We start from the raw sequence: 53,575 nt of genomic DNA, 5'->3' as shown, positions 1-53,575 counted from the left end.
GCTTATAGGGATTGGATATTCAGACAGCCTCCTGTTATTGATCGTTTCCGTTTTTTTGTTTTCCTTTTGCATGAGAATCCTGAATATTTCCATGAATACCCAGGCGATCACCCTTCAGAAAAACTACGGAAAAAAGATCAACGGATCTTTTCATGGCCTGTGGAGTACCGGCGGACTCACGGGCGTGGGTTTTTCTACCTTAATGCTTAAGCTGAACGTCCCGATGCCGGAGCACCTGGCAATGGTAGCTGTTGTAACTTTTATTGCTGCAATTGCCGCCTACAGATTTTTATTAACCAACGACCGTGCACCGCAGGGCAACAAACTAAAACTTGGGAAACCAGATAAATTTATTTTATACCTGGGGCTGCTGGTTTTCTTCGCGGCGCTTTGTGAAGGTGGTATGTTCGACTGGAGTGGTGTGTACTTTAAAGAGGTAATTGGAGAAGATATTTTTACTCTTGGCTACTTTATTTTTATGGTTTTTATGGCGCTTTCCAGGTTCTTTTCAGATAATATTATAGATAAAATTGGCATGGAAAAAACTTTTATTTTTAGTGCCACCCTTATTGCGTGCGGGATTTTAATGGTAGTAATTTTTCCATATTTCTGGCCGGCGCTAATTGGGTTTAGTATGGTAGGACTAGGCGTGGCAGCTATTATCCCCATGGTATTTACTTTGGCGGGCACCTCTTCAAAATATTCCGCGGGCATGGCAGTTTCTATAATCGCTACCTATGGAATTGTAGGGATGTTGCTGGGCCCACCCCTAATTGGCTATCTGGCAAATGCCTTTAGCCTGAAGTTATCTTTTATCCTTTTTATAATTACAGGATTAATGCTGATTCCTGTATCGCAACTCTTTTTTCGCCAGCAGCAACAGGAGCAGGTTTAAGCAAAGATTATCGAAAAGCAATTCAATTAGAAAAGTAATAGCTGATAGAAAAAGCTACCTTCTGAGTTTTTGATCTAGTTTGAAGGACTACAGGTGATATTGGTTTTTCTAAAAATTCTTTCCCTGTTTTCGGCATACCCATATCTATAGTCATCTGCTCATTAAAAACCTCCCAAAGCGGCAAATTTCCGGAGAGATCGTTAAAAAAGTAACCGTTTCATAAATCAGTCTTTCCTGCCTTCTATAAACGAAGATCAGAACGAGGAGGGTAGGAATTTTGCGGCTATTTGTAGCCTGGAAAAATAAAGGTGACTGAAAAAAATTGATAATCTTGGATGGCTTTTTATTTTGAAGATTATTCCCGAGCATTTCAAAATGAAGCTCTTTTGAGACTATAAAATATAAATATGAACAGATGAAGATTAATATCACTGGGAAGAAAACCATGATCACCCTTCGAAAAATGGTAATTATCGTACTACACTTCTTTTTCTGAAAAAATTTTCTAATTAATATTATTACAAATAAAAATATGAACTTAAAAGATTCTACAGGTACAGTAGATTCAGAAAATTGTTAAATTATTAAAATACATTTATTAACTTGTGAATCCTATATAATTTACCACATTTAAACGCACTTAAATAATAAAATCTTACAATGGAAAACAATTACCCTGCTTACCGGGAAAAGCACCGCAGAACCCACAGCAGCGAGCATGACCCTGTCAAAAATAAAATTCTAATATTCATTTTCTTCCTACTAATCATTTCTCCACTTTCGGCACAAGATGCTGATATGGAATTAAATGAAGAGGAATACTTTGAGGTCCCAGGTGTTAATATTCTGGCCTTTAGCAACTGGTACAATGGTTTATTCAGCGACTCGAAAATAAGCGGTATAGAAATTATACATCACGGGGATCGTACGGCCACCAATGGTGATGTGCGACTGCATGCCACCCCTGAACAATGGGACGCCATCCCTACTTTTTCTGAAAGGAAAGTAGACCGCGAAAACGGCCGGATTGATACTTACCAGGAGTATCCCGACTACAACTTTAAGTATATGGTTCGCGCAGAGGCAAAAGACGATGGTATTCTTCTTAGTGTGCACCTGGAGGAAGCCGTACCTGAAACTCTGGTGGGCAAAGCCGGTTTGAATTTAGAGTTTATTCCTTCAGCTTACTGGGAAAAAACCTATTATATGGACGGCAAGGGTGACGTTTTTCCGCTATATCCCAGTAGTGATATGAACAAAGACAATACCGGCTATACTTCACCAAAACCTATGGCTACAGGTCAAAAACTCGTGCTGGCGCCGGAAGATCCCAAGCGTAGGGTTACCATAATTTCGGAAGATGCAGAATTAATGCTGCACGACGGAAGGGACAAAGCCCAGAATGGCTGGTTTGTGGTGAGAAGTCTTATTCCGGAAGGTGAAACAGGAAAAGTGCTGGAGTGGTTTATTTCAGCCAACGCTATTCCCGGATGGTCTCGCAAGCCCGTAATTGCACATTCCCAGGTTGGTTATCATCCTAACCAGAAGAAAGTGGCTGTAATTGAACTGGATAAAAATGCTACTCCCGAGCAAACCGCCACTCTTCAGAAAATTTCCGAAGAAGGTGAAAAGATTGATGTGCAAACAGGAGAACTTGCCAGATGGGGACAGTATACCCGATATAATTATTTTCACTATGATTTTTCTGAAATAAGGGAGCCGGGTACCTATGTAATTAGTTATGCTGAAGAAACCACTGCTCCATTTAGAATAGGTGAGAATATTTATGAAGATGCTTGGCATCCTACAAACGATATCTATTTTCCCGTACAAATGGACCACATGCTCGTTAATGAAGCTTACCGCGTGTGGCATGGTGCATCCCATATGGATGATGCTTTACAGGCACCTGTAGATCATGAGCATTTTGATCTTTATGCCCAGGGCCCTACAACAGATACGCAGTATGAGCCCGGGGAACATATCCCCAAATTAAATATTGGAGGCTGGTACGATGCCGGGGATTATGATATTAGAACGCAGACCCAATATTATGTAGTTAACAACCTGGTATATGCTTATGAAGATTTTAATCTTCAGCGGGACCAGACTTCAGTAAATTACGACGCAAAATATGTTGATATACATAATCCCGACGGAAAGGCGGATATGCTTCAGCAAATTGAACATGGGACCCTGGCTTTAATTGCACAGCACAGAGCTGTAGGACACGCTATTCCCGGAATTATTGTTCCCGATATTTCCCAGTACACGCATCTTGGCGACGGATTAACAATGACAGATAATCTTATCTACGACAAAAACATGGATTCGCTTGAGTCTGACGGCTACAGAAGTGGAAAGTTTGATGACAGATGGGCTTTCACCAGCAAATCCACACCTTTAAATTACGGTTCTATAGCCGCTCTTGCTGCCGCCAGTCGCGTTTTAAAAGGCTATAACGATTCGCTTGCACAGGAATGCCTTACCACCGCAAAAAATGTTTGGAAGGAAGAGCATGCTAAAGAACCAGACCTTTTTCATCATGGAAATACCACCGGTGGCACACTGCAAGATGAAGAGTTAAAAGCCGCCGTAGAACTTTTACTTGCCACAAAGGACCAGAAATATGCTGCTCGTATTACAGAAATGTGGCCGGTTATCGATTCGAACTTTTCGTCTCATTCCGGGCGGATTACCCGGGTGCTCCCTTTTATGAAAGATTCTTTTAAGAAGAAAATGAGAGAAAGGACCATGGCCTACCAGAGCGAATTGGATGCGCATTATCAGGAAAATCCGTTTGGTGTACCAATTGGCCGTGGCGGCTGGGCAGGAAATGGACAGGTTATTGCTTTTGCCATGAATAATTACCTGCTTTACAAAGCTTTTCCGGATCTTATAGATAAGGAACATGTCTATAAAGCATTAAACTATATTTATGGGACTCATCCAGATTCCTCAATATCTTTTGTATCTGGAGTTGGTACAAAATCAAAAAAAGTAGCATACGGAATGAACCGGGCAGATTTTTCTTTTATTGCAGGAGGAATTGTCCCCGGCGTTTTGATTTTAAAGCCGGACTTTCCGGAAAACAGAGAAGACTGGCCCTTTCTCTGGGGAGAAAATGAATATGTGATAAGTGTAGGTTCAAGTTACATTTATCTGGTAAACGCAGTAAATTCCCTTGTAAATGAATAAAACACTTTTCACCCTACTACTTACATTTTTTATCACTTCCCTGTCCTTTTCCCAATTTTCACAGCAGGACCGGGACAGTATAAACCGGCTCAGCCACGAAGATCACCAACTAATGATGAGAAAGCTGGGCATAGACGAATTAAGACCAGGCCCTTCTGGTAATCCCGAAGCTCCTAATGCGGCAAATTCTGACGAATCCAAGGCTTCTCCTTACTCCAGTTTACCAGATCCTTTAATTTTTAAAGATGGTTCAAAAGTGGATTCTCCACAAGACTGGGAACGAAGAAGAGCAGAAATTAAAGAAGATTTTGATCGGGAAGTTTATGGCCGTGTTCCTGAAAACGTTCCTGATGTACATTGGGAAGTGACCAGCACAACAGATACCGTTATTGGCGGATATCCGGCGATTCAGAAAAACCTGGCAGGCCGGGTAGATAACTCTGCCTATCCTGAAATAGATGTCGAAATTGAAATAAGTCTTACTACCCCTGCCACAACCAGCGAACCTGTTCCCGTTATCATGGAATTGGGCTGGAACTGGCCATCCCATATCCCAAGGCCAGCTCCGGAAGGAACTCCCTGGCAGGAACAATTACTTGAGAAGGGCTGGGGCTATGCCGTCCTGATCCCCACCAGTTTCCAGGCCGATAATGGTGCCGGTTTAAGGGAAGGAATTATCGGTCTCGTGAATAAAGGGCAGCCACGAAAAACAGATGACTGGGGAGCGCTACGGGCCTGGGCCTGGGGAGCAAGCAGGGCTCTGGATTATTTTGAAACAGATCCCGCCGTGGATGAAAATAGGGTAGGAATAGAAGGCCTTTCACGATATGGCAAAGCGGCTATTGTGACTTTTGCCTATGACCCTCGTTTCGCCATTGGATTTATAGGCTCTTCCGGAGCAGGCGGAACAAAGATTTTGAGACGGGAATATGGTGAGCAGGTAGAAAATCTCGCCTCTTCAGCTGAATATCACTGGTTTGCCCCTAACTTTATAAAATATGCAGGCCCTCTAACGCCAAATGATCTGCCGGTAGACGCACATCAACTAATAGCAATGGCTGCGCCGCGACCGGTTTTTATCAGTTCGGGCGATCCGGAAGTAGAAGGAAAATGGATAGATGCAAAAGGAATGTTCCTTGGCGGTGTACATGCTGCCCCTGTTTATGAACTGCTGAAAAGAGATGGAATGGGAACTACTGATTATCCTTTGGAACATAAAGCTTTGATGGATGGCCAAATTGCCTTTCGTGAACACAGAGGAGGCCATACTGTGGTTCCAAACTGGCCATACTTTATTGAATTTGCAAGTAAGTATCTTTCAACTAAAGAAGATTAATTATACTAAACCATTAAAATAAAAGACGTGAAAAATTTAATTATCCTTTTCGTATTTGTTTTTGCAATGCAGACCTCTGCTCAAAACCAGTTTAATGTCCTCCTCTTTACCAAAACTGCCGGATGGCATCATAAATCTATAAATGAAGGAGTGACAGCAATGAGAGCTATGGCTGAACGGCATAGTTTTGATATGCAGTGGCATGAGGATGCCACCAGGTTTAATGACGATTTTCTTGAACAATTTGATGTTATAATTTTCCTGAACACTACAGAAGATATTCTTAATGAAGAGCAACAGGCAGCATTTAAAAGGTTTATCCAGTCCGGTAAAGGTTTTGTGGGCGTTCATAGCGCCTCAGATACAGAGTACGACTGGCCGTGGTACAACCAGCTGATCGGGAAAATGTTCCATATACACCCCCTGGAGCAATCTGCTATGGTAGATGTTGTAGACACCAACTTCCCAGGAATGGAAATTTTCCCAAAAAGGTTTCTATGGACTGATGAGTGGTATGAATTCCTTCCGGAAGAGTATTCTAAAAATCTAAACATCCTGCTTAGCGTAGATGAAGAATCTTACGATCCTGAGGTTCAATGGGGAGAAAAAATTGGAAAAGGAATGGGTGACCATCCAATATCCTGGTATCAGTACTTTGATAACGGGAGGTCTTTTTATACAGGATTAGGCCATATCGCGGAAATTTATAAAGATCCGTGGTTTTTACATCACCTGTACGGAGGTATCTACTGGGCTGCCACAGGAAACGGAATTAAAAAATAGTTGCTGATCACATTCAGAAATAAAGAAATTAATCTAATTTTTATCATGAAAAGAAATTATTTATCCTATCTCCTGTTGAAGTACTCATTAGTCGTACTGGTGGGGGCTGTATTTGCCCAATGCAAATCTGACACTAAAAATTCAAGTGTAAGTACAGATGAAAATGAACAGGCGCAAGTAGTGGATACGTTTGCATTTTCTTCTAATCCTGTAAAAGTACCGGAGCAGGAGGTGAAAACGCTGGAAATAGGAGATAAAGCGCCAGATTTTAATCTTCCCGGGACTGATGGTAAATATCATTCACTTTCCGACTACAGTTCCGCTAAGGTGCTAGCAGTTATTTTTACCTGCAACCATTGCCCTACAGCCCAGGCTTATGAAGAGAGGATAAAATCCATTACAAGTGATTATAAAGAAAAAAGTGTTCAGGTTGTGGCAATTTCTCCTAACAGCCCGTTGGGTCTGTTGCCTGAAGAATTGGGATATTCAGACCTGGGAGACACTTACAAAGATATGATTATAAGGGATAAAGATAAAAATTTCAATTTTCCTTACCTGTATGACGGTGACAACCAGGAGGTGTCCCTGGCCTATGGCCCAGCGGCGACTCCTCATACTTTTGTTTTTGATGAGCAGCGTACTTTACAGTATGTGGGCCGTATAGACGACACAGAAAAACCCGGCACAAAGAATGGTGAGGACTTGCGAAATGCACTCGATAAAATCCTGGCTAATGAAGAATTGGAAGAACCTGTTACAAAAACCTTTGGCTGTTCCACAAAGTGGGGATGGAAAACAAAGAATCGCGAAAAAATAGATGCTGAATGGGCAGAGAAAGAGGTGACATTGCAAGAAAGCTCTACAGATGAGCTGAAAGAGGTCATCAAGAACAACAGCGAGAATCTCCGGTTAATTAATGTCTGGGCAACGTGGTGTGCTCCATGTAGAATAGAATATCCTGAATTTGTTACTATCCAGCGGATGTTTGGTGACAGGGATTTTGAGTTCGTATCAATTTCTGGAGATAAACTCTCAAAGAAGGAGAGCGCACTCGATTTCCTGGAAAGCACTAATTCGGCTGTAGGAAATCACATTGCAGTTAATGATGACAAATATGCATTAATAGAAGCAATTGACCCGGAATGGAACGGGGCCTTACCCTACACTATGCTTATAGAACCGGGAGGAAATGTGGTATGGACTTATCAGGGAGAAGTAGATTTTCTTGAGTTAAAGAAGACCATTGTAGAACATCCTATGATGGGAAGAATCTACTAATTACAAACCAGCCTTCAAACAAAAAGACAAGCAAATTCTGAGCTAATATTTGCCAGTGCAGATATATTAAGATATTAAAAACCGGGAATTCAACACATCCCGGTTTTTTGATATTTCTTAAAACTTAATCCAGGCTTTCGTAATAATCCTGAAGCACAAAATAAGCCTTCTTCTTTTCCCCGGTTTCAGAAATTAGCCCTTTTCTATTCCAGAAATTCTGATACACCGGATGTTGTCTTCTCGGGGATTTAAAATCAACCAATATCCACGGAGTCATACCTCTTAAGCCATCGATTTTATTCAACATTTTTAACTGCTCTTCATAAATAAACTCCTGGTGCTCCTCGCTCCACATGGTGTTTTTATCACCGTGAAAACCTGCCAAAGCTCCTCCTCCAAATTCGGTTATAACTACAGGTTTGTTAAAATGAATATCGAAGGTATATTTGGACAATTCTCCAGGCTTGTCCCAGTACCAGCCTCCATACTCGTTAAAACTTGCCAGGTCGAGTTTCGCGCCCAGAGGATCATCAACTGTTACCGTGTAACCTTCCCGTTCTACTTCCAGCGCTGCTGCCACAAGCCGCGTATCATCCAAACTCCTGACTTTGGATACCAGATTACCCATAAATTTGTTTCTCGCCTCTGTAACAGGCGTTTCATTCCCAACAGACCAAATGATGACACTCGCCCTGTTCTTGTCACGATCAATCGCCGCTAATAATTGATTTTCGGCGTTTTGATAAGTTGCTTCATTCTCCCAGGAAATTGTCCAGTAAACAGGAATTTCTGCCCAGACCATTAATCCCATCTCATCTGCAAGCCGTATCATCTTCTCGTTATGCGTATAATGTGCCAGGCGAACAAAGTTGCAACCAAGTTCCTTAGCCCACTCCAGCATCATTCTCATATCTCCTTCTGTTCTTAATCTTCCTTCAACTAACGGATTCTCATCATGAATCGAAATTCCTTTAAGGAAAATTGACTTATCATTCAGCAAGATATTCTTACCCTGCGTTTCTATAGTCCTAAACCCAATCTCGTCTCTAACCCTCTCCTTTCCTGAAGAAATATCTACCTGGTAGAGAACCGGCTCGTCTGGAGACCAATACTTAACATTGCTCACGGGAATTTCAAAATCAACTTTCCCTGACGCATCAGCATTAAAGGATTCATTAATTCCAAGTTCAGGAATTTCAACCTGAACATTACCTCTTTCCGAAGCACCATTTAACTGCACATAGCCAGTAATACGATCCATATTATTATCTGCCAACTGGACCTTATAATCAGAAATAAAAGTTTTAGGTGTTATTACAAGATTAACATCTCTTGTAATTCCGCCGTAGTTCCACCAGTCGGTATTCACGGTTGGGACTTCATCCTGCTTCCTGGTATTATTTACCATCACAACCAGAAAGTTTTCTCCGTCTTTCAGGTTTCCTGTAACTTCAAACTGAAAGGGCGTAAAACCTCCTTTATGAACTCCCAGTTTTTCACCATTCAGGTAAACATGTGCTTCATAGTTCACTGCACCAAAATGAACAAAATACCGGTTATTCATTTCCGGAGAAATTGTAAAATCTCTTTTGTACCACAACGTGCCTTCGTATAATTCCAGATTCTCCTCCTGAGAATTCCAGTCGCCCGGTACTTTTAGGGTAGATGAAAGGTCAAAATTATACTCTATACGCCCCGGGGCGTTATCGGCATTCAGGTTTTCGTAGAAACCACCCTTACCCGACGGACTTTCATCAAAAGGCTCCTGTCTGTAATCCAGGTATCCCATTTGGTAAGGATCTATAATATAATTCCACCGGCCGTTAAGACTAATTTTCTCCCTGTTTTCAACATTCTGAATAAGCGTTTGAGAAAAAACCGGAAAGGAATAAACTATAGCCACAAGAACTAAGACAAAAATTTTTAAATATTTCATTTGATTTTATTTTAACATAGTATATCATTTGATTAGTATGAAAAAGCCCCTCCAATTTAATGAAAGGGCTTTTAAGTTTAAAATCGAAAAAGAATTAATATCCAGGATTCTGATCTTCCTGACTTATAGCATCATTTGCCACAATTTCATCATTAGGAATAGGCCAGATATTGTGGATCCCTTCCTGATAACCATATGGACTAAGGACCTCATCTGCAAGTCCCCATCTTACAAGGTCAGGAAAACGTACTTGTTCACCGGCTAATTCTACAAACCTTTCATGAACAATAGCATCGAATACTTCATCCTGAGAAAGACCCATAGCAAGAGGATTTAACTCTGCTCTTTCTCTTACCTCGTTGATGTAACCAATAGCTTCTGATGGATTACCCAGAGCATTTTCAGCTTCAGCCATCATTAGAAGAACATCAGCATATCTTATAACCTTAAAGTTTATACCGGAAGCCTGATCTTCGTTAGCATCTTTATAATAATTCTGATACTTTCTCCAAGCCGCTCTTCTGTCGTTAGGAAGAGCTTCGATAAGACCTCCTGCAAAGGTGTCGCCAACAAAATAAAAGGTTTCGTCATACCTGATATCACCCTCTTCATACTCATCCAGAAGCATGTCTGAAGGATATACGTTAAACCAGTCATTAAATCCATATTCCTGACCACGGAAAGTAACTTCATTTGCACCTTCACCAGATGAATTTGAATTCCAAACTGCAGAGTTACCTAGATCATCATCAAATTGAACTTCAAAGATTGATTCCGGTCCAAACTCATCCTCTTCTCTGAAATTAGCGAAGTAATCATCTTCCAGAGAATATTCGCCGTAAATATTATCAAAAGCGTTTAGAGCCTCCTGGTACTGTTCCCTATAAAGATGAGATTTACCTAGAAGAGCATAAGCAGCTCCTTGGGTAGCCCTTCCATTTTCGGTGTCTTCTTTAGGCAGTAATGATTGGCTCGCGTCATTTAAATCAGCAATAATTTGATTCCAGACATCCTCTTCAGGACTACGTGGAAAACCTGATCCATCATCAGGAATATCTGTAATTAATGGAACATCCCCAAATCGTGTTACCAGCAAGAAATAGTAAAAAGCCCTCATATATTTGGCCTCCCCAATAAATTTAGCCTTTCTTTCATCATTTAAGAGGGAAGATGGGATAGCACTAATCCTTTCTTCATTGTTAATAACAAAATTTGCTTTGTTTATTCCCCTGTAACAGGAATCCCAATACCAGGCTATAGGAGCATGACTCGCATCAAAGGACCATTGCTGGTAAACTACCTTATCTGCTTCTAGTTGAGGATTCCCAACAACTTCACGAGACATAAGATCCATCGCAAAGAAATAAGTCCTGGTATATAACCCCATAGTCTGCATATTAGCATATACAGCATTTACTGCCGACTGCACCTGGGCCTCTGTCCTAAAGTACGTCTCAGGAGAAAGACCACTCGGGTTGCTTAGTTCAAAATCTTCTTCATCACATCCGTTTATAACGAACAATGTAATAAAGGTCATTAATAAAATTTTTGTTTTTTTCATAATTGTTTTTTTTTAAAATCCTACTTGAAGACCAAAGGTTATGGAAGTAGGTTGAGGATATAATCCTCTGTCAATACCTATAGATCCCACACCCTGATCCAAAACATTATCAACTCCAATCTCGGGATCTAAACCGGAATAATCTGTTACGGTAATCAAATTTTGACCACTCAAATATATTCTTAAATTAGAAAGCGAGTCACCAAAGATACCCTCATCAAAAGTATATCCTATATTCAAGTTTTTCAATCTTGTATATGAACCATCTTCAATAAAGCGGTCTGAAGCATTAAGGTTCTGAGGTGCGCCATAAGCACGTGGTATTGAATTCGATGTACCTTCTCCGCTCCATCGATCCAGAACAGCTACACCACTATTAAACAATCTCCCCATACCTTGCAGGTCATAAAGATTAGTATTATAGACATCCTGTCCATAAGCTCCCTGAATAAACAAAGAGATATCAAAGTTCTCGTACTGAGCACTTAAATTAAGACCTAGCGTAACATCTGGGTATGGATTACCTATCACTGTCCTATCTGCCGCATTTATAATTCCATTGTCGTCCATATCCACAAAGCGGACATCTCCAGGTTGCACAACCTCTTGGTCTGGATTCGCTGTTAAGACTTCATCAACTTCAGCCTGATTTTGGTAGATACCGTCGGTCTTTAAACCATAGAAATGAAATAAAGCTTCTCCCGGTGAGATCCTGGTTAGATACTCATTTTCAAAAAATCCTCCCGGAATCCCGGAAAGGCCTCCTATGGAAAGTACTTCATTTTTACTGGTTCCCAAATTTAAATTAACAGACCAGGTAAAATCACCTTCATAATCATTATAACCAAGATCAACCTCAAAACCATTTGTTTCGACAGATCCAACATTGGAAGCTATTGTAGGAACATTGTACCCTAAACTTAGTGGAAGTGGCAAATCAAAAAGAAGATCATCACTTTGGTTATTATAATATTCCAGTGACAGTGTAAAGGCATTATTAAAAACACCTAAATCAATTCCGATATTCTTCATAGTCACCTCTTCCCATTTAAGGTCTGGATTAGCAAGACCTTCAGCAGTAGTACCCTGCATGGCTGCACCTCCGATTGGATAAATAAAACTTGTAACCAGTGTTGAAGCATAACTATAATTACCGATAAGGTCATTACCAGTTGTACCCCAGCTACCTCTAATCTTCAGATTGTTAATATCTGAATCTTGCATAAAATTTTCTTTGGCTACATTCCATCCTGCAGCAACAGACCAGAAATTACCCCAACGATTATTTTCACCGAAGCGGGTGGAAGCATCTCTACGGAAAGAGCCGGCTAAAATATATTTTTGATCAAAATTATAGTTAATACGACCTAAAAATCCTACCCTCCTGTATTCTGAAGAAGCCGAAGACAATCCAGCTTGATTTAATGATAATTCTTCCACATCATCAGTAATCGGGTTCTGGCTGCTTGCATTAAGACTTTCGCTATCAATTCTTTGATCTTCTGCTAAAGCAAGAATTTCGAAATTGTGCAAATCTGCAATATCGAATTTGTAATTCAAGCTTTGAGTAAGGGTAAGAGATTGATTGGTACCGCTGTTTTTAGTAATTTGAGCAAAATCAAATTGATGAGTTGCTCCCGCGCTGTCATCATTATAAGAAGGTATAAAAATATCATCATTATACTTATAATAATCTAAACCTGCCTGGCTCTTAAAAACAAGACCGTCGAGTATTTCATATTCAGCAAATAGATTACCTAAAATAGTTATGCCTTTATTTTCAGCACTTCCCAGTGTTTGGACCCGAACCGGATTTTCTGCATCCTGCCCATCTAATGTAGAATTGGGACCCTGAAAACCACCCCTGTTATTAGAATTATATACAGGTAAATAAGGAGCTGATTTGATAGCGTGTTCTAATAGTGACCTACCTCCCGATTCCCTTTCAGGATTTTGAACAGTAAAAGCCACGTTTAGCGTTTGTCCGAAACGAAGTTTTCCAAAATTAAAATTACTATTAGATCTGAAATTGAATCGCTCATACTCTGTTTCAATAATCGACCCTTCCTGATTAAGGTAACCCCCTGAAAACCTATAATTGCTACTCTCATTACCTCCGGAAAGACCAAGATTAAAACTTCTTAAAACACCTGTTCTAAAAATTTCATCCTGCCAGTCGGTTTCATTATCAAGAAAATCTGCATATTGAGGGTCTGTAATACGGCCTGGAACCGGAGGCACTATTTCTCCAAATTCTCTTGCATACTGTATATACTGCTCAGTATTTAACACATCATAACGATTACTGTTAAACTGCACCCCGGAATAGGAATCAAAACTTAGCTCGGCTTTTTGAGAAGCTTTTCCAGATTTAGTAGTAACCAGCACGACACCATTCGCACCTCTCGAACCATAAACCGCTGTAGTAGAGGCATCCTTTAAAACCTGGATATTCTTAATATCATTTGGATTAAGACTTCCCAATCCTCCTGCTATTACTCCATCTATAACATATAAAGGATCGTTGTTATTAGGTGAAGCCAAGCCTCTAATCCTTACTGCCGGCGAATTTCCGGGAGCACCCGAGTTGATCACCGTAACACCTGAAGCTCTTCCCTGCAAAGCCTGCTCTGCAGTAGCCACAGGAAGACTGTTGATCTCTTCTGTGTCTATAGAAGAAATTGCCCCGGTAACTTCAGCCCTTGACTGTGTACCGTAACCTACAACTACAACATCATCCAATGACTGGGCATCGGCGACCATGTTTATGTCTATCACGGAACGATCGTTAATCGCAATTTGCTGTGTCTGATAGCTAATATAGCTAAAAATAAGCCTGGCGTCGGGCCCCAAATCTTCTTCCACTTCCAGAGTATAATTTCCATCAAAATCTGTTGTGGTACCTGTTGTTGTTCCCTCCAATATCACATTAACTCCGGGAAGCGGTCCATTTGCATCAGTAACTGTTCCTGTAATTGTTTCCTGTGCCGAAATAAAGCCGAAGCAAAGGAAGCAGAGCAAAAACAAGCTACTTTTAAAGTAATTTTCTCTCATATTGATTAATTGAATGTTTGTTAGTTGAGGTTAAAAGTAGAAAAATAAATCTAATTCGCAATCGATTTCGGCCAAGAAATTAACAGGATGATAAGATTATGCAGCGTTTCGCAGTAGACCAATAATAGACCTGCCGCACGACTGAAGATGTGATATTCCCTAATGATTTACATTGATATACTCCAACAAATCATTATTTTTAACAGCAACCACAACATCCCTGTTCTGGTACTTTACTGTTAACAAATCCTTTACATCGCCAATTACGAAGAACCCACTTTCTGGGGCAGTGGTCTCCATGAAGTTACCAGCTCCATCTCCTTTCAAAAACATTCCATAGCCGGCATCGTTCCTGGTGGTCTCTACTTCTGACCAAAAAAGATTTCCAGCAACTATAGCGTCCAGGTTCCCATCGCTATCGTAATCATCTATAAGAATCTGGTTTATGGATGAAATTTGCGCGCCTGAAGGAAGCTCATGCCGCACAAATTTTCCATCTCTGTTTTCAAGATAAACACTTGAGAAAGATTTAACCTGGTAATGAAGAGAATTTTCCAACTCCTCTTCAGTGTAAACATCTTCTAGTGTTGCAGTTGAAAAAGACTGATAATCCGGAAATTTATTTTTAATTCCGGGAATTTGCTGCGAAGAACATTCCCGCCCACGCAATGGAAATTTTTCTCCTTCATTATAGTAACTTAATACAATATCCTGCTGATTGTTCTGGTCAAAATCATTAAAATAAATATCAAAGGTCTCGTCTTCGTTGGCTGTATATTTATAGTTGCGGCCAAGATTTCCAACTAGAAAATCCTGATCGCCATCATTATCAAAATCACCAGATTTAATGCTCCACCACCAACCCGTGGTATCTGAAGTCAACCCAAGCTCTTCTGAAACTTCCGTAAAACCTTTTTCCGAATTTTTAAAAACCCTGATAGGCATCCATTCTCCCACAATTATTATATCTTCCCATCCATCCCTATCGATATCTGTTATTTCGGCACTGGTAGCCATACCCAAAGACTGGAATTCCGGAGCTATATTTTTGGTAATATCACGATATTTAGCTTTCCCATTTTCTCCCACATTCTTCAGAATATATGTTTTTGCAGGCGAAGGATAATGACCGGGATCCAGACGCCCCAGCACTAACAGGTCCTTTTTCCCATCTTTATCAAAATCGGCCTGGTAAACACGGGAACCGCTGGTACGCATTTCGGGTAACGCAGATTCATCTCTCTTAAAATTACCTTTACCATCATTTATATACATCCTGTCCTGCAGATACTCTGAATCAGGTTGAAATTCGTTTCCCCCACTAACTACGTAGATATCATTGTGCCCATCCTCATTTGCATCTAAAATTAATGCACCTAAATCTTCATACTTCTTATCCTCCCGAAAAGCTGTGCTAGTCTGCTTTTCAAAACCTGTTGCGGTTTGGAAATATAGACCCGCCTCATAATTAGAAGCAGCCCCAATAAAGAAATCCTCCCTTCCATCTCCATTCAAATCACCAACTGCGGCACCCGGTCCAAATGTCGAGGTACGATGAGGCAGAAGAACCTCTTTTGCAAAATCATTATATTCATTTTCTATATGTTGATATTGTGGAAAAGAAGCAGTATCCTTTATAGTTGTAAAAAGCTGACTATCTTTTTCATTTTCCCCTTCTGAAACCTCTGTAGCATTATTGTAGTTGAAAGTAAGTAGCTGGTTGGCTTCAACATCATTTATCCTTTCAGCCCTACCATCAGGCCAGATAATTCTTATTTCATCAATAACTTCAGCCTTTGCAAGACCAAAGTGCAACTGAGGAGCAACAGAAGACTGGAAACCCCTTGTAAGCGTAAGCTCCTGCATTTGCTCTGTATCATTGACCTTCACATACGCCCGTGCCCCTAACCCAAAGGAATTGTTCTCATTACCTTTAAATTGTATCTGGACGAAATTATTATAGTCTGAACTGGTGTTCTCGAAGAAAGAAGCACGATCATCTATATTATTAGTGATAATTTCTAAATCTCCATCATTATCCAGATCTGCATAAACAACTCCATTGGACCATCCTTTATATTCAATACCCCATTTTTCATTTGCTATCTCGAAAGATAGATCCCCATTATTCTGAAACATGAAATTATCTATCTTTTCAGAGGGAATATTCAGGCTCTTTTCCAACTGATTCTCCTCTACAACCCTTGTTTTCTTTAGGTTATTGAAATAATCATTGTTATTAATTTCTCTTCTTGTCCCATTGGTAACAAACAGATCTTTGAGCCCGTCATTATTAAAATCAGCAAACAAAGGGCCCCAACTCCAGTCGGTAGAAGAAGCTCCTGTTATTCGGGATAAATCGGCAAAAAACGGATTTTCATCCTCAAAAACACCTGTGTTTGTCTGAAGCGTATTTTGCATATACTGGTAATGGAAACCGGCATCTACTGTGCTCCAAAACAAATCGGGATTCATACTTGCCATGTTGGCTTTTTTCCTTCTGTTTTTCTTGGCAGACATATCTACCTGATAAATATCTAGATTCCCGTCATTGTTATAATCGGCAATATCCACTCCCATACCATAAAAAGCAGTATGCGAGGTAGCTTTCTTAACAACCTCCCTAAAAGACCCATCTCCGTTGTTCATGTACATAAAATCAGGAGAACTAAAATCGTTGGATATATAAATATCCGGCCAGCTGTCATTATTCAGATCGCCCACTGTAGCAGATAATGACAACCCAAAACTGCGGACTCCAGCTTCATCGGTGACATCTATAAATTTTCCGTCGTCATTGCGTAATAAGTGATCAGATTCAAGATCGCTTACATTTTTCATTTTATACTCGTATATAAAATTGGGAGAATCAAAGCGGGTGGGGGGATAATTAGCTATGTAGGCATCAAGATCACCATCTTTATCATAATCAAAGAAGGTAGTTTGAACACTGTTCCCAGGGTCGTCCAACCCATACTCTTCTGCCCTTTCTTCAAAAGTACCATCACCGTTATTAATAAAAAGCTGGTTGTTCTTCGGTTCATATTTCCCTCCTACAGAGAGATAAATGTCCAGGTAACCATCACCATTTACATCTGCCATAGTTACCCCTGTATACCAGCGCTTGTCTCCGGTAACCCCGGCCGCTTCAGTTATATCCTCAAAAATCAGATTTCCTTTGTTGAGATAAAGCTTATTTGGCACCTGGTTCCCTGTAAAATAAAGATCCTGTAAGCCATCATTATTAATATCTCCGGCAGAGACACCACCCCCCATGTAGATGTAAGAATAGTTAAAATAATTAAGGGAATCAGTCTCTGTTAAAATATTACTGAAATCGATTGCGGAATCTTCTGAAGAGATGTTACGAAAAATTTGAGTTTCTGAAGAATCAGATACTGCAACTTCCTCTTCTTCCTTACAACTACTAAGCAGAACCAAAGTAGCAACTGCGATAATATTTAAACAAATTCTCATTTTATACTGTCTATTTAAAGAAAATTCCATTAACATATAATTAACGGCTGTAATGTATGAAATTCCTAATTTTCTGAAGGCAAATTTAAAAATTATTAGTTCTCACTTCAAAAAATTCAAATTGCTCAGATAACAGTACGCAAGCTTCCTCCTTTTTCACTTGAAATAAGCAAAGAAAATGTCAGTTTAAAATCAAAAAATTTAAATGGTGCAGGTCTTCCTTGAAAATATGAAAAGGAGGCCTGAGATTTTTTTTATTACCTTTATTAGATGCAAAAAGCTTGTTTGGAATGTGGCGAAAAACTGGTAGGCCGCGAGGATAAAAAATTCTGTAGTGACTATTGCCGTAATGCGCACCACAACAAGGCAAACAAAGACAGTACTAAGCTTGTGCGGAATACCAACAACCAGCTACGCCGAAATTACCGCATTCTGCAGGATTTAAATCCGGAAAATAAAACAAAAACCAGCAAGTCTAAATTGCTGGCAAGAGGTTTTAATTTTGAATTTTTTACGAGTATCTACACCACAAAAGCAGGAACAGTGTATTATTTTGTATATGACCAGGGATATTTGCCTCTGGAAAATGATTTTTATGCCCTGGTAAAGCGCAACTAAGTCCTCCAGGTATCTCCTTTAAGTTGCATTGCCGCTTTTAAAATATCACTTTGGCTAATTTGCCCTACAAGCTTTCCGTCTTCGCAAATTGGGAAACGTCGATGTTTTAGTTCAACAAATTTCTTTGCGGCATCCAGGACATTCATTTTACCATCTATTGTTTCTACATTGCAGGTCATATGCTTCTTCACCGTTAAATCCTCCATAGGCATATTGTAATAACGGCTGTCAGAAATCTGCTTTAAGCAATCTCCTTCAGAAATAATACCCAAAAGCTCATTCCTTTCATTTACAACAGGGCCTCCGGAAATCCGGTTTTCCACCAGCTTTGCGATAACATCTGTTATCTTCTCCTCTTTCCTGAAAGTAATAAGCGAAGTGCTCATATAATCTTCTACTAATATTGGCTCTTCGACCGGTTTCTCCGGCTCAGCGCGCTTCCCCTGAAAACTTTTAATAGCCATAGTTTAAGTTTTTGATTGTTAAGTAATTAAATATAGCAAAAATTACGACAGCCTGATTGCTTGTCTTAATTTTTCTTTTTTGCAATAAATCTTAACTAACTTTAGACCTTATTATAACAGCAACTTTACATAATATGCTGAAAAGATTTTCTGCGGTTTTCGCCTTCCTTCTTATCGTTCTCGCCATTTGGTTGCATTACTACAGCAGCCAGCCAGGCTATAATCAATCTGAAGCTGTTCCGGAAAAAGAATTTTCTACTACACGCGCCTTTTCCCATGTAGAAGAAATTGCCAAACAGCCACACTTTGTTGGAAGTGCAGCTCACAGCCGCGTTCGCAATTATATTATCAGCCAGCTGCAGGAAATGGATTTGCAAGTGCAGGTTCAGGAAGGTTATCACCTTAACAATACAGGAGAAATGGCCCGGCCGCAAAATATCATTGGTCGTATAGAAGGTTCCGGCAATGGAGAGGCGCTCGTGCTTATGTCGCATTATGACAGTGACCCCCATTCTTCCTTTGGAGCGAGCGATGCAGGGAGCGGAGTTGCCACTATTCTTGAAGGAATAAGGGCTTTTCTTGCGGCCAATACCTCTCACGAAAATGATATTATCATTCTGTTTACAGATGCTGAAGAGTTGGGCCTCAATGGCGCCGGACTCTTCGTAAACGAACATCCATGGGCTGAAGACGCAAAGCTGGCATTCAATTTTGAGTCGCGCGGAAGTGGAGGAAATTCCTTTATGCTACTGGAAACCAACGACGCAAATTCGGCTTTAATAAAGGCTTTTAAAAAAGCAAATCCGCAGTTTCCCGTTACCAATTCCCTCGCCTACAGTGTCTATAAAATGCTACCCAACGATACAGATTTAACCGTTTTACGGGAGGAGAGAAACATCAACGGATTCAATTTTGCATTTATCGACGATCATTTTGATTACCATGCCGCTACAGATGTTTCGAAAAATCTCGATAGGGAAAGCCTCGCGCAGCAGGGAAGTTACCTCATGCCATTGCTCTATCATTTTAAAGACGCAGAGCTCTCACTAGATTCTACTGAGGATTTACTATATTTCGATCTTCCCTTCGGCAGGATTATCTCTTATCCTTTCTCCTGGATTTTTCCAATGCTTATAGCCGCAGGTATTCTTTTTCTCGCGCTCCTGGTTTATGGGTTCAGCACAAAAAGGCTGGAACTGAAGTTGGTTCTGAAGGGATTCATTCCTTTTTTACTTAGCCTCATCATCTCAGGAGTACTTGTTTTTTTGCTCTGGGAATTTTGTTTGATGATCTACCCTGAATATTCCGAAATGGAACAGGGTTTTACCTATAACGGATATTATTACATATACGCCTCAATTTTCCTAAGCTTAACCGTCTGCTTTTTTGCCTATCGGAAGAATTTTAAACCAAAATATACCGCCTCCCGCTTTGTAGCTCCGCTATTTTTCTGGTTGCTGTTGTGCTCCCTGGTTGCCTTTGTATTAAAAGGTGCTGCGTATTTTATAATTCCGGCTTTCTTCGGAATCTTGCAATTATTGGTAATGCTCAGGCAAAAACAGCCAAATTTGCTCCTAATGTCTGTTTTGTGTTTACCGGCAATCTTCATACTAATGCCTTTTGTTGATGCTTTTCCGGTTGCACTGGGTTTAAAAATTCTATTTGTTGCAGCAATTCTAACCATGCTTTTGTTTTCATTACTATTGCCTGTTTTCAGTTATTTCCGAAGAAATAAAGCGCTTGCGGTAGTATCTTTTGTCATTTTTAATGTACTTTTTCTAACCGCCCATTTTAAATCAGATTTTACTACAGAAAGGCCAAAGCCCAATAGCCTGGTTTACCTTTTAGATGCAGATACTCACGAAGCCCAATGGTTTTCTTACGATAATATGCCAGATGAATGGACCGCTAATTATTTTGGGGAAGAGCCGGCGATCCACCCTTCAAAAATGGCAAATTTCGATAGTAAGTACGGCAGCACATTTACCTACAGCGCAACTGCACCAAAAATAGACTTACAAGAACCGGGAATTTTGCTTGAGCTAATCGGCAGTTCTGCAAATACTAATAATTATTCTCTTAAAATCGCTCACAACAGGAGCGTGAACAGGCTGGAACTATTTGCAGATCCCGATTTGGATTTTGAAGAATTTGAAGTCAACGGGAAAACAGCAAAAGAAATTTCCCTTGGAGAAAACAATTTCCATGTGTTCAAAAAAAGATGGAAAGAACAACTGCTGCTTTACCACGCTGCAGGCAATGATACCCTGCGGATAAATTTCAGATTACAAAAGGACAAAGAACCCGAATTTTTGCTTTACGAATCCAGCTATGACCTGTTGGAAAATTCCGCATTAAACGTTCCAGAAAGGCAGGATTGGATGATCCCGAAGCCATTTGTGGTTAATGACGCGGTGATAATTAAGAAAACTATAAACCCAGAAAATAATTCCGGAGCGGCAAATCAATGATCACTAAAATTTTACAATTATGAATATTTCTATCCTAGGTTGCGGCTGGTTGGGCCTCCCGCTGGCAAAAGCTTTAATAAAAGAAGGGGACACCGTAAAAGGGTCTACCACGCGAAGGGAAAAAGTGATACATTTACAGGAAGAACAGATTTTACCTTACCAGATTGAGCTTTTTACTGAAGGAATCCAGGGAGATATTGATGCTTTCCTCTCAGGATCTGAAATTCTTGTCTTAAACATCCCACCAGGGCTTCGCAGTGATCCGGAAACAGATTTTACCGGAAAAATGGAGCAGCTTTTGGATCATTTAACGAGAAGCAGTATCAAAAATGTGCTTTTTGTGAGCTCCACTTCTGTTTATAAAGACACTGAAGAATTTTTTGTTTATACTGAAACTTCTACTCCAAATGGGAATTCCCGTGCGGCAGTAGAAATTATTGCTGCAGAAAAACTGCTAACCGCAAATGACAAATTCAGCACTACAATTGTAAGATTTGGAGGATTACTGGGCGCAGACCGGCATCCGGTTAATTTCCTGACGGGCAGGGCGGGCTTAGAAAACCCAAAAGCGCCGGTAAATTTGATACAGCAAGAGGATTGTATAGAAATTATTCAGAAAATTATTGAAAAAGAAGCCTGGGGAACTGTTTTTAACGCTGCTTTTCCCGAACATCCCAAAAAGGAAGCTTACTACGCAAAAAAAGCAGCTCAAAACAAGCTTGCTTTGCCAGAATATGATCAAATACACCCTTCAAAGGGAAAAATTATAACCTCCGAAAGGCTGGAAGGAATGCTGGATTTCAAATTTAAACACAACATATAGCCGGTACCTGAAAAAATCAATTTGAAAATTTGAAGATTTGGAAATTTGGAAATTTGCTAATGAGAAGCTCCAAAAAAGAGAGACTTCTAAAATGGCAATTATCGGCTTCGAGGAGTTCGGAGTTCGGAGTCCTTTTGTCAGTTCAGAATATCGAGAACCAGGATCGGAAAGAAGATTCGAGAGGCTGAAATCAATTTACAAAATTTGAAGATTTGCTAATGATTATCTAAAAGGCAGGGCTTCTAAAATGGCAATTATCGGCCTTCAGAAAAAGTTTGCTCAACTACGAACTAAAGACTACGAACAAAAAAGCAGTGTCACATTGAGTATATCAAAATGTGTGGGTTTTACAAACTCCCCTGACAGTTATTTACTTTGTATAAGCTTTTGAATAAGGAGACCAAATTTCGTAAATAGGATCACCCTTGGAACTTTTCCCCTGGTGGTGCCATTCGCCATCTTTCACTTCGTACTGAAAGTCAAGACTGGCGCCTACCCTGCCACTATCGCGGGAGAAAAATTCGATATTTTCGATGTACTTACCATCTTCAGCAGAATAAGTACCGCCGCCCGTACCACTGAATTCTTTTGTCGCCGAATTAAAAGCGATCCACTGAAAACGTCCGCCCCCAAGGATCTTAACCGTTCTACGATCGCCGGGAGTCCTTCTGTTTATGTCCCCATCCCTCATTCTGCCGGTAATCACCCAGTTTCCGCTAAGGTCATTTTCTTCCGAAGAAATTTTTTCCCAAACCTGGACTTCAGTTACATTGTCAATTTCAATTTTGTTACTTCCATCGAGAAAAGTAAGTTTAGGATTGAAAGTGTGGCCAACAACTTCAGAATTTTTTGTGTTAAAATCTGGCATTTCCTGGTAATCACCTTCTGAATATTCGCCGCCAAGAGTCCACAGAAATTCATTAGTTTTAGAACTTTTGGCACCTTCAGCAAAATAACCGTCCTGATAAATCCTTACCACATCTTTGTCAGTAATTTCCTTTCCGTTTTCTTCAACAAGTTTCCAGGAACCTTCCAGGCCTTGTGCTTTTATTGAAAAACATAAAATAAGTAGCGGTAGAATAATTAACTTTTTCATATTTGACATTTTTAATTAATGAAAACATTTCGGCTGAATTCAAATTTTCACTACTCCTGTTCTTCCCCGTAAGTATCATATTCGGGATACAGGAAGTTGTTGTAAGGGAATCTTGTAATGTGAATTTTCCTTACTGCTTCATAAACTTTCTTCCGGAAATCTTCAATGTTTTCCTTTTCTAAAGCAGAAATAAACAGCACATCCTCACCCAAACGATTCATCCACGTCCTTTTCCAATCTGTGAGCGTATTGTGAGCCGTGGTTTTTTCGGTTACCAGATCATCTTCAGCAATAACTTCAGGTTTGTACTGGTCAATTTTATTAAAAACCATCAGCGTTGGCTTATCTGAACTTTTAATTTCGTCCAAAATCTGATTTACCGAATCTATATGTTCTTCAAAATTAGGATGGGAAATATCCACCACATGCAGGAGCAAATCTGCTTCACGAACCTCATCCAGCGTTCCTTTAAAAGATTCTACAAGCTGTGTAGGCAGCTTCCGGATAAAACCTACAGTATCGGTTAGTAAAAATGGCAAATTTCGAATTACTACTTTACGAACAGTAGTGTCAAGTGTCGCAAATAATTTATTTTCAGCAAAAACTTCACTTTTGCTAATCACATTCATTAAAGTGGATTTCCCCACGTTGGTATAACCTACAAGCGCCACACGCACCAATTGTCCGCGGTTGCCCCGCTGCACTTCCATTTGCTTATCTATTGTAGCTATTTTCTTTTTAAGAAGTGCAATTTTATCACGCACTATACGCCTATCTGTCTCAATTTCGGTCTCACCCGGACCTCGCATTCCAATACCCCCACGTTGCCGCTCAAGGTGAGTCCACATTCCCGCAAGTCGCGGCAACAAATATTCGTATTGGGCCAGTTCCACCTGCGTCCTGGCATAACTGGTTTGGGCCCTTTGCGCAAAAATATCGAGAATAAGGTTGGTCCTGTCCAACACTTTGCATTTTAGAATTTTCTCTATGTTTTTTTGCTGTGCAGGTGAAAGTTCATCATCAAAAATGGCCGTACCAATCTCATGCTCATCCACAAAAGCCTTTACATCGTTCATTTTACCCGAACCGATAAAAGTCTTAGGATTGGGCATATCTAACTTTTGTGTAAAGCGCTTTAAAACTTCACCGCCGGCCGTATAGGTAAGAAACTGGAGCTCATCCAGATATTCTTCCAGCTTATCTTCTCCCTGATCTTTGGTGACGATCCCTATAAGAACCGTTTTTTCGTATTGTAAATCGGTTTTTTCAATCATAAAGACAAAGTTACATAATTGAATGTTATTGTGATTTTTAGCGATGTTTATTCAACAAAAATTTAACGCAGAAAAGCCTGCCATTTTCACAGCAGGCTTTATTTTTTAGCAATTGTTTTAAACTAGAATCCGTAATTGATTCCTACGCCAAAAACTTCCCTAACCTGAAAGGCTGCCACGGCATTGTCATCATAAATTGCCTGGAACAAAAGATTTGCAGATAGGTAATCGTTAATATCCATTTGCAGGTCCATCAAATAATCTATATCTATGTTACCAGGCTTGTCCAGGTAATTTTGATAGAAATTGACAGAATTGCTCATAATAACATTTTCCAGCAACTCGAAATTCGCAAGTATATTTAGAGAAGAACCAAACTCAAACCTCATAGATTTACCTCTGTCCACTCCAAAATATTCCCCGTCCTGATAATCGGGGCCTGTTGTGAAACGGTCGTCTACAAAAATGAAACGTGAAGTTGCAGGTGCAAGATTTATGACGAAATTTTCATTTTTCTTATACATAATACCGGGCCCAGCCTGCAGATAAGCGGGAGAAAGGAAGTGCGTGGTTTCTGTTCTTATAGTTTCCCCATCAGCGCCTTCACTAAACCTGTAACCTTTGTCGAACTGCGTTCTGAAATTAAGGAAAAAGGAATAATAGAAACCCGATTCTTCAATTTCCAATCCTGCAAGAGAGTTTATATCCAGCCTGTCACTGGATTTTCTGGGAAATTCGTCTGTTCTCACTTTGGTAAGACCGTAATTTCCAAGAATTTTGTTCCTCCATGTAAAATCGTCCTGCCGGTAGTTGATATTATAATCTACGGTAAGGTTCCCGGCGATGCTGGAAGTTCCCCCGCCGGTCCATTCTGCATTAAAAGCAGACTGATTGAAAAGCAACTGGACATTACCTTCTGTATCCCATCCATTGGGCGGGACAGAATCTTTTTGCATTTCTTGTTGTGCCTGTACCGTTACTGTAATTGTAAAACTTAAAGCTACAAGTAAAAATTTTAGCATTCTTATTTTTTTGGTTTTTTGTAAAGAGGTACAGAGGAACAAGCTTCCCCATACAACAGGCTTTTTACTACAGGTTGCAACTTTTCTATAAGCAACAAGTAAGCGTTTTTAGGGACCGGTTTATGAGAACATCCCTTAACAATAACAGGTTTATCCACTAACCCTGAAACATCCATATCCTGAATAATTTCGGTATATAAAACGGTCTCCAGATCATCCAGGTTTCCGGAAACTGTTTTTTTTGCGTAAGGCTGAAGATAAGTAGCCAGCAACATATAAGCCCAGGCGGGAATTATAGCATCTGTAGTGCAGGTTAGCGCCACATAAGCATCTTTGTACCGGCTCCAGTCGTGCTGGGCAGCTTTTTCTCTAAACACTCCTTCACGAAGCACCAGCCCTTCCAGCAACCAGTCTTTTATATCGAAAAGCACCCGTTCTCCCGGTGGATAATAGTCTTCAAGATCAAAGGTTACCAGTTTACTGTTGGCTACTCTGTTTACTATTTCTGTAGACATATCTTTTTATATTTTCAGCGCTAAAAATTTGCTTTATAAAAGTCCCAGTTCCAGTTTTGCCTCTTCGCTCATCAGGTCCTGTGTCCATGGTGGATCGAAAGTAATTTCCACCTCGGCATCTTTTACCATATCCAATGACTTTACCCTTTCTTCGACTTCCTGCGGCAGACTCTCGGCTACGGGACAGTTAGGGGTGGTAAGCGTCATAAGGATTTTCACCTCATAATCCGTACTCACCATCACATCGTAAATCAATCCAAGTTCGTATATATCCACGGGAATTTCGGGATCATAAATGGTTTTAAGGACCTTTACGATTTTTTCTCCTAATGCTTCAGTATCTATTTCCTGTTCCATCTTAATTTAATTGCGTTTGGTATGCCACGGCATACATTTTTAACTGTTTGATCATGCTCACCAATCCGTTTGCCCGGGTAGGCGAAAGATGTTCCTTTAACCCAATTTCATCTATAAACTGCGTATCGGCTTCAATAATATCTGACGGGTGTTGATTAGAGAATGCCCTAATAAGGATCGCTACGATCCCTTTTGTAATAATCGCATCACTATCTGCCGTAAAGGTCAGTTTATCACCTTTAAGTTCTGCATGTACCCACACTTTGCTCTGGCAGCCTTTAATAAGATTTTCTTCAATCTTATATCTCTCATCGATTAGCGGCAGCGATTTTCCAAGTTCTATCATATATTCATAACGCTGCATCCAGTCGTCGAACATGGCAAACTCATCTACGATCTCCTCTTGTATTTCCTTTATATCTTTACTCACTTTTCATCTGTTTTTTTAAGGCTTAAAAGCTCCTCATTATCTCCTGATAACAATGTTAAATTATTATCCTCAATCTTTACATTCCTGATTTTTGGAAGTATTTTCCCGAAATCATCTTCATATTCCATCTTCCCTTCACAGTACATTTTGGTTCCCAGCGGCGGATTAAATTTAATTACTGAATCCTGAATTTTATAGGTCGCTACAAAATTATTACAGCCCAATTTTCCTGAAAGCCGTTGTTCTTCACCATTAAATTGAAGGTTAAATCCTTCGGAAGAAACATCCTGCCCTTCAATTTCCAGCAATTTATATTCGCTGTCAATGGCATTGAGAGCTGCGGGATCTTCTGAAATCTCTTTTTCTGAATTTCCGCAGGAAATCATTAAAAATGCACTAATTATAAAAACGACTTTTTTCATCCTTCTTTCTTTATGAAAGCATTGCCCTAGCCTTTTCTACCGCTTCTATAAACCGATCAATTTCGGCTCTTGTATTATAAAATGAAAAGGAAGCCCTGACGGTACCCGGAATTTTATAAAAATCCATAATAGGCTGTGCGCAATGATGACCTGTACGTACTGCAATTCCCAATTTATCCACAATTGTTCCTATGTCGTAAGGATGAAGGCCTTCTATATTAAAAGAAACCACAGATGTTTTCTCTTTGGCAACTCCATAAATCCTCATCCCTTTAATCTCCAATAATTTTTTTGTTGCATATTCCAGCAAATCCTGTTCGTAGGCGGCGATGGCATCAAAACCTATATTATCGAGATAATCCAGGGCAGCACCAAAAGCTATTCCGCCACAAATATTTGGTGTTCCAGCTTCAAATTTGTGCGGAAGATCTGCATAAGTTGTTTTTTCAAAAGTTACTGTGGCAATCATCTCACCGCCTCCCTGGTAAGGGGGTAACTTGTTTAGCCATTCTTCTTTTCCGTAAAGAACCCCAACTCCGGTTGGACCGCACATTTTATGTGCAGAAACAACATAAAAATCGACATCCAGCGCCTGAACATCTGCCTTAATATGTGGTGCTGCCTGTGCCCCATCAATTAAAACCGCCGCTCCTGCCGCATGTGCTTTATCGATAACTTTTTTTATAGGATTAACCGTTCCCAAAGCATTGGATACATGGTTTAAAAAGACAATTTTCGTCTTTTCTGACAGTAATTCTTCAAAAGCAGTATAAACCAATTCCCCGTCTTCATTCATGGGGATCACATTCAGTTTTGCACCTGTTTTCTCGCAAATCATTTGCCAGGGCACAATGTTAGAGTGATGCTCCAGTGCTGAAACCAGAATTTCATCCCCTTCTTTTAAAATCGCGCTGAAACCACTTGCCACCAGGTTGATCCCGTGAGTTGCCCCGGAAGTAAAAATTATTTCGTGCGACTTTTCCGCATTAAAATGCTTCTGAATCTTCTTTCTGGCAGCTTCATATTTATCTGTAGCCTCCTGGGAAAGCGTATGTACGCCACGGTGAATATTGGCATTGTAATTTAAATAATAATCAACTATCGCGTCTATAACCTGCTGCGGCGTTTGGGAAGTGGCCGCATTGTCGAAGTAGACCAGGGGATAATTATTGACTTCCCTCTGAAGGATAGGAAAGTCTTTTCTGATCTTTTCTACATCAAAAACATTTTTTTCAGCAGCAATACTCATTCTGTCATTTTTTAAAAATTCAGGATCTACTTTAAGGATACTGCCAGAAAGCAGTAGTTCTACAGGTTAAAACCTAGCTCAACACCCAATTTTAAGGCGATAAGCTTATTGATCCTTTTCTTGATTTCCGGGATTTTTACGCTTTCCAACACATTATTTGCAAAAGCATACATCAATAATCCGCGTGCTTCTTTCTTTGGGATTCCCCTTGCCCGCAAATAGAACAATGCTTCTTCATCCAGCTGACCGATTGTACAACCGTGACTACACTTAACATCATCTGCAAAAATTTCAAGTTGCGGCTTGGAATTTATTGTCGCCTTATCGTCTATTAAAATGTTATTGTTAGACTGGTACGCATTTGTTTTCTGTGCTTCCTTTTCCACAACAACCTTTCCGTTAAAAACGCCAATAGATTGATCTGCAAAAATCCCTTTATAATCCTGGTGACTTTCGCAATTCGGCTCGATATGGTGTACCAGGGTATTGTGGTCCACATGCTGTTTCCCTTCAATAATCGTTACCCCTTTCATAGTAGAATCTATATGTTCCCCTCTCTGATAAAAATTGAGATTATTACGGGTTAACTTCCCTCCAAAAGAAAAAGTATGTACAGAGACATGGCTCTCAGATTTCTGCTCAACAAAAGTGTTATCTATTAAAGATGCCGAAGATTTGTCGTTCTGGATCTTGTAGTAATCTACAATAGCTCTTTTATCTGCAAATATTTCAGTAACGGAATTAGTCAGAACAGGATGATCGGTAAGGCTCTGATGGCGCTCAATTATCTGAACATGCGAATTTTCATCTACCACTACTAAATTACGGGGTTGCACCAGTAACGCAGATTCATTTCCTGTTGAGAAATTTATAATCTGAATTGGCTTATCAGCCATCTTGTTCTTGTGGATATGAATATATGCCCCTTCTTTTGCAAATGCCGTATTCAGCGAATTTAAACCCGATTTCGGTGCAATTTTATTGAAGTAATTATCTATAACCGCCTTGTACTTGGGATTATTTAAAGCCGAAGACATTAGACACACATCAATCTTATCGTGGGTAGTCTGGGAAAGATGTGAGGAAAATATACCATCTATAAAAACCAGATCATACGTATCTATATCATGGATAAGAAACTTCTTTATATCCCTGTACTCTATAGCCTCTTCCTTCTTCGGAAATACGCTATAGTCGTGCTTTAAAACAGAATTAAGGGAAGTGTATTTCCAGTCTTCCTGCTTTCGGCTGGGAAAACCCATCGCTTCGAAGTCCTTAATTGCCTGGCTTCTTATTTGGTGAACATCATTATCACTTCCAAAGTCTTCTTCGAAAGCCAAAAATGATGATACTAATTTATCTTTTAATTCCATGTTTGTATGTTTCAAGTATTAAGTTTAAAGCTCTAAGCCTGCGCTTCTAAACTTCAAACTCCTCAATTTTCAAATTGAAAAATCTTCAAATTTTCAAATCGTTTACACCGCTTTTTCCGGCGTTACCCAGTCGTAACCTTTTTCTTCCAATTCGAAAGCCAGTTCTTTACCACCAGTCTTCACGATTCTCCCATCTACAAGAACATGTACCACATCTGGCACGATGTAATTCAATAAACGCTGGTAGTGCGTAATTACCAGAACGGCATTATTCTCATTTCTGAGTTTATTCACACCATCTGCGACTATTTTCAAGGCATCGATATCCAAACCGGAATCTGTCTCGTCCAGGATCGATAACTTTGGATTTAGCATAGCCATCTGGAAGATCTCGTTACGCTTTTTCTCCCCTCCTGAAAAACCTTCATTTAAAGATCTTGATAAAAACTTCCTGTCGATTGCCAGCATTTCTGATTTTTCACGGATAAGCTTCAGCATTTCATTTCCCGGCATATCTTCCAGCCCCTGCGCTTTTCTATGTGCATTTATAGACGTACGCATAAAATTGGTTACTGAAACCCCGGGAATTTCTGTAGGATATTGAAATGAAAGAAAGATACCCTTGTGCGCTCTTTCTTCAGGATCCAGCTCAGAAAGATCTTTATTTTCAAAAAGGATCTCCCCTTCTGTCACATCAAATTCTTCTTTTCCTGCGATAACCGAAGACAATGTACTTTTCCCGGAACCATTTGGTCCCATTATAGCGTGAACCTCTCCCGGATTAATTTCGAGATTAATTCCCTTTAGGATCTCTTTATCGTCTATACTCGCGTGTAAATTCTTAATTCTAAGCATAATTTTATGGTATGCATTCCGATAATCCGGAATTGATTTAAACTATTCTTGTTCTATTTATTAGCTTCCGAAGTTTCTTTCTCCTGAAGAATTTCTATTATTTCCCTGATTTCCACAACTTCTTTCCAACCTTCCCGGCTCTGGTTAGGTTGGATTTTACCTTTAATCTTCACCTTCACCAAATCAAAATCTTCCTTTTTATAAGGCTTTACCTTATCTGCAAGTTCTTGTGCCATGGAATCGATTTTCACTCCGTACACAAAATCCTGCCCCCGGAAGACTGCAGCATCTGCAACATAAATAAACTCACCGGTAAGGGTTGGAATACTATCCGCAACAGTTTCGGCTTCAGGCTCGGTCACAATTCCCTGCCTGTCTTCATCCTGACAGCTTATCATAATTAGCAGTATCGCAAAGAGACTCAGCAACTTCTTCATAATCCTTCTTATCCTAATATCTTATCCTACTGAACCTTCAAGTGATATTTCCAGTAATTTCTGGGCTTCTACAGCAAACTCCATAGGCAGTTTATTTAAAACTTCCTTACTAAAGCCGTTTACAATTAAAGCAATTGCTTTTTCTGTATCTATCCCCCGCTGGTTGCAATAAAAAATCTGATCTTCCCCGATTTTACTTGTTGTGGCTTCATGCTCCACCTGTCCCGATTTGTTCTTTACCTCGATATAAGGAAAAGTATGTGCTCCACATTCGTTCCCCATTAACAGGGAATCACATTGTGAAAAATTCCGGGCATTATCTGCGCGACTGTTTATTTGAACCAAGCCCCTGTAGGAATTCTGAGATCGTCCTGCAGAAATACCTTTGGAGATAATTGTACTTTTAGTGTTCTTACCTAAATGCACCATTTTGGTTCCGGTATCTGCCTGCTGATAATTGTTTGTTACTGCGATAGAATAAAATTCCCCTACAGAATTATCTCCTTTAAGGATACAAGACGGATACTTCCAGGTTACCGCAGAACCGGTTTCTACCTGGGTCCAGGAGATTTTTGCATTCTTCTCGCACAAGCCACGCTTGGTCACGAAATTGTACACACCACCTTTTCCTTCTTTATTCCCAGGGAACCAATTTTGCACCGTACTGTATTTAATTTCGGCATCATCAAGAGCTATTAGCTCCACAACTGCAGCATGCAATTGATTTTCATCCCGCGTTGGGGCCGTACAACCTTCCAGATAGCTCACATAACTACCCGGCTCGGCAACCACAAGCGTACGTTCAAATTGTCCCGTTCCTGCCTGGTTAATCCTGAAATAAGTTGAAAGCTCCATTGGGCAACGCACTCCCTTTGGGATATAACAAAAAGAACCATCACTAAACACAGCCGAGTTAAGTGCTGCGTAGAAATTATCTCGCTTAGGAACAACACTTCCTATATATTTTTTCACCAATTCCGGATGCTCCCTGATGGCTTCAGAAATTGAACAGAAAATAATTCCTTTTTCAGCAAGGGTTTTCTTAAAAGTAGTGGTAACAGACACCGAGTCCATTACGATATCTACCGCAACACCGGCAAGTTTCTTTTGCTCATCTACAGAAATTCCCAGCTTCTTAAAAGTATCCAGTAATTCGGGATCTACCTCGTCCAGGCTGTCATATTTCGGCTTCTTGTTAGGTGCTGAATAATAGGAAATATCCTGAAAATTCGGCTTTTTGTAATGTACATTAGCCCATTCCGGCTCTTCCATCTTTTCCCATTCGCGGTAAGCTTCAAGCCTCCACTCTGTCATCCATTCCGGCTCCTCTTTCTTTTTGGAAATCGCCCTTACAATATCCTCGTTTAAACCAACAGGAAAAGTATCAGATTCTATATCTGTATAAAATCCATACTCATACTCTTTGGTCTCGAGTTCTTTCTTTAAATCATCTTCAGTATATGCCATAGTCTCTAAATTCAGTAAAAGAGTTAAAGAGAAAAAAAGTTAAAAAGTTTAATCTACAATTTTCCCGTTCCTCTTAATGATGTATTTTATATAGTTAGAAAGCTGTTTTGAAATGGTAATAATGTCATTCTTCAGAACAACATACTCCTCATCACCTAAGACTTTCGTCTCTTTCATCACATTCAAAATATTTCTAACCTCGCCTGCTGAGCCTTTTGAAAAGTACAGAAAACGAACAAGCTCTTTGTCTGTTTCTCTTTCAAAACCTTCAGCTATATTATTTGATATAGAAAGTGTTGCTCTTTTAAGCTGATCTGTTAAAGCAAACTCTCTTCTTAATTTTTCACTTTTCTGAAGTTTAAAAATTTTCACTGTAAACGAGATTGCCTTTTGATAAACTTCTAAATCTTCAAAGGACTTATAATTGCTCATTTACTCTTTAACTTCTTAGCTTATTCTCTTATCACAGTGAAAAACTCTCTCCACAACCACAGGTGCGCTGGGCATTGGGATTGTTAAAGACAAAGCCCTTTCCGTTAAGTCCTCCGGAATATTCCAGGATTGTTCCGGCGAGGTACAAAACACTGCGCTTATCCACTACTATTTTTACATTGTTATCTTCAAAAAGCTTATCATCTTCGGCCTGAGATTTGTCAAATTTTAATTCATAAGACAATCCTGAGCAACCACCACTCTTTACACCAACGCGCACAAAATCCTGAACGCTGTCATAACCCTCTTCGGTCATTAAAGCGGCGATCTTCGTTTTAGCGCCTTCGCTTACTTTTATCATAGCTAAACAGATTAGTTCTAAATTGGGAACAAATATAGTACAAAACAAGCGGTTTACCATAGTGTGAGCATTTGTTTTAAGAATAGGTTAATAGGGCATTTCGATAAGACCCAATAACCTAAAAATAATTCTAATTAATTAGTTTACAGTAGATTAAATATTCATTTCTTTTAACCTTCATTTTAAGAACATAAAAGTCAGTTTCTATCATAAAAGCAACTGTTTTTAACCTCAGAAACTCTATAGAACAGGCTTCAGTTGAAATAATATTCACTTATTTTGCACTCTAAATTTGCATGTTATGTTTGAAAATAGTCAGGAAACCAAAACAAACCTTTCGGAATTAGGAGAATTTGGCCTAATAGATCATCTTACAAAAAACTTTGCACCAAAGTTAACGTCTACAAAAAAGGCCATTGGTGATGACGCCGCTATTCTGGATTTTGAAGACAATCAATGTATTGTAACCACAGATCTTTTGGTGGAGGGAGTACATTTTGACCTGGCTTATATGCCGCTGAAGCATTTGGGGTATAAAGCTGTTATGGTGAACGCATCAGACGTGTATGCCATGAACGGCAAAGCCACTCAAATTACCGTTTCTATTGCAGTTTCCAATCGTTTCCCTGTAGAAGCGCTGGAGGAATTATACTCCGGAATAGAACTGGCAGCAAATATCTACAATATCGATGTTATTGGCGGCGATACAACCTCCTCAACTTCAGGCTTAGTAATTAGCATAACTGCTTTGGGAATTGCTAAAAGTGAAGATGTTGTTTACCGGAGCGGCGCCAAACCCAATGATTTTCTCGTAGTATCGGGAGATCTTGGAGCTGCATATATGGGATTGCAGGTGCTGGAGCGAGAGAAACAGGTATTTAAGGCAAATCCTAATGCACAGCCAGATCTTGACCAGTACACTTATCTCATTGAAAGGCAGCTAAAACCGGAAGCAAGAAAAGATATTCCGCCGTTGTTGAAGGAGCTCGATGTGAAACCGACTTCTATGATCGATATTAGTGACGGATTATCTTCAGAAGTAATCCACCTTTGTAAAAATTCCAAAACCGGTGTAAATCTGTTTGAAGAGAAAATTCCGCTGGATCCCGCGGTAATTTCAGTATGCGAAGAATTTAAAATTGACAGTACCACAATAGCTTTAAGTGGTGGTGAAGACTATGAATTACTGTTCACCATTTCTCAGGAGGATTATGACAAAATTAAAGGCAACCCAAATTTGACAATTATCGGCCATATGACCGAAGAGAATGAGGGTATGCATTTAATTACCCGCGCAAACACAAAAATTCCTTTGATCGCCCGGGGCTGGAATTCAATGGAAAAAGAAGAGGAGGAAGATTAGCTCTTTAGCGGATAATTTTTTGCCCTGGAGGCTTATTCTTATAGCACTAAGTCACTCTCATAGAAGATTCAGCTAAATAATAAAGGCCGACCTCAAAAATGGAGCAAAAATCAGTACATACTATATAGATCTTCACCAGCTCATATTTCTCAGAAAGCCGTGTCATGAGTTTATTGAAGAAAATATTAGGAATATTTTCCTAATACTATATATGTAAATTCCTAATTGCTACCGAACGGATTAAGAAGCTTCAGCAAGTAAATTCTTGCGGTTCCTTCTTCTTTGATGGATCTTCGCAAGGTAATTGTTCGTTTCTTTAAATTTTGGGGTAAGGCAGGCTAAAAATCCGTTAGCCGTATCAGTCATTTCCATTCCACATTTAGCGCATTTATACTCGTGGATATGCTCAGTTACATTTTTGAAAACCTTAAGTGTATGTCCAAAAATGTTGCAAAAAACCTTTGAAAATGAAAATAGCTTAGGGTTTCTATTCTTCATAAAGATTTGATTTTCTTGTTTCTATAATTTAAAATTAGAAAAAAAAGTTAATAAATCAGATAAAAAGTTAAAATTAATCGATCAAATGTAAAAGTTTTCTTAATGTCGGTTTGTCTTCAATAAAGGATAAATGCCCTCCATTTAACAGAAAATAATTTGCATTCCCCGTAATAGCTACCTTTTTCAGGCTTTTATAATTTAAAATAGGATCCTCTTTTCCTGCAATTATATTTTTTTCTATTTCCAGGTTTGAAAATAGATTCATATTGTCTGTACGAATTTTCATACCTTTTGTTGCCGCTGTTATGCCCTTTGTGCTCATCTCCAGAGCTTCAGAAATTAAATTTTGAACCTCTGCCTTGTGCTTTCCTGAGCTGGACGGTAACATTAGATTGGAAATCGCCATTTTCACAAATGCATTTTTATTCTTACTGACCAGCTTTACTGCACGGTCACGGTTGTTTTTTCTCTCCTCGCTATCCGCTTCAGGAGTAGAATTGATTAATGTTAAACTTCTTAACAGAGTAGGGAAAATTTTTGACAATTCCAAACTCACATAACCTCCCATGGAATGTCCCGCGACCGCCGCTTTTTCTATACCCAAATTCCGCAGCACCTCTTTTACACCTTTAGCCATTTCCTCCATGCTGTGAATTTCATTAAAACAGCCAGATTTTCCATGACCGGGAAGATCTATACATACTACCTGCCTATGCGCTGCAAGGGAAGGAACAAAATCATCCCATATCTTCGAAGACTCCAGGAAACCATGTAAAAGAATCAGTGGGTTCCCCTCTCCTTCAGAAGAAAAAAATATTTCGGTATCTCTATAGTTTATGGTCATATGTGATAATTAAAAAGCCACGAAACATTATTTCTTATGTTCGTGGCTATTCAAAAAAAATAATCAGGAAATGCTAAGCATTCATTATTTCTTCAATTTCTTCTACTTCTATTGGAATGTTTCTCATTAAATTGAACGGCTCTCCTTTTTCCTGGATCACCACGTCATCCTCAAGACGAATCCCAAATCCTTCTTCCGGAAGATAAATCCCTGGCTCTACCGTATATACCTGGTTTGCCTCCATAGGTTCGGTAAGAATTCCGTAATCATGAGTATCCAAACCAATATTATGGGAAGTTCCGTGCATAAAATATTTCTTGTATGCAGGCCAATCCGGATTTTCCTTTTGCACATCGGCTTTGTCCAGTAAACCCAGACTTATTAATTCTGAAGTCATTAGTTTCCCTACTTCCTTATGATATTCTGCCCAGATGGTTCCAGGAACAAGCATTTTAGTAGCTTCTTTCTTCACGCGGTTTACCGCATTATATACCTGCTTTTGCCTTTCTGAATATTTCCCGGAAACCGGGATTGTACGGCTAAGATCACTGGCATAATTGGCATATTCGGCACCTGTATCCAACAGTATAAGATCTCCCGCCTGGCATTGCTGGTTATTTTCGATATAGTGAAGAACATTTGCATTGTTCCCGCTGGCGACAATAGGAGTATAAGCAAAGCCGCGGGAGCGGTTCCTGATCATCTCGTGATAATATTCGGCTTCAATTTCGTATTCCCAGACTCCCGGCTTCACAAATCCCAGCGTTCTGCGGAAAGCTTTTTCAGTGATATCACAGGCATTTTGCATAAGCGCAAGTTCTATTGGATCTTTAACAGATCGTAACCGCTGAAGTATAGGATTGCTCTTTGCTACCTGGTGAGCAGGATATTTCTCTTTGCACCATTTGATAAAGCGCATATCCCGGGTCTCGGTTTTATGTGAAGAACGATAGTGCTCATTAGTATTAAAATAAATGGTTTCACACTGTGTCATTACTTCAAAAAAGATCTTTTCAAAATCTTTCATCCAGTAAACTGTCTCCACGCCACTGACTTCCAGAGCTCTTTCTTTAGTAAGTTTTTCACCTTCCCAAACCGCAATATGCTCATTGGTTTCGGTTAAAAACAGAATTTCACGGTGCTCTTTCTTTGGTGCATCTGGAAACAGCACAAGAACACTTTCTTCCTGGTCCACTCCACTCAGGTAGAACAAATCCCTGTTTTGTTCAAACGGAAGTGTACTGTCAGCCCCAATAGGATAAACATCGTTAGAGTTAAAAACTGCAAGACTAGCGGGCTTCATCTTCGCCATAAAGTTCTTGCGGTTCTTTATAAAAAGTTTTGAATCGATTTGGTGATATTTCATTTATAAAATTTAATTATTGACTTTTAAAAGATATTTGTTTTAAGCATAAAGCATAAGGAACCTCGAATGAGAAGAATATGTATAGCCTTTTTCGGCTACTATGCAATTAACTAAGGCTATCTGGCCTGTTTTTCCGCAAAATTAAAAAGCTTCAGGTGAAATCCTGTTAAAGTGCCACTAAATATAGGTTTTTACCTAGCTTTCATACAATGACAGGCGGTTTTTAAGCCTCACATTCTGTTTTTGCAGTTTCTGCACCTGATCCAGTAAATGGTGGATCGCCTGCAGACCTTCTATATTAATATCGAGATCTTTGTGCAGCCGCATCATTTTCTCAAAATTCCGGAGGTGATCACAAGGCACATACTCCTTTCGCTCCAAAGTAACTATTTCAATAAGCCCGCTCTCGTAAAGAGAACTTATAAACGTTCGTTCCACCTTGTAAAGTGAACAAATTTCTTCTGCCGGTACTAAATCGTCTGACCTCATGATCTTAAATTTTGTAATTGCCTAAAAAGTTCCTTCTCCCTCTCGTTTAAACGTGTGGGCATTTTTATCTTATACGTGATAAAAAGATCTCCAAACTGTCCCTCCTTTTTATACTTCGGAAAACCCTTGCCTTTCAATTTTACCTTTGTATCTGCCTGGGTTTCCGGTTTCACCTTTAGCTTCACCTTTCCGTCGAAAGTGTCTACAGTGACTTCTCCGCCCAGGAGTGCTGTATATAAATCGATCTCTTCTATGCTGTACAGGTTCTCCTTTTCTCTCTTAAATTTTGTATTATTCACAATATTGAAGGTGATAAAAAGATCTCCTCTTGGGCCACCCTGAATTCCCGGCGCCCCGTGATTCCTGATTTTAATGGTCTGGCCATTCTCTACACCTGCAGGAATAGTAAGCCGGATCTTTTTACCATTCACAGTAATGGTTTGCTTCTGGCTCGTGTAAACATCGCTCAGATTTAAGTGAAGCTCGGCATTAAAATCCTGCCCCTTAAATTGCGCGCCTCTCCCTGCTCCACGGGCTCTCGCACCACCTCCAAACATCTGTTCAAAGAAATCTGAAAAAGTATCGTCTTCAAAATCTCCCGAATACGAGTACCCTCGTCCTTCACCATAACCGCCAAAACCTGCGCCGCTGCTCTGTTTTTGCTGTGACCTTGCCTGTTCATATTGATCTGCATGTTGCCAGTCCTTTCCGTACTCATCATACTTCCTGCGCTTTTCGGGATCACTTAAAACCTCGTGAGCTTCATTTATTTGCTGAAATCTCGCCTGCGCTTCTTTATCATTAGGGTTAAGATCTGGATGATATTTTCTGGCGAGCCTGCGGTAGGCTTTCTTTATATCTGCCTGGCTTGCAGATTTATCCAACTCCAACAATTTATAGTAGTCTATAAACTCCATTTATCATCGAATTAAATTTTCTCCGGAAATTTTTTCCCAAACTGAAATTACGAATTTCGGAATTAATTGCCGTTAAGCTTTTGCAAAAACAAAAGAAGATGATTGTTTAGCCTCTGTGAAAAACAAATTCCTAATTTCTTAATCCTTACAATTCCAATCAATTTTAGGCCTCTTTAAACTCTTTCTAAATTCATGGTAAAATACCAGCTAAAGTTTGTAATAAATAAGAATGAGGTGTATTTTTGCTCCACTTTTATTCAAACAATCTCAAATTTTATGGCAAAATCTGCGCTTTTAAAGTCATCTCTGGCGAAAAAATACTGGATGTCTTTCACGGGCCTCTTTCTTTGCACGTTTTTAGTAGGTCATCTCCTGGGAAATTTGCAGCTCCTGCTACCGGTAAGCGATGCCGCACGTGATCAATTTAATGAATATGCGTTGTTCATGACCACCAATCCGCTTGTACTTATATTATCTTACGTAACTTATATAAGTATTCTTTTTCACGCCATAGACGGGCTGGTATTAACCATTAACAACCGCAAGGCGAGACCTCAAAAATATGTCAGCTTCAGACCTTCTACCAATACTATCTGGGCTTCCCGGAACATGGGTATTTTGGGAACGGTTATCCTGGCTTTCATCATTGTACATATGAGCGCTCTTTGGGCTAAAATGAAATTTGGAGGATTGGATCACACCATTTACACTACAGAAAGTGGTGCGAGGGTAAAAGATCTTTACACCCTTACCCTCGAAACTTTTCAGGATTCGGAATGGGGATTGGTACTCGTAATCTTCTATGTGTTATCCATGATAGCAATCGCTTTTCACCTTATTCATGGTTTCGGCAGTGGATTTCAGTCTTTGGGAGTGAACCACCCTAAGTACAACGGGTTCATCAGAAAATTCGGATATGCATTTGCAATACTAATTCCTTTAGCATTTGCAGTAATTCCGGTATATATTCACTTTGTATTAGATAAAATATAAGCTATGGGAATATTAGATTCAAAAATACCAAAAGGCCCATTGGCAGAAAAGTGGACCAAACATAAAAATACGATTAACCTTGTTAATCCCGCAAATAAAAGAAATATAGATGTTATTGTTGTAGGTACCGGCCTTGCAGGAGGTAGTGCTGCCGCCACAATGGCAGAACTTGGTTATAACGTAAAAACCTTTTGCTACCAGGATTCCCCAAGACGCGCACACTCTATCGCCGCACAGGGAGGGATTAATGCCGCAAAAAACTATCAGGGAGATGGCGATTCCAACTATCGCCTTTTTTATGATACTGTAAAAGGTGGTGACTACCGCTCCCGCGAAGGAAACGTTTACCGTCTAGCTGAAGTTTCAGGAAATATTATTGACCAGTGTGTTGCACAGGGTGTACCCTTTGCCCGCGAATATGGCGGCTTGCTTGATAACCGCTCTTTTGGAGGGGTACTGGTTTCCCGTACTTTTTACGCAAAAGGTCAAACGGGACAGCAATTACTTTTGGGTGCATATTCTGCAATGAACAGGCAGATTAACCGTGGCAAGATCCAGCCGTTTAACCGTCATGAAATGCTGGATATTGTAATTGTAGACGGCAAAGCCCGGGGTATCATTGCAAGAAACCTGATAACAGGAGAAATTGAAAGACACAGTGCACATGCTGTGGTAATTGCTTCTGGTGGTTATGGAAATGTATTTTTCCTTTCTACAAATGCCATGGGAAGTAACGTTACCGCTTCATGGAAAATCCATAAAAAGGGTGCATATTTTGCTAACCCTTGTTACACGCAAATTCACCCCACCTGTATTCCGGTTTCAGGAGACCATCAGTCCAAACTGACACTGATGTCTGAATCTCTCCGGAATGATGGTAGGATCTGGGTTCCGAAGAAAAAAGAAGATGCTGAAAGTTTAAGAGCCGGAAAACTTAAGCCTACAGAAATAAAAGAAGAAGATAGAGATTATTATCTGGAAAGAAGATATCCTGCTTTTGGTAACCTTGTACCCCGGGATGTGGCTTCAAGAGCTGCAAAAGAACGTTGCGATGCCGGTTATGGCGTAAACAGAACCGGAGAAGCTGTTTTTCTTGACTTTGGTTCTGCATTTATGCGCTATGGTAGAGAAGAAGCAAACACGCAGCACCTCGATAATCCTTCAGAAGAAAAGATTAAAGAACTTGGTAAAGCTGTCGTAGAGGCAAAATATGGAAACCTTTTCCAGATGTACGAGAAAATTGTAGATCAAAATCCTTACGAAACGCCAATGATGATCTATCCTGCTGTACACTATACGATGGGCGGTATTTGGGTAGATTATAACCTGGAAACTACTATCCCCGGTTGTTTTGCTGCCGGAGAAGCGAACTTTTCAGATCACGGCGCCAACAGGCTTGGAGCTTCGGCCTTAATGCAAGGTCTGGCCGACGGTTATTTTGTTCTTCCGTATACAATTGGCAACTATCTTTCACAGGATATTAGCACCGGAAACATTTCTACGGAAACTGCCGAATTTGAAGCTGCAGAGAAGGAAGTTCGTGCAAGACTGGAGAAATTGATCAATACTAAAGGAACAAAATCTGTAGATAACTTCCATAAGCGCCTTGGTAAAATTATGTGGAACAAAGTAGGAATGTCCCGTAATGCTCCCAACCTTAAAGAAGCAATTTCAGAAATCCAGGCGCTGAGAGAAGAATTCTGGAATGATGTTAAAATCCCCGGAACTGCAAACGAAAAGAATTCCGAGTTGGAAAAAGCAGGCCGTGTTGCCGATTTCCTGGAACTTGGAGAACTTTTCGCTAAAGATGCGCTGCACAGGGAAGAATCCTGCGGGGGACACTTTAGAGAAGAATACCAGACAGAAGAAGGGGAAGCCCTTCGTGATGATGAAAATTTTATGTACGTGGCCGCATGGGAATACACAGGGCAACCTGCCGATGCCGTTTTACATAAAGAACAACTGGAATACGAAAATATTCAGGTTAAAACAAGAAGCTATAAATAATTTGAACATTTGAAAATGAGGAAATTTGGAAATTGACTCATCATCAAATCTTTAAATCTTCAAATTAAAAATATGAATCTTACACTAAAAATATGGCGTCAAAAAAACGCTACCGCTAAAGGAAAAGTACAGACTTACCAGATAGCAGATGTCTCTCCCGATATGTCATTTCTCGAAATGCTGGACGTATTGAACGAACAGTTGGTTGAAAAAGGAGAAGAGACTGTGGAATTTGATCATGATTGCCGTGAAGGTATTTGTGGATCCTGTTCTTTGCAAATTAACGGAGAGCCCCACGGGCCCGACCGTGGAGTTGCAACCTGCCAGTTGCACATGCGTAGATTTAAGGATGGTGACACCATTACCATAGAACCCTTTAGAGCAAAAGCCTTTCCTGTAATTAAGGATTTAATTGTAGACAGGAGTGCCTTTGAAAGGATCCAGCAAGCCGGTGGTTATGTTTCTGTAAATACTTCAGGAAATACGCAGGATGCCAATTCTATCCCAATAGATAAGGAAGATGCCGATGCTGCATTTTATGCTGCAACCTGCATCCAGTGTGGCGCTTGTGTTGCGGCCTGTAAAAATGCCAGTGCGATGCTCTTTACTGCTGCAAAAGTGAGCCAGTACGCACTTTTACCACAGGGAAAAGTAGAAGCAACACGACGTGTTCTTGCTATGGTGGAGCAAATGGACAAAGAAGGTTTTGGAAATTGTACCAATACCGGAGCTTGTGAAATAGAATGTCCTAAAGGAATTTCCCTGGAAAACATCGCCAGGATGAACCGCGAATATTTAAAAGCCAGTGCAAAATAAACACCGGTTAAATAATATATAATACCAATCCCGAACTTTGCCGTTCGGGATTTTTTATGCATCTTATTTAAAAAGTGGACCATGCCTGATTTCAATAATCTTCCTTCAAAACTGCCACAGGGCAAAACCAGTATATTTTCAGTGATGAGTACTTTGGCGAGAGAAAATGATGCCATTGATTTATCTCAGGGTTTTCCAAACTTCGAAACCGACGCGCGGCTAAAAGAGCTGGTTTATAAAGCTATGAAAGACGGACATAACCAATATCCGCCAATGAATGGGATTCCGGAATTACGGGAACAAATTTCTGCTAAAATTGAAGATTTGTACGGAGTGAAATATAAAGTAGATACTGAAATTACGCTTACTTCCGGTGCCACGCAGGCTTTGTATTGTGCTATTACCGCCTTTATCCATCCCGGAGACGAGGTGATTGTTTTTAAACCCGCCTACGACAGTTATGAACCGGCAATTAAATCTAATGGCGGGAAACCGGTGCTTGTTCAGCTAAAGGGAAAAGATTTCAGCATAGATTGGCAGGAAGTGAAGGACAAAATAAATGCCAGTACGAAAATGGTCATTATTAACACTCCGCATAATCCCACCGGCACGGTCATGTCCAAAGAAGACATGCAGCAACTGGAAGGCCTGCTGAAAAACACCAATATCATCCTGCTGAGTGATGAAGTTTACGAACATATTATTTTTGATAATATCGAACATCAAAGCGCTTCCCGTTTTCCCGGTTTAGCTGAAAGGGCTATAGTTTGTTCTTCATTTGGAAAGACATTTCATAACACGGGATGGAAAATGGGCTATTGCGTTGCTCCGGAAGAACTAATGAAGGAAATATGGAAGATTCATGAGCTCACCGTCTTTTGCGTAAATCACCCTATGCAACGTGCGTTTGCAGAATATTTAAAGGATCCCGAAAACTACCTTAGCTTAGGCAGTTTTTATCAGCAAAAACGGGACAAATTCCTCAAACTGATGAAAGGAACCAAATTTACCGCCATTCCCTCCTCTGGAACTTATTACCAGCTTTTTGACTTTTCTGAAATTACAGATGAAAAAGATACAAATTTTGCCAACCGGCTAACGCGGGAACATAAAGTGGCTTCTATCCCGGTTTCAGAATTTAATATTGATAAAAAAGACAATAAACAACTCCGCTTTTGCTTCGCTAAGACCGATGAAACCCTGGAAAAAGCAGCAGAAATCTTAAACCGAATCTGATTTTTCTTCAATCCTGAAAAAGCTTTAAATTCTACAGCAATACATGACCATTAAGATCGAAAATTGCCATTTTGAGCTGCACACGAGCGGGGCAGCATTCTGGAAAGACAAAAACATGCTCTTGATTAGTGATGTGCACCTGGGAAAAATCAGTCATTTCAGGAAATTTGGAAGCGCGGTACCTCAAAAAGCCATTGCCAAAAATTTCAGTGAACTTACAAAGCTTGTGGAGCATTTTAGTCCGGCGAAAATTGCCTTTTTGGGCGATTTGTTCCACAGTTCCCTTAATGCTGAATGGGATTTATTTGAAGAATGGGTAAATTTGGTCACTTCAGAAATTATTCTAATTACCGGAAACCACGATATTATTTCTCCGCTGAAATATGAGGAACTGAATATCAAAATTCAGCCTATGCTGAAAATTGGCAATTTTCGGCTTACACATCATCCGGAAGCAACAACGGCAGATTTCAATATTTGCGGACATATACATCCGGGCTTCAAATTAAACGGAAAAGGCCGGCAGCAGTTGAAATTGCGATGTTTTTATAAGTCTCAAAATCAGTTAATCCTGCCTGCTTTTGGTGAATTTACCGGCAACCATTATCTAAAACCCAAAGAAGAAGATCAAATCTTCGCAATTACAGAAAATGAAGTAATTTTAGTAAATTAAATGTTCTGTTGCCGTTCCTTTCGGAATGAATACGAATTAGAAAACATAAAAACAGTTATGATAAGAAGAATTTTCGGAATTGGCTTTTTAGCATTAGCTTCCTTTCTATTACTATACTTTGTTCACGGAATTTACACCAACCCGAATTCCTTATTAATCATAAAAGTTATATTTAGTGGAGAACTTGGGCTGGAATGGACCTCGGGCATTCTTTTAATTCATTTTACTTTCTTTATAATACTATTCCTATTACTAAAATTTGGGTTTAAATGGACAGAATTTTCTAAATAACGGAACGAACTTAAAATTAACCACAGTTCATTTTCCCTTACTATCTTAAATAATACATTATGGCTAAAAAACTTTCTATTTTCAATTTCCTTTCGGTAATCTTAGCCATTATAGTAAATTATTATTCCCAGGCCGTTCAACTAAACGGAAATACCATGGGCAGCCTGAGCGCCGAGTATGAAAATCTTTTTACACCCGCAGGCTACGCATTCTCCATATGGGGAGTAATTTATATAGCACTCTTGGCCTATACAGGTTTCCAAATGTATTGCGCCTTTAAAACCGGCAAGCACACAGATCTTATCATCAAAACAGGTGCATGGTTTATTTTGGCAAATATCGCCAATTCAGCATGGGTTATTGTCTGGCTTTATGAATTCACCGGTGTATCGGTACTCATTATGCTCTTCATTCTATTTTCCCTTATAAAAATCATCCTGAACACCAACATGGAGCGCTGGGATGCGCCGCTAAAAGTTATTGCGTTTAGCTGGTGGCCCATTTGTTTCTATTCCGGGTGGATCGCGGTGGCCACTATCGCAAATATTTCTGCTTACCTGGCAAAAATTAACTGGGACGGCTGGTTTTTAAATGAAATACAATGGACTATCCTGATGATTATTGCAGCCACAGTTCTCAATCTCGCTATCCTTTACACCCGTAACATGCGCGAATTTGCACTTGTTGGTGTTTGGGCGCTGGTGGCGATATTCGTAAGACATTCCGGTGAAAATGAAACCATTGCCTGGGCCGCGATGATTGGAGCAGTAATTCTCTTTCTTGCTGCCGGTTATCATGGCTATAAAAACAAGAAAACCAGTCCTATGGCTAAAATGAAAGGTTCTTAGAATTTTAAAATTTTTAAAAATAATCCTTTTTTTCAGTAAATTAGATAAATTCCGAAGCTATGAAAACTATCGAAATAAAAGTAAAGGGTAAAATATATGAAAGAGTCATTTCCGCTTTACAGCAATTTGATTCCGAAGATCTACAAATTCTGGAAGAAGGTAGAAATCAGCATTATCTGAAAAAGCAACTCCTCGAATTAGAGAGTGGGGATGCCGAATTTGTTACAATGAGCGAACTTGAACAACTCCTGGAGAAAAGAATCCAAGAATATGAAGGTTAAGCTTCTTAAAAGCTTTTCTCTACAACTTGCAGATCAGGTTGGGTATATTGCTAAAGATAAACCTAAAGCAGCACGCCAGTTCAAGAAAGATATTCTAATGACATTAGAAATTTTAGAGAAAATGCCTTTTCTCTTCAGAAAATCTTTTCATTTTCAGGATGAAAATATAAGGGAACTTACATTTAAAGGATATAAAATTATCTATAGAGTAAACGTTGCTAAAGACACCATTCAGGTTTTTGCGTTACTAAAATATAGAAAGATGAACTCCTGATTTAAATTCATCTTTAATTCCTATTTATCTAGAAAAATCCAGCACTCCACATTTTCTCTTAAGGAAGTTCCAATTGTAGGCGAAAAAAGCGGATTGTATAAAATAATGCCTGGAGCAAAGCGTTAAAAAATTGTTGAGTTGTTGTAAGGGATGATTTCAGGAATTATCTTTGCACCAATGAGTAAATCTGCTATTGCCCAAAGCTTTGCACAATCCCTGCCACAACAGGAATTGCAAAATGCTATTGCCTCCTTCGATTCCGGCCAGGACTACAAAAAGGGAAAAATCCACCTGAAAGGCCTCGTTGGCTCTTCGCTTTCCTTTGTGATTTCCAATGCTTTTAAAGAAGCTGAAAATCCGTTTTTGCTGGTGTTTAATGATAAGGAAGAAGCTGCCTATTATCTAAATGACCTGGAGCAGCTTATTGGTGAAAAAAATGTGTTGTTCTACCCAGGAAGTTACCGCAGGCCTTACCAGATTGAAGAGACCGACAATGCAAATGTTTTACTTCGAGCCGAAGTTTTAAACCGGATAAATTCCCGAAAAAAGCCGGCAATTATCGTTACTTATCCCGATGCGCTTTTTGAAAAGGTGGTTACGCGGAAGGAGCTTGACAAAAGCACCTTAAAAATTTCTCTTGGCGACAGTCTTTCCATCGACTTTGTAAACGAAGTACTTTTTGAGTATAAGTTTAAAAGAGTGGATTTTGTTACCGAGCCCGGAGAATTTTCGGTTCGTGGAGGAATTATTGATGTTTTTTCCTTCAGTAACGATGAGCCTTACCGGATAGAATTTTTTGGTGATGAAGTAGACAGCATCAGGAGTTTTGATGTGGAAACCCAGCTGTCTACAGATAAGACCAAGAAAATTTCGATTATGCCGAATGTGGAAAACAAACGGCTGGATGAAGTGCGCGAGAGTTTTCTAAAATACATTGCAGAAAATACAGTGATTTTTGTCAAAAATCTCGATATGTTTTCGGCACAAATCGATAAACTCTTCAGCAAAGCCGAAGAAGCTTTTAAAAATCTTTCAGAAGAAGTAAAGCATAGCGAACCTGTTGAGCTTTTCTGCAATGCCGAAAATATTAAAAAACAGCTGCTGACTTTTTCAGTAGTAGAACTGAGCAATCAGGCGTTTTTGAGTCCGCAGCAGGTTATAAATTTCCGTACAAAACCGCAGCCTTCCTTCAACAAGCAATTTGATTTATTGATTGACAATCTTATAGAAAACCAGGAAAGCGGTTTTACCAATTATATTTTGTGCGTTAGCGAACAGCAGGCAAAACGTTTTCACGAAATTTTTGACGACCAGGAACGGGAAGTAAAGTATCAAACGGTAGTGCTTTCTATGTTCCAGGGGTTTATAGACGAAGATGCAAAAAATATTTGTTATACAGATCACCAGATCTTTGAGCGTTATCATAAATTCCACCTGAAGAATGGCTACGCCAAGAAACAGGCAATTACTCTAAAAGAACTTACCAACCTGGAAGTTGGGGATTATGTTACGCATATCGACCACGGAATTGGAAAATTTGGCGGACTGCAAAAAATTGATGTGGAAGGCAAAATGCAGGAGGCTATTAAGCTGATCTACGGGGAGCGTGATATTTTGTACCTCAGCATTCATTCGCTGCACAAAATTTCAAAATACAATGGTAAAGACGGGAAACCTCCCAAGATCTATAAACTGGGAAGCAATGCCTGGAAAAACCTTAAGAACAAAACCAAGGCCCGGGTTAAACATATCGCCTACAATTTAATTGAATTGTACGCAAAACGAAGGCTTCAAAAAGGATTTGCTTACGGGCCGGATTCCTATTTACAGCATGAACTGGAGGCTTCTTTTATTTATGAAGACACTCCGGACCAAAGTACGGCCACCCAGGCGGTAAAGGAAGACATGGAAAACGAGCGCCCCATGGACCGCCTGGTTTGCGGGGACGTTGGTTTCGGGAAAACTGAAGTCGCCATTCGGGCTGCTTTTAAAGCCGTGGACAATGGTAAACAGGTGGCAGTTCTTGTGCCAACCACCATCCTCGCTTTTCAGCACCACCAAACATTTACGGAGAGGCTGAAAGATTTCCCTGTTACCGTAGATTACCTCAACAGGTTCCGCACAGCAAAAGAACGCCGGGAAACTTTGGCAGATCTTGAAAGTGGCAAAGTTGATATTGTAATAGGAACACACCAACTGGTGAATAAAGCGGTGAAATTTAAAGATCTGGGGCTGCTGATTGTAGATGAAGAGCAAAAATTCGGGGTGGCTGTAAAGGACAAGCTGAAAACCATCAAGGAAAATGTAGATACGCTAACACTCACGGCTACGCCAATACCGCGTACACTTCAGTTTAGCTTAATGGCTGCAAGGGATTTATCTACCATTACCACTCCGCCGCCCAACCGCTATCCTATAGAAAGCACAGTGGTGCGCTTTTCTGAAGAAACCATACGTGACGCGGTTTCCTACGAAATCCAGCGTGGCGGGCAGGTTTTCTTTATTCATAATCGCATTGAAAATATTAAGGAAGTAGCCGGAATGATCCAGCGGCTGGTTCCCGATGCCCGCATTGGGATTGGTCACGGGCAAATGGAAGGCAAGAAACTGGAGAGATTAATGCTTAGCTTTATAAATGGTGAATTTGATGTGCTGGTTTCCACCACTATTGTTGAAAGTGGGCTGGATGTTACCAATGCAAACACCATTTTTATCAATAACGCCAATAACTTTGGCCTGTCAGACCTGCACCAGATGCGCGGCCGCGTTGGCCGGAGCAACAAAAAAGCATTTTGCTATTTTATTACTCCGCCATATTCGGCAATGACGGAAGATGCCAGGAAGCGAATGACTGCCCTGGAACAATTTTCTGAACTGGGCAGCGGCTTTAATATCGCCATGAAAGACCTTGAAATTCGTGGAGCGGGAGATTTGCTGGGCGGAGAACAAAGTGGCTTTATCAATGAAATTGGCTTTGATACGTATCAAAAAATCTTAAATGAAGCTATTGAAGAGCTGAAGGAAAATGAATTTCAGGAACTTTACAGTGAAAACGAAAGTGTTGAAGATAAGGTCTTTGTAAAAGACACGCAGATTGACACCGATTTTGAAATTCTTTTCCCCGATGATTACATCAATAATATTTCGGAAAGACTAAACCTGTACACGCAACTTAACAATATTACTTCGGAAGAAGAACTGCAAAAATTCGAAGCCGAACTCACGGATCGTTTCGGGGATTTGCCGACACAAGCCGTTGACCTGCTAAACAGCGTACGTATTAAATGGATCGCTTCAAAAATCGGCCTGGAAAAAGTTGTGCTGAAACAGGGTAAAATGATTGGTTATTTTATTGCAGACCAGCAATCGCGGTTCTACCAAACCAATGCCTTTACAAGGGTGCTGCAGTACGTACAAACGCACCGGAACAAGTGTACCATGAAAGAGAAGAAAACCCGCGCCGGCCTGCGCCTGCTTCTTACGTTTGAAAAGATAACTTCTATTGATACCGCTTTAAAGGTTCTGGAGCCTCTTGATTTCAGGGTAAAGAAAGAGGAAGATGTAGAGGCCTGAATTTTCACATTTAGTTTGGACTACAGTCCCCGACTGTGCTCCAACTAAAAAACTGGAAAAGCATATTTAACTTTAGTATTCCGCATTAAGAACATGCTCAAAATCGCTTACCATCCCATCTACAAACATCCTTTGCCTGAAGGTCATCGTTTCCCAATGGAGAAGTATGAACTTTTGCCACAGCAATTGTTACTGGAAGGGACCTGTACCGAAGAAAATTTCTTTGAACCTGAAATTCCGGACGATAAGCATATTCTTGCTGTGCATGATGCCAATTATTATTCCCGTTTAAAAAACCAGGAACTAAGTGAACGGGAGGTTAGGAAGACGGGATTTCCACTTACAAAAGCATTATACGAGAGGGAGATTATTATTGCCGACGGCACGATGAAGTGTTGCCAATTTTCATTAGAGCACGGAATTTCTTTTAACATTGCCGGTGGTACGCATCATGCTTATTCTAATCGTGGCGAGGCTTTTTGCCTGTTAAATGACCAGGCGATAGCGGCACGTTACCTTCAGAAGAATAAATTAGCCGAAAAAATTCTGATTGTAGACCTGGACGTGCACCAGGGCAACGGTACTGCTGAAATTTTCGAGAACGACCCTTCGGTTTTTACTTTTTCTATGCACGGCAAAGGCAATTATCCGTTTAAAAAAGAGAAATCAGATCTCGATATTGAAGTTCCTGACGGTACTGGAGACCAGGAATATCTTCAGCTTTTAAAAGAAACACTTCCGGCGCTTATCGAAAAAGAGAAGCCCGATTTTATCTTTTATCTCAGCGGCGTGGATATCCTGAAAACTGACAAATTAGGCAGGCTTTCCTGCAGCGTTGGCGGCTGTAAGGAGCGAGACAATTTCGTACTTCAGCTTTGCCATGAGCACTCTATTCCCGTACAATGCAGCATGGGTGGAGGATATTCGCCCGAAATCAAAATAATTATAGAAGCCCACGCCAATACGTACAGGCTGGCGCAACAAATCTATTTTTAGCTGAATTTCGCTCCAAGAGACCGTTGTAAAATTACAAATGAACCCCAAATTCCTGAAATTCTGAAGAAGAGAATCACTGGTACAGAAAAAACACTCCCGGACGTCCAACTTCAACATTAATATTTTAATTTATCCCTATATTTAAGCCCAAAACAGACAACTATGAGGCTTTCAACTAAATTTCTGATCCCTTTTATATGCTTTTTTCTGAATTTTTCAGCTTTTGCACAGTCAAATGAAGGAAATGCAGGTTCAGAAAAGATCCGCGTTAATCAAATAGGGTTTTATCCTGAAGGTCCGAAAATGGCAATTATCGCCACTACAGAAGCCACCGACTTCTCTATTCTTACGGCAGATGATAAAAAGGAAGTTTTTTCAGGAAAACTAGGCGATGCTGAAGAATGGCCGCATAGCAAGGAAACCGTAAAACAAGCTGATTTTTCTTCCGTAGAAAAAACAGGAGAATATGTATTGCACGTACCGGGAATTGGCAACAGCCATCCTTTTGAAATTGCCGAAAATGTGCATTTTGAGCCGGCAAAGGCAAGTATAAAAGCCTTTTATTTTCAGCGGGCTTCCACAGACTTACCCGAAGCCTACGCCGGAAAATGGGCAAGAGAAGCAGGACATCCCGACGATCAGGTAAAAATCCACAATTCGGCGGCCTCAGAGAATCGCCCTGCGGGATCTACAATTTCCAGCCCCGGAGGCTGGTATGATGCAGGGGATTACGGAAAATATATCGTAAACAGCGGAATCACCATGGGAACTTTATTTGCGCTGTATGAGGATTTTCCGGAATACCTCGACACCCTGAATTTGAATATTCCCGAGAGCTCGAATAATCTTCCTGATTTTCTTGATGAAGCACTGTACAATTTACGCTGGATGATGACCATGCAGGACGAAGATGGCGGCGTTTATCACAAACTTACCAGCGCAAACTTTCACGGTGCGGTGGCGCCAAAAGATGCCACTTTACAACGTTGGGCGGTACAAAAAGGAACAGCGGCAACGTTAGATTTTGCAGCAGTAACTGCGCAGGCAGCAAGAATATTCAGCGATTATAAAAATGAATTGCCGGGATTGGCAGATTCGCTGTTGGTAATGAGTGAAAACGCCTATGACTGGGCCAAAGAAAACCCGGAGGTAACGTACCGCCAGAAAGAATTGCAAGATCCGGAAGTAAGCACCGGCGCCTACGGCGACCGAAATTTTAAAGATGAACTGCAATGGGCCGCAACAGAACTTTTTATCACCACCGGGAACGAGGAGTACTACAAAGACGCAGACATTGAAAATTCTTTAGAATCTGAGTTCGGGATTCCCGCATGGCCAAATGTAAACACGCTTGCCCTCTACTCTCTTGCCAGGCACAGGGACAAATATCAGGATAACGAAGTTGTAAATATAGATGCAATAACAGACCAGCTTACAAAAATGGCCGATGACCTGGTCGCATCTTCCAAAACTTCAGCTTATGCAATCCCTATGGGAATTAACGAATCAGACTTTGCATGGGGCAGCAATTCAGAAGCTGGAAACCAGGGTGTACTTCTTTTGAACGCTTATGAAATCACCGGAGACGATAAATATTTAAATGCTGCAAATGACAATCTTGATTATTTGCTGGGAAGAAATGCTACGGGCTATTCCTTTTTGACCGGTTATGGAGAGAAGTCAACGAAAGATCCGCACCACAGGCCTTCTGAATCTGACGATAACGAAGATCCCGTTCCCGGACTATTAGCCGGCGGTCCAAACCCCGGGCAACAGGATATCGCCGGTTGTGGAGACAAGTATACAGCTGCGCACCAACATCCGGCAACGTCCTACATTGACGATCGCTGCAGTTATGCCAGTAATGAGATCGCGATTAACTGGAATGCGCCTTTTGTATATCTCGCCAATGCGATAGAGGCAATTAGGTAAAAGCAGTTTTAAAGGAAACAGGTTTTAAAACAGGAGTGGTTTAACTCCTGAATAAAGGCTTACCTTTACCGCTTACAATCCAGAAATTACATGTCATTTAAAAAATTGAATACTCCCCTTAAGGATGCGCTTGACAGACTGGGGTATGAAAGTCTCCTGCCTTTCCAGAAGAAATTAATCCCTAAGATCAAGAGCGGAAAAAACCTTTTTGCAATCGCTCCCCAGGGTAGCGGGAAATCTACGGCTATTGTAATTAGCACCTTGCAGATTTTGGAAAGCAAAGCTTTTGAAGATGCGCCGCGGGCCCTGATCTTTGTAAAGGACAAACAGGCTGCTTTAGAACTGGAAGAAAAATTTAACGAGTTTATCAGGTATATGGATGTTAGGGTTTTTAGCGCTTATGACGAACCCGATATCGAACAGCAAAAGGTTTCCATTTATGAAGGTGTGGATGTGGTGATCGCCACTCCAAATAAGCTGTTCAAGCTTTTTAAGATCACCGGAATAAATGTGAGTCAGTTAAAATTGTTTATTGTGGAAGATGCCGAATTTCTTCTTAACAGCAGGGATTTTAATGACCTGATCCGGATTCCACCACATATCACCAAATGCCAATATCTGGTTTTTGCTTCGGAATTCAATTCCAAAATAGAACGGTTAAAAGACTCCTTTATGTCACATTCTGACGTGGTACGCGCGGCAAAATAGCTGCGGATTTTTCCGTAAGCTTTTCCCGGTTCAAGACCGGAATATTTTTCAGCAAGAAATAAAGGTGGCTTATTTTATGAAAGCAAACCTAAACCACCTTTAGATCGAACCTGTGCTTCTGAAGCTTTTCAAAACCTTTCCAGAAGCTTTCCAGACCTGCAGGAATTGGAGGAATTGTGCCGACTACTTGCCCATCAACAGGATTTCGTTGCAAATCACTTCGGTTACATAGCGTTTTATGCCTTCTTTATCCTCATAACTTCTGCTGGTAAGTTTCCCTTCGATC

General features: G+C 40.2%; 46 protein-coding genes. 21 read left to right on the top strand and 25 right to left on the bottom strand.

The features are described from left to right. The 5 genes from RM529_RS04575 to RM529_RS04555 all read left to right on the top strand — a co-directional run. On the top strand, positions 1-895 hold an 895-nt coding region (locus RM529_RS04575), incomplete at its 5' end, for an MFS transporter (protein ID WP_311483567.1). Between the two features lie 660 nt (positions 896-1,555). Next, a complete protein-coding gene (locus tag RM529_RS04570) occupies positions 1,556-4,093 on the top strand; it encodes a glycoside hydrolase family 9 protein (RefSeq protein WP_311483566.1) in 2,538 nt (845 codons plus the stop codon). After that, positions 4,086-5,429 (top strand): glucuronyl esterase domain-containing protein, encoded by a 1,344-nt coding sequence (locus RM529_RS04565; RefSeq protein WP_311483565.1) that lies wholly within the window; start codon positions 4,086-4,088, stop codon positions 5,427-5,429. The genes RM529_RS04570 and RM529_RS04565 overlap by 8 nt, the downstream gene beginning before the upstream one ends. Positions 5,430-5,456: 27 nt before the next feature. Next, on the top strand, positions 5,457-6,212 hold the full coding sequence (locus RM529_RS04560; protein ID WP_311483564.1) for a ThuA domain-containing protein: 756 nt from the start codon (positions 5,457-5,459) through the stop codon (positions 6,210-6,212). A gap of 45 nt (positions 6,213-6,257) precedes the next feature. After that, the gene (locus tag RM529_RS04555) at positions 6,258-7,490 is read left to right on the top strand and encodes a redoxin domain-containing protein (protein WP_311483563.1); all 1,233 of its coding nucleotides are present in this window, start codon (positions 6,258-6,260) and stop codon (positions 7,488-7,490) included. Between the two features lie 124 nt (positions 7,491-7,614). Here the strand turns inward: RM529_RS04555 and RM529_RS04550 are convergent, their stop codons facing one another. The 4 genes from RM529_RS04550 to RM529_RS04535 form a co-directional block, all read right to left on the bottom strand. Beyond that, on the bottom strand, positions 7,615-9,426 hold the full coding sequence (locus tag RM529_RS04550) for a glycoside hydrolase family 2 protein (protein ID WP_311483562.1): 1,812 nt from the start codon (positions 9,424-9,426) through the stop codon (positions 7,615-7,617). Between the two features lie 94 nt (positions 9,427-9,520). Next, complete coding sequence (locus RM529_RS04545; protein WP_311483561.1) at positions 9,521-10,987, bottom strand: RagB/SusD family nutrient uptake outer membrane protein; 1,467 nt, start codon at positions 10,985-10,987, stop codon at positions 9,521-9,523. 12 nt (positions 10,988-10,999) lie between these two features. Next, positions 11,000-14,041 carry a SusC/RagA family TonB-linked outer membrane protein gene (locus RM529_RS04540; RefSeq protein ID WP_311483560.1) on the bottom strand — a complete coding sequence of 1,014 codons (3,042 nt, stop codon included), beginning with the start codon at positions 14,039-14,041 and terminating at the stop codon, positions 11,000-11,002. 159 nt (positions 14,042-14,200) lie between these two features. Next, entirely contained in the window at positions 14,201-17,518 is a 3,318-nt protein-coding gene (locus RM529_RS04535) for a CRTAC1 family protein (protein WP_311483559.1), read from the bottom strand. Positions 17,519-17,788: 270 nt separating this feature from the next. Here RM529_RS04535 and RM529_RS04530 point away from each other — a divergent pair, with 270 nt between their 5' ends. Next, positions 17,789-18,136 (top strand): hypothetical protein, encoded by a 348-nt coding sequence (locus tag RM529_RS04530; RefSeq protein ID WP_311483558.1) that lies wholly within the window; start codon positions 17,789-17,791, stop codon positions 18,134-18,136. Here the strand turns inward: RM529_RS04530 and RM529_RS04525 are convergent. Beyond that, positions 18,133-18,600, bottom strand: coding sequence for a CBS domain-containing protein (locus RM529_RS04525; protein ID WP_311483557.1), 468 nt, complete (start codon positions 18,598-18,600; stop codon positions 18,133-18,135). The two genes, RM529_RS04530 and RM529_RS04525, sit on opposite strands and share 4 nt — an antisense overlap. Before the next feature lie 134 nt (positions 18,601-18,734). Between RM529_RS04525 and RM529_RS04520 the strand changes: the two genes are divergently transcribed. Then, positions 18,735-21,071, top strand: a complete 2,337-nt coding sequence (locus tag RM529_RS04520; RefSeq protein ID WP_311483556.1) for a M28 family peptidase — start codon at positions 18,735-18,737, stop codon at positions 21,069-21,071. 19 nt (positions 21,072-21,090) lie between these two features. Next, positions 21,091-21,894, top strand: coding sequence for a Rossmann-fold NAD(P)-binding domain-containing protein (locus RM529_RS04515; RefSeq protein ID WP_311483555.1), 804 nt, complete (start codon positions 21,091-21,093; stop codon positions 21,892-21,894). A 370-nt stretch (positions 21,895-22,264) separates the two neighbouring features. Here RM529_RS04515 and RM529_RS04510 read toward each other — a convergent pair whose 3' ends face one another. From RM529_RS04510 to RM529_RS04445, 14 genes are all read right to left on the bottom strand, one after another. Continuing rightward, on the bottom strand, positions 22,265-22,990 hold the full coding sequence (locus RM529_RS04510) for a hypothetical protein (RefSeq protein WP_311483554.1): 726 nt from the start codon (positions 22,988-22,990) through the stop codon (positions 22,265-22,267). A 50-nt stretch (positions 22,991-23,040) separates the two neighbouring features. Then, positions 23,041-24,264: a GTPase HflX gene (gene hflX, locus RM529_RS04505; RefSeq protein ID WP_311483553.1), complete on the bottom strand. Its 1,224-nt coding sequence runs from the start codon at positions 24,262-24,264 to the stop codon at positions 23,041-23,043. 122 nt (positions 24,265-24,386) lie between these two features. Then, positions 24,387-25,286 (bottom strand): DUF3078 domain-containing protein, encoded by a 900-nt coding sequence (locus RM529_RS04500; RefSeq protein WP_311483552.1) that lies wholly within the window; start codon positions 25,284-25,286, stop codon positions 24,387-24,389. A gap of 2 nt (positions 25,287-25,288) precedes the next feature. After that, on the bottom strand, positions 25,289-25,801 hold the full coding sequence (locus tag RM529_RS04495; RefSeq protein WP_311483551.1) for a DUF2480 family protein: 513 nt from the start codon (positions 25,799-25,801) through the stop codon (positions 25,289-25,291). A gap of 33 nt (positions 25,802-25,834) precedes the next feature. After that, positions 25,835-26,158, bottom strand: a complete 324-nt coding sequence (locus RM529_RS04490) for an iron-sulfur cluster assembly protein (protein ID WP_311483550.1) — start codon at positions 26,156-26,158, stop codon at positions 25,835-25,837. 1 nt (position 26,159) lies between these two features. After that, entirely contained in the window at positions 26,160-26,588 is a 429-nt protein-coding gene (locus RM529_RS04485; protein WP_349254639.1) for a SufE family protein, read from the bottom strand. Next, the gene (locus RM529_RS04480) at positions 26,585-27,010 is read right to left on the bottom strand and encodes an META domain-containing protein (RefSeq protein WP_311483549.1); all 426 of its coding nucleotides are present in this window, start codon (positions 27,008-27,010) and stop codon (positions 26,585-26,587) included. Before RM529_RS04480 ends, RM529_RS04485 begins: the two co-directional genes overlap by 4 nt. A gap of 10 nt (positions 27,011-27,020) precedes the next feature. Then, positions 27,021-28,259: an aminotransferase class V-fold PLP-dependent enzyme gene (locus RM529_RS04475; protein WP_311483548.1), complete on the bottom strand. Its 1,239-nt coding sequence runs from the start codon at positions 28,257-28,259 to the stop codon at positions 27,021-27,023. 59 nt (positions 28,260-28,318) lie between these two features. Then, positions 28,319-29,632 carry a Fe-S cluster assembly protein SufD gene (gene sufD / locus RM529_RS04470; protein ID WP_311483547.1) on the bottom strand — a complete coding sequence of 438 codons (1,314 nt, stop codon included), beginning with the start codon at positions 29,630-29,632 and terminating at the stop codon, positions 28,319-28,321. Between the two features lie 102 nt (positions 29,633-29,734). Continuing rightward, positions 29,735-30,487 (bottom strand): Fe-S cluster assembly ATPase SufC, encoded by a 753-nt coding sequence (sufC, locus tag RM529_RS04465; RefSeq protein ID WP_311483546.1) that lies wholly within the window; start codon positions 30,485-30,487, stop codon positions 29,735-29,737. Between the two features lie 53 nt (positions 30,488-30,540). Further along, entirely contained in the window at positions 30,541-30,924 is a 384-nt protein-coding gene (locus tag RM529_RS04460; protein ID WP_311483545.1) for a hypothetical protein, read from the bottom strand. 21 nt (positions 30,925-30,945) lie between these two features. Continuing rightward, positions 30,946-32,391: a Fe-S cluster assembly protein SufB gene (gene sufB, locus RM529_RS04455; protein WP_311483544.1), complete on the bottom strand. Its 1,446-nt coding sequence runs from the start codon at positions 32,389-32,391 to the stop codon at positions 30,946-30,948. A gap of 48 nt (positions 32,392-32,439) precedes the next feature. Beyond that, a complete protein-coding gene (locus RM529_RS04450) occupies positions 32,440-32,823 on the bottom strand; it encodes a four helix bundle protein (RefSeq protein WP_311483543.1) in 384 nt (127 codons plus the stop codon). A 31-nt stretch (positions 32,824-32,854) separates the two neighbouring features. Beyond that, the gene (locus RM529_RS04445) at positions 32,855-33,184 is read right to left on the bottom strand and encodes a HesB/IscA family protein (protein ID WP_311483542.1); all 330 of its coding nucleotides are present in this window, start codon (positions 33,182-33,184) and stop codon (positions 32,855-32,857) included. Positions 33,185-33,485: 301 nt separating this feature from the next. Here RM529_RS04445 and thiL point away from each other — a divergent pair, with 301 nt between their 5' ends. Beyond that, positions 33,486-34,547, top strand: a complete 1,062-nt coding sequence (gene thiL, locus RM529_RS04440; protein WP_311483541.1) for a thiamine-phosphate kinase — start codon at positions 33,486-33,488, stop codon at positions 34,545-34,547. Between the two features lie 240 nt (positions 34,548-34,787). Here thiL and RM529_RS04435 read toward each other — a convergent pair whose 3' ends face one another. The 5 genes from RM529_RS04435 to RM529_RS04415 form a co-directional block, all read right to left on the bottom strand. After that, positions 34,788-35,045, bottom strand: coding sequence for a DUF1660 family phage protein (locus RM529_RS04435; protein WP_311483540.1), 258 nt, complete (start codon positions 35,043-35,045; stop codon positions 34,788-34,790). 73 nt (positions 35,046-35,118) lie between these two features. Next, complete coding sequence (locus RM529_RS04430) at positions 35,119-35,889, bottom strand: alpha/beta hydrolase (protein ID WP_311483539.1); 771 nt, start codon at positions 35,887-35,889, stop codon at positions 35,119-35,121. 73 nt (positions 35,890-35,962) lie between these two features. Next, positions 35,963-37,255: an aminopeptidase P N-terminal domain-containing protein gene (locus RM529_RS04425; RefSeq protein ID WP_311483538.1), complete on the bottom strand. Its 1,293-nt coding sequence runs from the start codon at positions 37,253-37,255 to the stop codon at positions 35,963-35,965. Positions 37,256-37,450: 195 nt separating this feature from the next. Continuing rightward, on the bottom strand, positions 37,451-37,744 hold the full coding sequence (locus RM529_RS04420; RefSeq protein ID WP_311483537.1) for a chaperone modulator CbpM: 294 nt from the start codon (positions 37,742-37,744) through the stop codon (positions 37,451-37,453). Then, complete coding sequence (locus RM529_RS04415; protein WP_311483536.1) at positions 37,741-38,661, bottom strand: DnaJ C-terminal domain-containing protein; 921 nt, start codon at positions 38,659-38,661, stop codon at positions 37,741-37,743. The genes RM529_RS04420 and RM529_RS04415 overlap by 4 nt, the downstream gene beginning before the upstream one ends. A 276-nt stretch (positions 38,662-38,937) precedes the next feature. Between RM529_RS04415 and RM529_RS04410 the strand changes: the two genes are divergently transcribed. The 12 genes from RM529_RS04410 (at position 38,938) to RM529_RS04355 (ending at position 53,289) form a co-directional block, all read left to right on the top strand. Further along, positions 38,938-39,654, top strand: a complete 717-nt coding sequence (locus RM529_RS04410; protein ID WP_311483535.1) for a succinate dehydrogenase cytochrome b subunit — start codon at positions 38,938-38,940, stop codon at positions 39,652-39,654. A 3-nt stretch (positions 39,655-39,657) separates the two neighbouring features. After that, complete coding sequence (locus tag RM529_RS04405; RefSeq protein WP_311483534.1) at positions 39,658-41,661, top strand: fumarate reductase/succinate dehydrogenase flavoprotein subunit; 2,004 nt, start codon at positions 39,658-39,660, stop codon at positions 41,659-41,661. Between the two features lie 72 nt (positions 41,662-41,733). Next, positions 41,734-42,477 carry a succinate dehydrogenase/fumarate reductase iron-sulfur subunit gene (locus tag RM529_RS04400; protein WP_311483533.1) on the top strand — a complete coding sequence of 248 codons (744 nt, stop codon included), beginning with the start codon at positions 41,734-41,736 and terminating at the stop codon, positions 42,475-42,477. A gap of 81 nt (positions 42,478-42,558) precedes the next feature. Next, on the top strand, positions 42,559-43,713 hold the full coding sequence (locus tag RM529_RS04395; protein WP_311483532.1) for a methionine aminotransferase: 1,155 nt from the start codon (positions 42,559-42,561) through the stop codon (positions 43,711-43,713). 43 nt (positions 43,714-43,756) lie between these two features. Next, entirely contained in the window at positions 43,757-44,386 is a 630-nt protein-coding gene (pdeM, locus tag RM529_RS04390) for a ligase-associated DNA damage response endonuclease PdeM (protein ID WP_311483531.1), read from the top strand. Positions 44,387-44,736: 350 nt separating this feature from the next. Continuing rightward, positions 44,737-45,525: a TspO-related membrane protein gene (locus RM529_RS04385; RefSeq protein ID WP_311483530.1), complete on the top strand. Its 789-nt coding sequence runs from the start codon at positions 44,737-44,739 to the stop codon at positions 45,523-45,525. A gap of 59 nt (positions 45,526-45,584) precedes the next feature. Beyond that, positions 45,585-45,806, top strand: a complete 222-nt coding sequence (locus RM529_RS04380) for a hypothetical protein (RefSeq protein WP_311483529.1) — start codon at positions 45,585-45,587, stop codon at positions 45,804-45,806. After that, positions 45,796-46,080: a type II toxin-antitoxin system RelE/ParE family toxin gene (locus RM529_RS04375; protein WP_311483528.1), complete on the top strand. Its 285-nt coding sequence runs from the start codon at positions 45,796-45,798 to the stop codon at positions 46,078-46,080. The genes RM529_RS04380 and RM529_RS04375 overlap by 11 nt, the downstream gene beginning before the upstream one ends. A gap of 177 nt (positions 46,081-46,257) precedes the next feature. Beyond that, a complete protein-coding gene (gene mfd, locus RM529_RS04370; RefSeq protein ID WP_311483527.1) occupies positions 46,258-49,653 on the top strand; it encodes a transcription-repair coupling factor in 3,396 nt (1,131 codons plus the stop codon). 93 nt (positions 49,654-49,746) lie between these two features. Further along, positions 49,747-50,649, top strand: coding sequence for a histone deacetylase family protein (locus RM529_RS04365; RefSeq protein ID WP_311483526.1), 903 nt, complete (start codon positions 49,747-49,749; stop codon positions 50,647-50,649). Positions 50,650-50,811: 162 nt separating this feature from the next. Then, positions 50,812-52,581: a glycoside hydrolase family 9 protein gene (locus tag RM529_RS04360; protein ID WP_311483525.1), complete on the top strand. Its 1,770-nt coding sequence runs from the start codon at positions 50,812-50,814 to the stop codon at positions 52,579-52,581. A 90-nt stretch (positions 52,582-52,671) separates the two neighbouring features. After that, entirely contained in the window at positions 52,672-53,289 is a 618-nt protein-coding gene (locus tag RM529_RS04355; RefSeq protein ID WP_311483524.1) for a DEAD/DEAH box helicase, read from the top strand. Positions 53,290-53,472: 183 nt separating this feature from the next. Here RM529_RS04355 and RM529_RS04350 read toward each other — a convergent pair. After that, a partial coding sequence (locus RM529_RS04350) for a single-stranded DNA-binding protein (protein ID WP_311483568.1) occupies positions 53,473-53,575 on the bottom strand: 103 nt, incomplete at its 5' end.

It is taken from the genome of Autumnicola edwardsiae, from assembly GCF_031846505.1.
Lineage (GTDB): Bacteria > Bacteroidota > Bacteroidia > Flavobacteriales > Flavobacteriaceae > Autumnicola > Autumnicola edwardsiae.
Note: the sequence above shows the minus strand (reverse complement) of the source record. Positions and strands in the feature narration are given on the sequence as shown.

What these genes read in the sequence shown, in the direction of transcription:
- pdeM (WP_311483531.1), top strand. Translation starts at nt 43,757, where the DNA reads ATGACCATTAAGATCGAAAATTGCCATTTTGAGCTGCACACGAGCGGG.
- RM529_RS04410 (WP_311483535.1), top strand. Translation starts at nt 38,938, where the DNA reads ATGGCAAAATCTGCGCTTTTAAAGTCATCTCTGGCGAAAAAATACTGG.
- sufB (WP_311483544.1), bottom strand. Translation starts at nt 32,391, where the DNA reads ATGGCATATACTGAAGATGATTTAAAGAAAGAACTCGAGACCAAAGAG.
- RM529_RS04460 (WP_311483545.1), bottom strand. Translation starts at nt 30,924, where the DNA reads ATGAAGAAGTTGCTGAGTCTCTTTGCGATACTGCTAATTATGATAAGC.
- thiL (WP_311483541.1), top strand. Translation starts at nt 33,486, where the DNA reads ATGTTTGAAAATAGTCAGGAAACCAAAACAAACCTTTCGGAATTAGGA.
- RM529_RS04450 (WP_311483543.1), bottom strand. Translation starts at nt 32,823, where the DNA reads ATGAGCAATTATAAGTCCTTTGAAGATTTAGAAGTTTATCAAAAGGCA.
- RM529_RS04495 (WP_311483551.1), bottom strand. Translation starts at nt 25,801, where the DNA reads ATGTCTACAGAAATAGTAAACAGAGTAGCCAACAGTAAACTGGTAACC.
- RM529_RS04365 (WP_311483526.1), top strand. Translation starts at nt 49,747, where the DNA reads ATGCTCAAAATCGCTTACCATCCCATCTACAAACATCCTTTGCCTGAA.
- RM529_RS04425 (WP_311483538.1), bottom strand. Translation starts at nt 37,255, where the DNA reads ATGAAATATCACCAAATCGATTCAAAACTTTTTATAAAGAACCGCAAG.
- RM529_RS04360 (WP_311483525.1), top strand. Translation starts at nt 50,812, where the DNA reads ATGAGGCTTTCAACTAAATTTCTGATCCCTTTTATATGCTTTTTTCTG.
- RM529_RS04415 (WP_311483536.1), bottom strand. Translation starts at nt 38,661, where the DNA reads ATGGAGTTTATAGACTACTATAAATTGTTGGAGTTGGATAAATCTGCA.
- RM529_RS04515 (WP_311483555.1), top strand. Translation starts at nt 21,091, where the DNA reads ATGAATATTTCTATCCTAGGTTGCGGCTGGTTGGGCCTCCCGCTGGCA.
- RM529_RS04540 (WP_311483560.1), bottom strand. Translation starts at nt 14,041, where the DNA reads ATGAGAGAAAATTACTTTAAAAGTAGCTTGTTTTTGCTCTGCTTCCTT.
- RM529_RS04565 (WP_311483565.1), top strand. Translation starts at nt 4,086, where the DNA reads ATGAATAAAACACTTTTCACCCTACTACTTACATTTTTTATCACTTCC.
- sufD (WP_311483547.1), bottom strand. Translation starts at nt 29,632, where the DNA reads ATGGAATTAAAAGATAAATTAGTATCATCATTTTTGGCTTTCGAAGAA.
- RM529_RS04555 (WP_311483563.1), top strand. Translation starts at nt 6,258, where the DNA reads ATGAAAAGAAATTATTTATCCTATCTCCTGTTGAAGTACTCATTAGTC.
- sufC (WP_311483546.1), bottom strand. Translation starts at nt 30,487, where the DNA reads ATGCTTAGAATTAAGAATTTACACGCGAGTATAGACGATAAAGAGATC.
- RM529_RS04525 (WP_311483557.1), bottom strand. Translation starts at nt 18,600, where the DNA reads ATGGCTATTAAAAGTTTTCAGGGGAAGCGCGCTGAGCCGGAGAAACCG.
- hflX (WP_311483553.1), bottom strand. Translation starts at nt 24,264, where the DNA reads ATGATTGAAAAAACCGATTTACAATACGAAAAAACGGTTCTTATAGGG.
- RM529_RS04490 (WP_311483550.1), bottom strand. Translation starts at nt 26,158, where the DNA reads ATGGAACAGGAAATAGATACTGAAGCATTAGGAGAAAAAATCGTAAAG.
- RM529_RS04395 (WP_311483532.1), top strand. Translation starts at nt 42,559, where the DNA reads ATGCCTGATTTCAATAATCTTCCTTCAAAACTGCCACAGGGCAAAACC.
- RM529_RS04535 (WP_311483559.1), bottom strand. Translation starts at nt 17,518, where the DNA reads ATGAGAATTTGTTTAAATATTATCGCAGTTGCTACTTTGGTTCTGCTT.
- RM529_RS04510 (WP_311483554.1), bottom strand. Translation starts at nt 22,990, where the DNA reads ATGAAAAAGTTAATTATTCTACCGCTACTTATTTTATGTTTTTCAATA.
- RM529_RS04380 (WP_311483529.1), top strand. Translation starts at nt 45,585, where the DNA reads ATGAAAACTATCGAAATAAAAGTAAAGGGTAAAATATATGAAAGAGTC.
- RM529_RS04520 (WP_311483556.1), top strand. Translation starts at nt 18,735, where the DNA reads ATGCTGAAAAGATTTTCTGCGGTTTTCGCCTTCCTTCTTATCGTTCTC.
- RM529_RS04375 (WP_311483528.1), top strand. Translation starts at nt 45,796, where the DNA reads ATGAAGGTTAAGCTTCTTAAAAGCTTTTCTCTACAACTTGCAGATCAG.
- RM529_RS04530 (WP_311483558.1), top strand. Translation starts at nt 17,789, where the DNA reads ATGCAAAAAGCTTGTTTGGAATGTGGCGAAAAACTGGTAGGCCGCGAG.
- RM529_RS04475 (WP_311483548.1), bottom strand. Translation starts at nt 28,259, where the DNA reads ATGAGTATTGCTGCTGAAAAAAATGTTTTTGATGTAGAAAAGATCAGA.
- RM529_RS04385 (WP_311483530.1), top strand. Translation starts at nt 44,737, where the DNA reads ATGGCTAAAAAACTTTCTATTTTCAATTTCCTTTCGGTAATCTTAGCC.
- RM529_RS04545 (WP_311483561.1), bottom strand. Translation starts at nt 10,987, where the DNA reads ATGAAAAAAACAAAAATTTTATTAATGACCTTTATTACATTGTTCGTT.
- RM529_RS04570 (WP_311483566.1), top strand. Translation starts at nt 1,556, where the DNA reads ATGGAAAACAATTACCCTGCTTACCGGGAAAAGCACCGCAGAACCCAC.
- RM529_RS04500 (WP_311483552.1), bottom strand. Translation starts at nt 25,286, where the DNA reads ATGCTAAAATTTTTACTTGTAGCTTTAAGTTTTACAATTACAGTAACG.
- RM529_RS04355 (WP_311483524.1), top strand. Translation starts at nt 52,672, where the DNA reads ATGTCATTTAAAAAATTGAATACTCCCCTTAAGGATGCGCTTGACAGA.
- RM529_RS04550 (WP_311483562.1), bottom strand. Translation starts at nt 9,426, where the DNA reads ATGAAATATTTAAAAATTTTTGTCTTAGTTCTTGTGGCTATAGTTTAT.
- RM529_RS04445 (WP_311483542.1), bottom strand. Translation starts at nt 33,184, where the DNA reads ATGATAAAAGTAAGCGAAGGCGCTAAAACGAAGATCGCCGCTTTAATG.
- RM529_RS04480 (WP_311483549.1), bottom strand. Translation starts at nt 27,010, where the DNA reads ATGAAAAAAGTCGTTTTTATAATTAGTGCATTTTTAATGATTTCCTGC.
- RM529_RS04405 (WP_311483534.1), top strand. Translation starts at nt 39,658, where the DNA reads ATGGGAATATTAGATTCAAAAATACCAAAAGGCCCATTGGCAGAAAAG.
- RM529_RS04430 (WP_311483539.1), bottom strand. Translation starts at nt 35,889, where the DNA reads ATGACCATAAACTATAGAGATACCGAAATATTTTTTTCTTCTGAAGGA.
- RM529_RS04400 (WP_311483533.1), top strand. Translation starts at nt 41,734, where the DNA reads ATGAATCTTACACTAAAAATATGGCGTCAAAAAAACGCTACCGCTAAA.
- RM529_RS04435 (WP_311483540.1), bottom strand. Translation starts at nt 35,045, where the DNA reads ATGAAGAATAGAAACCCTAAGCTATTTTCATTTTCAAAGGTTTTTTGC.
- RM529_RS04420 (WP_311483537.1), bottom strand. Translation starts at nt 37,744, where the DNA reads ATGAGGTCAGACGATTTAGTACCGGCAGAAGAAATTTGTTCACTTTAC.
- mfd (WP_311483527.1), top strand. Translation starts at nt 46,258, where the DNA reads ATGAGTAAATCTGCTATTGCCCAAAGCTTTGCACAATCCCTGCCACAA.